The sequence below is a fragment of the Variovorax defluvii genome, assembly GCF_039541515.1.
GTDB lineage: Bacteria > Pseudomonadota > Gammaproteobacteria > Burkholderiales > Burkholderiaceae_C > Variovorax > Variovorax defluvii.
The window spans coordinates 222,247-263,764 of record NZ_BAABGJ010000008.1 but is presented as its reverse complement, the minus strand read 5'-3'; the positions used below and the strand labels follow the sequence as shown (position 1 = coordinate 263,764).

The window sequence follows — 41,518 nt, the reverse complement described above, 5'->3', positions numbered from 1 at the left end:
CGGGCGCGGGCGCAGGCGCGGGCGCAGGCGCGGGCGCGGGCGCGGGCGCAGGCGCGGGCGCGGGCGCGGGCGCAGGCGCAGGTGCAGGTGCAGGTGCAGGTGCAGATGTCGTCGAGCCTGCAAAGCATGACTTCGCCGTCATTGGTGCGGGGTCCACGCCGAAGAAAGTGCTGGAACAGCTCGCGCTGCCGCTGACCGTCTTGCTGATCCAGCGCGTATCGGCGCCGAAGCTCACCAGGGCGGGGCTGCTCATGTTGAAGCTTCCACCCTCGTTGGCGACCAGCCTGTCGCCGGCGGGGGGCGCATTGCCCGGCGCCACGTTGGCGGCTTGCGGCGCCAGGACCTGGCAGGTCTTCGCCGCTCCAGGCGCTGGATTGGCACCGAAGAACTCGTTGGTGCAGGGGACGGTCCCGGATGCGGTTTTCTGCACCCAGCGGGTGTCGGCACCGTAGCGCACGGTGGTGGAGGTGGGCAGCGTGAAGGTCTGGCCCTGGTCGACCGCCTTGGACCAGTTGGCATCGACCTTCAGGATCTTGGCGACCGAGGGCACGCCCGCGCTGTCGATGACGAACAGCATGTAGTAGCCGATCGGCACCGTGTTCGGTCCTTCGTTGAGCGTGATGTTCACGGTCGAGCTGCCCGACGCCTGCGTGAACGGCAGCTCCAGGAAGCGCTGTTCGAAATTCGTCGAATGTGTGACGGACCCGGTGCGCACCAGCGTCACGCGCTGGATCGCCCGGCCCGAGGCCACGCTCACCCCGAAGCTGGCGCCCAGGTCGACCTTGGCGGGCGCGCTGTTGATCATGGGACGTGCCTGGCGCTGCCCGGTGCTGTCGAAAAGGTAGGGCGGCGAGTAAATCTCGGCATTGAGGTTGACCACCGGGCCCGGCGAACCACCGCCGACGGAGAGCACCGTGGCATCGGGCAGCAGGATCGCCGAGGAGTGATAGAGCCGCGGCTTGGCCGCCGATGCGCCGGTGCTCCAGGCCATGGTCTTCGGGTCCCAGATCAGCGTGGCATAGGCCGTGTCGACCATCACGTTGTCTTCGGAGGATCCGCCGGTCATGGCCACCTTGCCGTCAGCCAGCACGGTCGCCGTGCCCCAGACGCGGTTGGTGCCCGGCCCGGCGATGGGCGTGATGACCGGGGCAGGGCCGTTGACGTCGACCACCATCGCGCCGCCTTCGTCGTCGACCATCATCATCCGGCCGCGGTCGAACAGGGCCCAGGGCAGCATCCAGTCGGTGTTCTTGGGCAGCGTGCCGATGGTGCTCAGCGTCTCGGCCTCGACGTCGAGCTTGTACATGGTGCTGCCGCTGGCGATCACGACCTTGCCGTCGGGCGCCAGGAAGCCGCGCGGGTAGTACCAGTCGGCCGGCCAGTCGGCGATCTTGGAGAGCGTTCGCCAGCCGCTGCCAGGGGTATAGAGCTCCGGGGGCCCGGAGCCGGCACCGGTCCCGTCGATGCCGGCTGCGGTCAGCACCCGGCCATCCGCCAGCGGGAACAGCGAGCCGTACCAGCGCGCGTACTGCATCGGCGTGCCGGACGCCTTGAGCTCCAGCAGCACAGGGTCGAACAGATTGGTGTCGCGCACGCCCAGGTTCGCCTGCGTGCCATTGTTCAGGCCCCGGGTGTCGCCGCCCGCCAGCAACACCTGGCCGGTGGTGGGCAGCACCACCTGCGCATTGCAGAACAGGTCGGTGCGCGTGGCGTGCTGCAGCAGGCTATGGGCGCCGGTCGCCGGGTTCCAGACGTCGTAGTAAAGCTGTGCGCCCTGGTTGCCGTCCGGGTCCGTGCCGTAGCTCATGATCTTGCCGTCGGGCGTGAGGATGGCGTGGATCGCGTTGAGGGGCCAGCTGGTGGCGGCGGACCATTCGCCTTCGACGGCGGGATTGGCCTTGCTGCCCGTCTGCAAGCGCGGTTTCCTGCCCTTGGGCCCATCGCCCCGGTCGATCGGCGCGGGCACGTCCCGCTCGCGGGCGCGCTCGCGTTCGATGTCGGCCAGCGTGCGCACGGCGCGGCGGATCTTGGGCTTGCCGGAAGCGCTGGTATCGGCATTGGCTTCACGCGTACCGGTGGCGCCAGTGCCGCCCGTGTTGCCGGTACTGCCGGTGTTAGATCCGCCAGATGCCCTCGGCGCAGTCGTGGCGCCGGTGGCCGCCGCGGAGCCCGTGGCGGAGAGGCCCGTGCCGCTCGCCCCGCTCCCTTCCCCCCCGCCGCCACAAGCGGATATCAATGCCGCGACGGCGATGGCGACGAGGGTGGGGCGAAGGGTGCAAGAGCGGGGCGAGAGCATGGGCTTTGGGTGGTGAATTCCTGAATACTTTGGTCTTATAGATTCACAGGCGGTAACGTCCTTGTCGGACACGGCCTTCATCGGCCGTCCCGCTGTTGCAGCGGCGCCACGTGCCATGCGCCTTGGAGGCGCCTGGGAACCGGCACCAGGGGCCAGTTACTGACCGGTGCCATCCGTCGGGTGGCTTCATCACTGATCAGGACGCGCCATGCAAACGACACCACAGACCGAAGACCCCGTGAGCCCGCTCTCACTCTATGCATCAGCCATGCACGAACTCGCGGGCTTGATCGGCCTTGAACCCGCCGAAATCCTGAAGACCGGAAGCGTCGAAGCGGATGGCGTGCGCTTCTACTTTCAGGACCATACGGACGGCGAGGCCCCGGCACTCGGCGTCCTGGCGGAAATCGGCGAGATTCCCGCGGATGGCGAGGCGGACATCCATCGCCAGCTTCTCGAGGCCAATTCGCACCTCTCCCCGCAGGCGGGTGCCTATGCGCTGGTCCCCGGCACGAACCGCGCGGCGCTGCGCATGCATGTGCAGGTCGAGGAGGGGGCTTCCAACGGAGAGCGCCTGCTGAATGTCTTGAAGGAGCACCTGGCCACTTGCACGGCGGTTCGTCAACTGGGCACTCAGCCGGACTTCGAGTCCGGGACGAGCACGATCAATCTGGCCTTGGCTTGAGAGGAGACGCCATGAACGCTATTTCGCAGCAGCAGGCTCGGTTCAGTTCATTCCAGTCCGTGACCGTCGCATCCGCAGTGAGGTCCGAGAAGCTGACGATAACGCAGAGCGTGCATGCCGGTTTCACGTTGGGCGCGCCACTTCCCGCGCGCACAGCCTACGGGAAGGGCTTCATCCTGGGGTTTGTCGAATACAGGTCGACGACAGTCGTCCGGCAGACGGTAGAGCATTCTTTCTCCGTCTCTGCGCCTCTGCCTCGGACCAAGAACCCGGTTCAAGAGCTTCGGGAGAAAGGCCAACAGGATCCCTCCATGGCCATGCTCTACAGCCGAAAGACGACAACGACCTATCAGGTCACTGAAATCGCGGTGTTCTACTGCGTCGTCCTCCTGGGCCAAGCAGTCAAGCGCTCCGTGCCGCCCCCTCCAAAGCCGCTGCCTGCGCAACCGCCGAAGCAACTGCCAGCGGGCCATGTGCCTGCCGTTCGTGCAACACCTTCCTTCAAGCCGACGCCGGAACCCGTCAGCGGGCCCGCTGCGGCAACGGGGTCGTTGAATCCAGTGGGACCGGCGAAGGCCTCGGGGCAGTCGAACTGGGAGTACCTCCCAGGCGTCACGCCAAAAAAGGCTCGCTACGAGCTTTGGGGCATGGAAAACAGCAACAGGATGCGGCCTGTCGAGTTCTCCCTAACGGGCTCCCCGAATACGGTACGCAAGGTCACTCCTCGGGAACTTGCCCGGGACGGCTTGTCCTTTTCCGCCGTGAACGAAAACAACGCGGTGGAATCGATCCCGCTCGACAAAGTGAGCAGCTTCAGGGTTCTCAACGCGTAGGCGGCAGGATCACCGGCGGCGGAGGCGGCGAGGGCATCGTCGGCGCTGTCGGTGTGAAAGGCGGCGTCTGCACCGGCGGGACCGGCGGTATGGCAACGGGCGCGCGCGGCGGCCGCCCGGCAGCAGCAGGGTCCGGGGCCATCGATTGCGGCGGCGTGGCGGTCATGTCCACAGCCGGCCGGCCGTCGGTGGCGAGGGTGCCGTTGATCGCGCGCAGGTCGTCAGGCGTCAGCGTGCCGTTGGCCTGGCGCAGTTTCAGGTTGCCCAGCAGGACGTTGTAGCGCGCCACCGCCAGATCGCGCTTGGTCTGGTACAGCTGGCTCTGCGAGTTCAGCACATCGATATTGATGCGCACGCCCACCTGGTAGCCCAGGCGGTTGGCATCCAGCGCGCTCTGGCTGGAGGCCTCGGCGGCTTCCAGTGCCTTCACCTGGCCCGCGCCCGACACCAGCCCAAGATAGGCCGCGCGGGTCGCCTGCGTCACGCTGCGGCGGGTGGATTCGAGCACCGAGCGCGACTGCTCCTCCAGCGCCAGCGTTTCCTTCACGCGGTTCTCGATCGCGAAGCCGGCGAACAGCGGCATGCTGAAGTTCACGCCGATGGTGGCTGCATTGATGCGCGAGCGGCCGGTGGTAGTGCTGGTGCCCTGCGGGTTGTTCGTGATGTTGTAGCCCAGGTTGGCGTCGACGGTGGGCTTGTGGCCGGCCTGGGCTTTCTGCACTTCCAGCGAGGCCACGTCCAGGCCGAGGCGCGCCTGGCGGATCGAGGGGCTCACATCCTCGGCCTGCCTGACCCAGGCATTCATGTCCGCCGGCATCACCTCGGGCAGCCGCACCGGCGCGGCCAGCGCCACCGGTACGCTGCCGGGGCGGCCGACGAGCTGGTCGAGCGCGATCCTCTTGACCTGCAGATCGTTCTCGGCCGCGATCTCCTGCGAGATCACCAGGTCGTAGCGCGCCTGCGCCTCGCGGCTGTCGGTGATGGTCGAGGTGCCGACCTCGAAGTTGCGCTTGGCAGCCGCCAGTTGCTCGGCCGTCGCGGCCTTCTGGGCCCGCACCAGCGACAGCGTGTCCTGCGCCGCCAGCACGTCGAAGTAAGCCTGGCTGACCCGCACCACCAGGTCCTGGTCGGCGATGGTCAGCACCGCCTGGGCGATGTCCGCCTGGTACTTGCTCTGCTCGTAGGTGGCCCAGTTGGCGGGGCGGTACAGCGGCTGCGTGGCGTTGATGCCGACGCTCTGCGTGTTGAAGCCGCGCGAGGCGTCGCCCGCGGGCGTGTGCACGTCGAGCTCGGTGCGCGAGGCGCCGGCCGACAGTCCCACCGAGGGCAGGATACCGGCGCGGGCCTGCGCGGCGCGGGCCAGCGTGGCGTCGTACTGTGCGCGGGCCGCCTGGTAGGTTGCGTCGTAGCCGCGTGCCGCTTCATAGAGCTCGATCAGGCTCTGGCCATGGGCCGGCAGTGCGATCGCGGCGGCGAGGGCCGCCGTGAGGGGAAGAAGCCGGTGCACGGGCATGAAGCGTCCTTGGTCTTTCTGTCTGTCTGGTGGCGCTAGTCCACTAAAACACTGAAATCGACTGGTGCAGTCCACCCGATACGGGCGCGCTGCGGCGTTGCAAATGCTCGCGATACCGGCGGGTATCGCTGCGCTTTGCGCCTTGCATCGCATCCCGTCTCGGGCGGCCCTCACCAGTCATTTCAATATTTCAGTGGACTAATAGCGTGGAACGGAAGGATCGTGCTGGACCGACCACGCGTCGATGCCGCCGGCGACGTTCGCCACCTCGGCAAAGCCGTTCTGTTCGAGGAAGAGGGCGACGCGCTGGCTGCGCGCGCCGTGGTGGCACATGCAGGCGATGCGCCGGGCGGGGTCGAGTTCGGCCAGGCGTGCCGGGATCTCGTTCATCGGGATCGCGACCAGGGCGAAGCCCTGGGGCGCCACGCTCGCGGTCTGCAGTTCCCAGGGCTCGCGCACGTCCAGCAGGACCGGCTGCGCGGCGGTGTCGAGGGCGAACCAGTCGGCCAGCCGGGCCGGAGGGACTTGGTCGATCATGGGATGGCAGGCCCTAGAAGTTGAAGCGCGAAGGCGCCGGGAAGTTGAGCAGGCGCGGCGCGACGGTGTCCCAGGGCTGCAGGATGTCCCACTTGCCTTCGCCCACGCGGGTGACGAAGTGGGCGCGCATCATGGGCTCGTCGCCGACGATCGCGGCGAGCCGGCCGCCCATCTTGAGCGAACCCATCAGGCCTTGCGGCAGGCGCGCGACCGAGCCGCTGAGCACGATCACGTCGAAGGTCGGGCCGCTGGGCAGCGGCACGGCGCCGTCTCCGTGGCGCACTTCCACGTTGTTCACGCCGTTGCGGCGCAGGTTCTCGGCAGCCAGGGTGGCGAGGCCGGCGTCGATCTCCAGGGTCAGCACCTGGGCCGCGCGGTGCGCCAGCAGCGCGGCCATGAAGCCCGAGCCGGTGCCGATCTCGAGCACGGTCTCGTGCTTCCGGACGTGCAGGTCCTGCAGCATGCGGGCCTCGACCTTGGGGGAGAGCATCACCTGGCCGGGCTCCTTGTGCTTGGCGCCTTCGAGCGGGATCTCCATGTCGAAGAAGGCCAGCCCGCGGTGGGCACGGGGCACGTAATCCTCGCGGCGGATCTGCGAGAGCAGGTCGAGGATCTCGAGGTCCAGCACATCCCAGGGACGGATCTGCTGCTCGATCATGTTGAAGCGCAGGCGCTCCAGGTCGGGGTTGGCGGTCATGGTGGTTCCTCGTGTTCGTGTGTACGTGTGCGGGAGGCGGGATCAGGACAAACCTTCAATTTTAGGCGGCGTGTGTGACGCGCCGCCCTCGGGCCGTGGCTGGCGCTCGCCGCGCCAACGGCGCCTGGCCCACTCGGCCAGGTCGTCCATGTAGCAATAGACCACCGGGACCACCACCAGGGTCAGCAGCGACGAGGTGATCACGCCGCCGATCACTGCCTGGCCCATGGGCGCGCGCTGCTCCGAGCCTTCGCTGAGCGCGAAGGCCAGCGGCACCATGCCGAAGATCATGGCCAGCGTGGTCATGAGGATGGGGCGCAACCGCACGCGCGCCGCCAGCAGCAGGGCCTCGGCACGCGGCAGGCCAGGCGCGGTGCTGCCGTCCGGCTGCAGCACGGGCTCCCGCGCGCGGATGGCGAAGTCCACCAGCAGGATCGCGTTCTTGGTCACCAGGCCCATCAGCATCACGATCCCGATGATCGAGAACATGGACAACGTGGAGCCGAAGCCCATCAGCGCCAGCACCACGCCGATCAGCGTGAGCGGCAGTGCCGTCATCAGCGCCAGCGGCTGCAGGAAGCTCTTGAACTGGCTGGCCAGGATCATGTAGATGAAGATGATCGCCAGCGCCAGGGCCGAGACGGCGTAGCCGAAGGACTCCTGCATGTTCTTGGTCGAGCCGCTGAACTGCCAGGCGTAGCCGGGCGGGAAGGCGATGCCGGCGAGGGCGGTGCGGATGTCGGCCGACACCTCGCCGGCCGAGCGATTGGCGACGTTGGCGTTGATGCTCACCTCGCGCGCCAGCGCGCGGCGATTGATCTGGTTGGGCCCCGTGCTCTCGCGCACCTCGGCCACCTGCTGCAGGCGCACGATGCGGCTGGAGCCGTCGGCGTTGGCGCCCATGGTGGTGCTGACGAAGGGCAGGCGGGCCAGGTCGGCGGGCGAGTTGCGCACTTCGGGCGCCAGGCGCACGTTGACGTCGTAGGTCTGGTCGTCGGGCGCGCGCCAGTTGCCGACGGTGGTGCCGGCCACGAGCGTGCGCAGCGCCGTCGCGATGGGCGCCACGCCCAGGCCCAGGTCGGAGGCGGCGTCGCGCCGCACCACGACGTTCACCGTGGGCTTGTTGGGCTTCTGGCTGGAGTCCAGGTCCACCAGGCCGGGGATGGGGCGGATCGCCTCCATCACCCGCTGCGAGAGCCGCTCCAGCTCCTGCAGGTCGGGGCCCTGCAGCGAGAACTCGATGGCCTTGTTGCCGCCCACCGAATCGCGCAGGCCCACGTGGGTGACGGTGATGCCGGGGACCGTGCGCAGTCGCTCGCGCAGCACGGTGGACATCTGGTCCACGCTGCGGCTGCGCTGGTGGCGATCGACCAGGCGCACGTAGATGCTCGCGTAGATCTTGCCCTGGGCGTCGCCGGTGTTGATGGTGCTGAGCGTGTAGCGCACCTCGGGCATCTCGCGCAGGATGCCTTCGACCTGCCGCGCCCTGGCCTCGGTCACCTCCAGCGAGGAGCCGACCGGCGTGTAGAAGCTGATGTTGGTTTCGGAGTAGTCGGCCTTGGGCACGAACTCGCTGCCCAGCAGCGGGACCATGACGACGCTCGCGACGAAGATGCCGATGGCGGTGAGCACCGTCGCAAGCTTGTGGGCGAGCGACCAGCGCAGGATGGCCTGGTAGCCCTCGCCGAGGCGGTCCGTGGCGCGGTCGAACCAGCCCGTGACGCGGCCGATGGTGCGGTCGTAGAGGCCGGTGGGCGCCTTGCGTTCGCCGTGCGCATGGATGGACGGGTCGTGCCACACGCTGGAGAGCATCGGGTCCAGCGTGAAGCTCACGAACATCGAGATCAGCACCGCTGCCACGATGGTGATGCCGAACTCGTGGAAGAACTTGCCGATGATGCCTTCCATGAATCCGATGGGCAGGAACACCGCGACGATGGACAGCGTGGTGGCCAGCACCGCCAGGCCGATCTCCTGCGTGCCGTCCAGCGCCGCGGCGTAGGGCGCCTTGCCCATCTGCACGTGGCGCACGATGTTCTCGCGCACCACGATCGCGTCGTCGATCAGGAGGCCCACGCACAGCGACAGCGCCATCAGCGTCACCATGTTGATGGTGAAGCCGAACATGGCCATGAACCAGAAGGTGCCGATCAGCGCGATCGGCAGCGTGAGCCCTGTGATGACGGTCGAGCGCCAGGAGTTGAGAAACAGGAAGACGATCAGCACCGTGAGCAGGGCTCCCTCGATGAGGGTCTGCCGCACGTTGTCCACCGCGACGCGGATCGGCCGCGAGGCGTCGCCGATGGGCTCCAGCTTCACGCCGGGCGGCAGCTGCGGCGCGATGTCCACCAGCGCCTTGCGCAGGCCGTCCACCACCTGGATGGTGTTCTCGTCCTGCGCCTTCTGCACCGACAGCAGCAGGGTGCGCTGGCCGTTGTAGAGGGCCAGACTCTCGAGTTCCTGTGCGCCGTCCCGCACGCTCGCCACCTGGTCGATGCGGATCGGCGCGCCGCCCTTGCGCGCGAGGATGATGCGGCCGAAGTCCTCCGGCCGCGCCATGCGGGCGTCGATCTGCACCACCCGCTCCTGCTCCATCGAGCGCACCGCGCCCACGGGCAGGGCCTGGTTCTCGGCGCGCACCGCCTCCACCACCTGCTGGGCGCTGACGCCGAAGGCCTCCATCGCCTGCGGGTCGAGGTAGATGTTGATCTCGCGCTTGGTGCCGCCCACCAGGGTGACGGAGCCGACGCCGCGCACGTTCTCCAGGCGCTTCTTCAGCACCTGGTCGGCCCAGTTGGTGAGCTCCACGGCCGTGGGCTGCGTGCCCTTCGCACCGTCGGGCAGCACCGCCACCGACCACACCGGTCGCGAAGCCGGATCGAAGCGCAGCACGCGCGGCTCCTTGACCTCGTCGCGGAAAAGGGGCCGCACCGCCGCCACCTTCTCGCGCACATCGTCGGCGGCCTTGCGCCCGTCCACGTAGAGCTGGAATTCGATGATCACCACCGACTGCCCCTCGTAGCTGCGCGAGGTGAGGGCGTTGATGCCGGCGATGGCGTTGACGCCTTCCTCCACCTTCTTGGTCACCTCGCTCTCGACGATCTCGGGCGAGGCGCCGGGGTATTCGGTGATCACCACCACCACCGGGAAGTCGATGTTTGGAAACTGGTCCACCGCCAGCCGCTGGTAGGAGAACAGGCCCAGCACCACCAGCGCGAGCATCAGCATGGTCGCGAAGACCGGGTTCTTCAGGCTGACGCGGGTGAACCACATGGCGGGCCGCGGGCTTCAGGGGGCGACAGGCGCCGTGAGCTTGACCGCGGTGCCTTCGCGCAGCTGGCCCACCGTGCCGGCCACGACCGGCGCGCCTTCGTCGACGCCCTGCACCGCGATCAGCGTCTGGCCGCCGACCTGGCCGCGCGGCCCGGTCTGGACGGGGCGGTGCACGATGCGGCCTTCGATCACCACCTGCACGTAGGGCGCCGGCTTGTCGATGCGAACCGCCGACAGTGGCAGCGCCACCGCCTCGGCCTCGCCGACCGCCAGGGTGCCCTGCGCGAAAAGGCCCTGGCGGAAGCCGGTGCTGCGGTCCAGCCGCAGGTACACCAGCACGCTGCGGCTGCCGGCCTGCGCGCTGGGATTCACGCGCACCACGGTCGCATCGACCTGGTGCGCAGCGGCGGAGGGATCGAGCAGGCCGCTGCCTTCCACCCGCAGCGTTGCGCGCTGGCCCACGCGCACCGCGACCGAGTCGGCGGCCGAGAGCGTCGCCTCGACTTCGAGGCGGCCGAGGTCCACCACCTCGATCACCCGGGCATCGACCGAGACGCGCTCGCCGCTCTGCGCCAGGCGCTGCGCCACCTGCCCGTCGATCGGGCTGGTGAGCACGGTGTCGTGCAGCGACTTGCGCGCCATCTCCACCGCCGCCAGGGCGGCGCGGTGGGTGGCGCGGGCTGCATTGAGGTTGGACAGGGAGGTCTCCAGTGCGGTGCGCGAGATGAAGCCCTGGTCGACCAGGGCCTTGTTGTTGTCGTAAGTGCGCTGCGCCACCTCGGCCTGCGCGCTGGCGCTGTCTGCCTGCTCCTGCGCCTGGCGCACGCGGGACTGGTATTCGAGGGGCTCGATGCGCGCGATCACCTGGCCGGCCTTGACCGCGTCGCCCTCGCGCACCGTGAGGCCGGTCAGCTCGCCGGCCACGCGGGCCTTGACCAGGGCCCAGTCCACCGCCCTCAGCGTGCCCGACACCGGGAGGGTCTGCGCCAGCGTGCGCCGGGCCGGGCGGACCACGTCGGCCGGGGCCAGCTGGATCACGGTTTCGGCCGGTGCCGCCGCGGCGGCGGCCTGCTTCGCACGGCGCGCCTCGACGGCACGCAGTCCGCCGGCGACCAGCAGCACCAGCAGCACGGCCGCGACGCTCCAGGCAGAGATGCGCTTCATGCGGCCGCCTCCTGTGGCTTGCTCAGGCCGTGCAGCACCGTCTCGGCCTGGATCGCGAGGTAGGTCTCGGGATCGATGTGGGCGTCCGCGTCCACGCAGACCATGGCCGAGTGCTTCCACAGCATCAGGAAATTCATCGGTGCGATCACCGCGTAGATGGCATGGTCGACGTCCACCGGTCCGAATTCGCCGCTGTCGATGCCGCGCTGGATGATGCGCCGCAGGAGCGCGTGCCCCGGCCGCACCACCTCCTCGCGATAAAACTGGGCCAGTTCGGGGAAGTTGCTGCCCTCGCTGAGCATCAGCTTGGTCAGGCCCGAGGCCTTGGTGGAGCCCACGCGCTCCCACCAGATGCGCATGCAATAGCGAAGCATGTCCGAGGTGCTCCCCTCGAAGGCCTCGAACTCGGCATTCCATTCGGTGAAGCGGCCGGCGAGGTTCTCGATCACAACCGCCTTGAAAAGCTCTTCCTTGCTCGGAAAGTAGAGGAAGAGCGTGCCCTTGGAGACGCCGGCGCGGGCCGCCACCTCCTCGGCCCGCGTGGCGGCGAAGCCTTTGGCCACGAACAGGTCCAGCGCCGCCTCCAGCAACTCCCCGGGCCGCGCTTCCTTGCGGCGCGCGCGCTTGGCGCGTTCGGGGAAGAGCTTGTCGCTGAGGAAGCGGGGAGCGGGCATCGACTACTTAATGACTGGCGGGTTAGTAATGTAGTGAGCCCACTCCTTCGCGTCAAGCCGCCACAATGCGGGGTTTGTTCATTCGTGCCGCTGGAGCCCGTCCATGACATCACCGCAAACCGAAACCATCGTCCTGGGCGGTGGCTGCTTCTGGTGCACCGAGGCCGTCTTCGACAGGGTGCAGGGCGTGCTCGACGTGGAGTCGGGCTACAGCAACGGCGAGACGGTCAACCCCAGCTACGAGCAGGTCTGCACCGGCCGCACCGGCCATGCCGAGGTCGTGAAGCTGGTCTTCGACCCCGCGCAGATCTCGCTGCGCGAGATCCTCGAGATCTTCTTCGTGGTGCATGACCCCACCACCCTCAACCGCCAGGGCAACGACGTGGGCACCCAGTACCGCAGCGGCATCTACTACCTGGACGACGCGCAGAAGCAGGTGGCCGAACAGGTCATCGCCGATATCGGCGCCAGCAAGACCTACCGCGCGCCGGTGGTGACGGAGGTGAAGCCGCTGTCGAACTACTCTGCGGCCGAGGCTTACCACCAGGACTACTTCGCCAACAACCCGAACCAGGGCTACTGCGCCTTCGTGGTCGGGCCCAAGGTCGAGAAGTTCCAGAAGACCTTCGCCTCGAAGCTCAAGAAGAGCTGAGCGATGCGTTTCGCCCGCCGTCCGAGCCACGCCCGCGCACTGCTGTGCGTGCTGGCGCTCGCGCTGTGGCTGGCGACCACGCTGGGGCTGATGCACCGCACGCTGCATGGGCATGCGCTTTCGCATGCGCCAGCCGCCGCGGCGGGGCAAAGTGAAACGGGCCATCCTGTTCATGGCCTGTCAGCGCTTTTCGGCGGCCATGGCAGCGACGCCGACTGCCGGCTCTACGACCAGCTCTCCCACGGCCCGGCCGCGCTCTGCGTGCCGGCGTTGATGCTGCCGGTGCAGTTGCCGGCCGCCACCTTCTTGTTCCTCCTGGGCGAGGCACTCGCCCGCTGGGTCGCGCTGTTCGACGCGCGTGGCCCGCCTCCCGCTCGCTGAATCCCCTCCCGGACCGCGCTGCGGTGCCCCGCTCTTGCGGGACGCGGCCGGCTTCTTGTCGATTCAACGAGTGCCTCCTCATGTCTTCTTCATTCGCGCGCAACGCCGTGGGCGTCGCCGTTCTTTCCTTCTTGTCCTGCGCCGCCTGGGCGCAATCCGACGCGGCGGCGCCTGCCGGCTCGCTGCAGGAAGTCACGGTCACCGGCAACCCGCTGGGGGCCACCGGACTGATCGCGCCCACCACGGCCGTGTCCGGCGACGCCTTGCTGCTGCGCAGCCAGCCCACGTTGGGCGAAACCCTGAACACGCTGCCGGGCGTGGGCAGCACCTACTTCGGCCCCAACGCCAGCCGGCCCACCATCCGCGGCCTGGACGGCGACCGCATCCGCATCCTGCAGAACGGCGGCGCGGCCCCCGATGCCTCGGCCCTCAGCGACGACCACGCGGTGCCGGTCGATGCGCTGGTGACCGAGCGCATCGAGGTGCTGCGCGGACCCTCCGCCCTGCAATACGGCGGCAGCGCCGTCGGCGGGGTGGTCAACGTGATCGACAACCGCATTCCCAGCGAAGCGCTCGACGGCTTCGGCGGCCGCATCGATGCCGGCTGGGCCAGCGGCAGCCGCGAGAAAAGCGGCGGGGCGGTGCTCGAAGGCGGCAACGACCGCTACGCGCTGCACGTCGATGCCTTCAGCCGCGACGCGGACGACGCGCGCGTGCCGATCGAGCTGGGCTGCGAGAACCCGAAGCGTCCGGGCCCGGCGCGCAGGATCTGCAACTCGGCCAACCGGGCCGACGGCGGCGCCATCGGCGGCAGCCTGTTCTTCGACCAGGGCTGGATCGGCGCCTCGGTCAGCAGCTACCGCAGCAAGTACGGCACGGTGGCGGAGGACGACGTCAGCATCGACATGAAGTCCGACCGCTATGCGCTGGAAGGCGAGTGGCGACCTGGCGGTTTCGTCAGCAGCATCCGTGGCAAGTTCGGCTACACCAACTACCGCCACACCGAGTTCGAGGGCCAGGCGCCCGGAACCACCTTCGCCAACAGAAGCCACGACTTCCGCCTCGAAGCGCGTCACCGCAAGATCGGCAAGCTGGAAGGCCTGATCGGCTTCACCCGCGAGACCGGGGCTTTCTCTGCCGATGGCGAGGAGGCCTTCGCGCCGCACAGCCGCACGCGCTCGACCGCACTGTTCGTGCACGAAGAGTGGGGCATGCCCTGGGGCCGGCTGAGCTTCGGCGCGCGCACCGAGCGCGTGACGGTGCGCTCGCTGGGTTCGCCCGATCCGGCCGTGACGCGCTTCGCAGTCGGCGAGCGCAGCTTCAACCCGCGCAGCGCCGCGCTGGGCGCGCTGGTGGACCTGAACCCGCAATGGCAGCTGAGCTCCAACCTGGCCTACACCGAGCGCGCGCCCAAGGACTACGAACTGTTCGCCAACGGCCCGCACGTGGCGACCGCAGCGTGGGAGCTTGGCGATCCGAACCTGCAGAAGGAGCGGTCGGTGGGCTTCGACCTCGGCGCTCAGTGGAAGTCGGGCGCCAACACGGCCCGGGTCAACGCCTACGTCACACGCTTTCGCAATTACATCGGGCTGACGGCCTCGGGCAACGTGCGGGACGAGGAGGGCAATCTGAACCCTGCCCCGGTCGAGACCGAGGAAGGCCTGGTCTTCCCCGACGTGATGGACGAGTACGTCTACCGCGGCGTGCGCGCCCGCTTCACCGGCATCGAGGCCAGCGGCAACCTGCGCCTGCTGGGCATCGACGGCTTCGGCAAGGCGGCCGACGGTTCCACGCTGGATCTGCAGTGGCGCGGCGACCTCGTGCGTGCGAAGAACACCGACACCGGCGAGCCGCTGCCGCGCATTTCGCCGGCGCGCGTGGGCGCCACGCTGGTGTACGGAAACGGTCCCTGGACGGCGCGCCTGGGCTTCGACCACTACGCGGCCCAGCGGCGCGTGCCCGCCACCGGTGCGCGTGCCACCGATGGCTACACCTTGTGGAACGCGGCGCTCACCTACCGCATGAAGGTGCAGCGCGCCAGCCTCACCTGGTACGCGCGCATCGACAACGCGACCAACAAGCTGGCCTACAGCGCGACCTCGATCCTCACCACCACCGCTTTCCCGAACGGGCCGCTGCCGGGGCGCAGCGTGAAGGTGGGGCTGAGAGTCAACTTCTGAGGCTCAGCGCGGCGCGTCGCCCTTGCGGTACTCGGCCGTGAGTTCGTCGAGCCGCTGCTTGAGCGCGGGATCGAGCGCATAGCCGGCCGCCGCGATCGTGGCATCCAGCTGATCCGGCCGGCTGGCACCCAGCAGCGGCGCGGTGATCAGCGGATTGGCCATCACCCAGGCCACCGCGAGCGTCGTGAGCGGCACGCCGGCCTCGTCGGCCAGCGCGTGCAGCTTCGCGACCGTGGCGAAGCTGCGTTCGTTCCAGTAGCGGTCCTGGTACATCGAGCCCGCGGTGCCGAGCGTGAAGCGGGTGTTGTCCGCCAGCTTCGTGTCGGGCTTGTACTTGCCGGTGAGCAGCCCGCCCGCGAGCGGGTTGTAGGGGATCACGCCCAGTCCCTCCTCGCCGGCCAGCGGCAGCAGCTCGCGCTCGATCTCGCGGAACAGCAGGCTGTAGCGCGGCTGCACGCACACGATGCCGGTGAGGCGGTGCAGTTCGGCACGGCCGATGGCGCGCGCCAGACGGTAGGCCAGGAAATTCGAGACGCCGATGTAGCGCGCGCGGCCCGAGCGGACGATCACGTCCAGCGCCTCCAGGCTTTCGTCCAGCGGCGTCGTGCGGTCGTCGCTGTGCAACTGGTACAGGTCGACGTAATCGGTCTGCAGGCGCGCGAGCGAGGCGTCGATGGCATCGAGCAGATGCTTGCGCGAGGCCCCCTGGTCCCATGGGTTCGGGCCGACCTTGCCGACCGCCTTGGTGGCGATGATGAAGCGGCGCCGGGCGCCCGGGCCCTTGGACGTCAGCCAGCGGCCGATGATCTCCTCGGTGCGCCCGGTGATCTCGACCGTGCCGCCGAGCGGGTACACGTCGGCGGTATCGAGGAAGTTGATGCCGGCCTCGGTGGCCTTGTCGAGAATCTGCCCCGACACCGTCTCGTCGGTCTGCAGCCCGAAGGTCATGGTGCCGAGGGCGAGGCGCGAGACGACGAGGCCGGTGCGGCCGAGGCGGGTGGTGGGGATGCTCATGGGGAAGGGTCCTGCTGGCGATGAGAGGGAGGGGAGGGGCCGGGCCATCATAGACATCAGCGATCCAGCGTGCAGCACGGCGGCTTGTATGCTCGGCGCGGTGAACTCATCGGTCCTGTCGTCCCTGCTTCCCGTGGTCCTGTTGATCGGCGCGGGGTTCTTCGCGGGGCGGCGGGGCTGGGTCACCGGCGGCGCCATCCGCGACCTGTCGAACCTGATCTTCCTGCTGCTCGCGCCGGCCCTGCTGTTCCGAACCATGAGCACCGTGCGCGTGGAGCAACTGCGGCTGGGCCCGGTGGCGGCCTACTTCCTCGCGGCGGGCTTGATCTTCACGGCCACGCTGCTGGTGCGCGGCTTCAACCGCACCTCTGCCGTGATCGCGCTGGCCAACACCTTCAGCAACACGGTGATGATCGGCATCGCGCTGATCGGCCTGGCCTACGGGCCCGAGGGCACGGTGGTGCTGCTGACCTTGATCTCGCTGCATTCGCTGGTGCTGCTGACCAGCGCCACCCTGGTGCTGGAGCTGGCCGTGGCGCATGAGCAGGCGCGCCAGCCGGGCGGTGAGCGCACGCCGATCCTGCGCACCCTGGGCAAGGCCTTCTACAACGCCATCGTGCACCCGGTGCCGCTGCCGATCGTCTGCGGCCTGTTGTTCGCGCAGACCGGCCTCACCCTGCCCGAGGCGATCGACAAGCCCATCGCCTGGCTGGGCCAGGCCTTCGGCCCGATCGCGCTGGTGATGGTGGGCATCACCCTGGCCGCCACGCCCATCGGCCACCAGTGGCGCGCGGCGCTGGTGCAGGCGCTGATCAAGAACCTCGTCCACCCGCTGCTGGTGGCGGTGCTCGGCTGGCTGCTGGGCCTGCGCGGCCTGCCGCTGCAGGTGATGGTGGTGGCGGCTGCGCTGCCGATCGGCGCCAACGTGTTCCTCTTCTCGCAGCGCTACCGGACGGCCGAGGAACTGGTCACGGCCAGCGTTGCGGTGTCGACGGTGCTGGCGGTCTTCACTGTGTCGGTCGTGATGGCGCTGGCGAGTGGCCTCTAGCGTGCGTACTCGCTGAACGGGTCGAGCAGGGGCATCCGTGCCGCCCGAGTGTTCATTTCATTTCCCCATCGCCTACTGGCCAAATTCAGGTTCTTCAAGGCGCCAGCCGCTCGCGCACCCAGTCCCCGTCTTCCAGCCGATAGCGCAGCCGGTCATGCAGCCGGCTCTTGCGCCCCTGCCAGAACTCCCAGCGGTCGGGCACCAGTCTGAAGCCGCCCCAGTGCGGCGGCCGCGGCGGGGAGAGCAGGTGCCTGGCGGCCTGCACGGCGGCGTTCTTCACCAGCACGTCGCGTCCGCTGATGACCTCGCTCTGCGGGCTGGCCCAGGCACCGATGCGGGAATCCAGCGGGCGGCTGGCGAAGTAGGCGTCGCTCTCGGCGTCTTCGACCTTGGCGACGCGGCCCTCGATGCGGACCACGCGCTCCAGCTCGACCCAGTGGAACTGCAGCGCGGCCCACGGATTGCCGGCCAGCTCCCGGCCCTTGCGGCTGTTGTAGTTGGTGTACCAGACGATGCCGCGTGCGTCGTAGCCCTTGATCAGCACGATGCGGGTCGAGGGCCGCAGGTCGCCGCCGACCGTGGCCAGGGTCATGGCGTTGGGTTCGGGCAGCTGGGCATCGATGGCTTCGGAGAGCCAGCGTTCGAACTGCATCAGGGGGTCGGGTGCGCTGCTGGCCTCGTCCAGCTCGGCGCGCTCGTAGCTCTTGCGCAGCGCGGCCAGGTCGTCGGGGGAGATCGTCATGGCCGCATTGTTGCCCAAGCGCCTCGTGGTCGATGCAGGGTCGATGCACAGGTGATGCATGGATACTGCACGCATGCCGAAGCAACTCCCCACCGTGATCGTGCTGGCCTCCGGACGTGGAGAGCGCTTCCGCGCCGCGGGCGGCAGCGGCTTCAAGCTGCATGCCTTGCTGGCGGGCCGCCCAGTGCTGGAGCACACGCTGGCCGCGGTGCGCGCGAGCGGCCTGCCGTGGCACCTGGAGGATGCCGGCCATCCCGGCATGGGCGATTCGATCGCCGCCGCGGTGCGCGCCACCGCCGACGCCGCAGGGTGGCTGGTGCTGCCGGCCGACCTGCCCCTGGTGCTGCCCTCGACCCTGCAAGCGGTGGCCGAGGCGCTGGGCGGTCCTGTCCAGGCCGCTCAGCCGCATCACCGGGGACAACCGGGGCATCCGGTCGGCTTCGCGGCAGGCTGCGGGCCACGCCTCGCGGCCCTGGCCGGCCCTCAGGGCGCAGCACCCGTGCTGCGCGCACTGCGCGAAGCCGGCGCCGTGGCCGAGGTGGAGGTGGACGACATCGGCATCCTCACCGACATCGACACGCCCGCGCAGCTCGCCCAGGCCGACGCGCTGCTGGCCGCGCGCCGGGGGACCGGCGCCGGGTGATCAGCGGCGCGTGATCAGCCCGCAGGCGATGCGCGGCCCCGAATTGCCGGCCGGCTGCGAGGTGAAGTCGTCGCGGTCGCGGTGCACGACCAGCGCACGCCCGATCACGTTGTTGGCGGCGCCCTCGGTCAGCGAGATGGAATGCACGTCCACGCTGAAGCGCGCGGTGCCGGTGCCGTCGGCCACCAGGCTGGGCAATTCGCCCGCGTGGCTGCCGGGCGCCCCGAACTTGCCGTGCGTGCCGCCGGCCGGATTGAAGTGGCCGCCGGAGGCGTTGCCGTTGTCGCCGCAGTCCCCCTTTTCATGGATGTGGAATCCGTGCTCCGTGCCCGGCGGGAAGCCGCGCACTTCGCCTGCCACTCGCACCCCGTGGTCGAGCGCGGTGAAGGTCACGTTGCCGGTGGTGGGGTTGGGCGACATCGCGCCCGTCGGCGCGAGGGTGGCGACGGCGCTCGCCCGGCCCCCCATGCTACCGCAGCCCGCGAGCAGACTGGCCGCCGCTGCGACGGCGAGGGCGGAACCGATGAGACGAGGGGACATGGCTACTCCTAGGATGTTGAAGTTGGTTCGGAATCAATGGGCCGGTATACCGGAGCGGCTGCCTGCCCGCAATCGGGCGACTCCGACAGTTGGGTTTGCGCCAGCCGGACCAGGCGCGCCAGCGCCGCATCGTGGATGGAATGGCGCCGCAACTCCAACAGAGTCTGTTGTGCGTAGTCGAGCGAGCTGCCGTAGCGCCCGACCGCATGAGCGAAGATGTGGCGGTAGCGTTCGTCGTCCAGGATGCCGGTGTAGTTGGGGCTGCGCCGCGAGAGGGTGAAGGCCAGCGCCCGCACCGAGCCGTGGGCCATGTCGCACTGCAGCCATCGCGGGTCGTAGACGCCGGTGGGCATCTCGCGCAGCCACAGCCGGCCCAGCGTTTCCAGGCCGTCGGCGGCCGGGATGCGGAACACCATGCCCCGGCAACTGCCGCCGGAGAGCAGGCCGAACACCAGGCCGGGGTTCTCCACGGTGCCGCGATTGACGCGGCTCCACATCTTCAGCGCCCGGTGCCAGCCATGCACCCGGGCCGGATGCCGCTCGACGAAGCCGAACTCGGGGCGCCAGATCAGCGAGCCGTAGCCGAAGATCCACAGGTCCTGGTGGCCACCCCACTCGTCGATCACGCGGTCCAGCATGGGCTTGGGGTCGCGCAGGGGCGCGGGCAGCGGGTCCAGGCCCGGCGGTCCCGGATGGCCTTGGGACTGCGAGGGGCGCGCGCCTAGAATTTCGCGGTCATGGTTCACCGCAACATTATTTACCTGCCTCTGGCCAAAGGAGCTCGACCGATGTCCGGACTCGCCGACGACGACAGCCAGCAGAACTTCATCCTGGCCTTGGTGCTGGGCCTCATCGCCCTGGTGATCCTGCTCGTGCTCGGCATCGTGTTCTACACGCACGGACAGAAGATGCGCCCCGTGGCGGCGGCGGGCGCCGCGGCGCCGGTCACCGTGGTGGAGGTCACCGAAACGGTGGCGGTGCTCATCCCCGAGGGCGCCAGCATCCGCGTGCAGGACGGCACCGTGAACTTCTATTTCGCCACCGGCAGCGACGACCTGGCGCCCGGTGCGGCCGAGGCGCTGGCGGTGGTGATCAAGGGCGTGGAGGAGGGTCGCAAGGCGGTGGTCTCGGGTTTCCACGACACCACCGGCGACCCGGCGCAGAACGAGCAGCTCGCGAAGAAGCGCGCCGAGAGGGTCCGCGACGTGCTCACCGGCCTGGGCGTGCCGGCCGACAGGATCGACCTGCAGAAGCCCGCCGTGACCACGGGCTCCGGCTCCGACGCGCAGGCGCGCCGAGTGGAAGTCAAGCTGCTCGACTGAGGCTTCGGCTCACCACGGCAGCGCCATCGGCTGGCGCTCGAGGTCGAACACGCGCACGGGCGCAGACGGGAACACGCCGGTGATCTCCATCGGCTCTTCCCCCACGTTGAAGATCTGGTGCGGCACGTCGCGCGGCAGCAGCACGCTCGTCTCGGCGCCGAAGGCATGCACGCGTCCCGCCAGGTGCACTTCGCCGCGGCCGGCATGGCACAGCACCACTTCCTCGGTGTCGTGGGAATGCGGCGGGGTGGCGGCGCCGGGTGCCAGCGTCTGGCGCCAGATCGAGAGCTGGGTCGATCCGTGCTCGCGGCCTGCCAGGGTGCGGTGCGCGATGCCCGGCAGTTCGGCCATCGGCAGGGCGGCGTGGGAGAGGATGGTGGCGTCGGATGCGGTGGTCATGGCATGGCTCCTTGGGTTTCGAGTGAGGGTGCGGAAAGTTTCGTGAAGTGCTCGGCGATCGAGAAGAGGTCTCAATGACCTAAGATTGAGGACATTTCTTCCTCAATCGGAGGGGCGCCGTGCAGGGCCTGCAGCAGTTCCTCGCCTTCACCGAAACCGCCAAGCACGGCAGCTTCGCCGCCGCCGCGCGCGAGGTGGGCACCGCGTCCTCCACGCTCGCCAAGGCGGTGCTCCGCCTGGAGGGCTCGCTGGGCGTCAAGCTCTTCCATCGCACCACGCGGCAGGTGACGCTCACGCCCGACGGCGAGCGGCTGTACCACCGTTGCCAGCGCGTGCTGGCCGAGATCGAGGACCTGCATGCCGACGCCGCCGGCAGCCGCGCGAGCACCGCCGGCCTGCTGCGCATCGACATGCCGATCGTGTTCGGCCGGCGCGTGATCCTGCCGCTGCTGGCCCGCGTGCAGCAGGCGCATCCCGGCCTGGAGCTCGACCTTCGCCTGCAGGACGGCTACGTGGACCTGGTGAAGGACGGCATCGACCTGGCCATCCGTGTCGGCGCGTTGCAGGATTCATCCCTGGTGGCGCGCCGCTTCGCCAGCCAGACCCTGCTGCTCGTCGCCGGTCCCGCCTACCTGCAGCAGCACGGCCAGCCGACCACGCTGCGGGCGCTGTCGCGGCATCGCGCGATCCTCTTTCGCATGCCCACCACCGGACGCGACCGGCCGTGGCAGTTCATCCAGCGCGGAAGGGCCGTGACGCTGCACCCGACGAGCCACTTGCGCCTGAACGACGGCGAGGGCATGGTGCAGGCCGCCCTGCTCGGCCAGGGCATCGCGCAGTTGCCCGACTACATGGTCGCCGATGAACTGGCCGACGGCCGCCTGGTCGAGCTGCTGCCCTCGCTGCGTCCGGCCGCCATGCCCATCAGTGCCGTCTATCCCTCGCAGCGCCTGCTGCCGCCGCGCATGCGCGCGGTCCTCGATGCCTTGACCTCGTCCTAAAGTCATGATGGCTTGGTACGATGTATGGCCGCGCTGGCGGCCGCCCGCGCGGGTCCACCGCACAGCGAAGCACCATGAGCACACACCCCACAGTCCACGAGGTCACCGAGCGCATTCGCGCGCGCAGCCGTGACCTGAGAAGCGCCTACCTCCAACGCCTGGCCGAGATCCGCGGCCGCGACCGCGGCTCCGACCGCATGGGCTGCGCCAACGTGGCGCACGCGGTGGCCGGCATCCCGTCCAACGACAAGCTCAAGGTGGTGGCCGAGCGTGCGCCCAACATCGGCGTCGTCAACGCCTACAACGACATGCTCTCGGCCCATGCACCGTTCCAGGGCTACCCCGACATCATCAAGCACGAGGCGCGCCGACTGGGCGCCACGGCGCAGGTCGCGGGCGGCGTGCCCGCCATGTGCGACGGCGTGACCCAGGGCACGCCGGGCATGGAGCTGAGCCTGTTCAGCCGCGACGTGATCGCCATGGGCACCGCGGTCGCGCTCACGCACGACATGTTCGATGCCGCGCTGCTGCTCGGCGTGTGCGACAAGATCGTGCCGGGGCTGCTGATCGGCGCGCTGCACTTCGGGCACCTGCCCACCGTCTTCGTGCCCGCCGGGCCCATGCCCTCGGGCCTGTCGAACAGCGCCAAGGCCAAGGTGCGCGAGCAGGCGGCGCAGGGCCTGGTCGGGCGCCAGGGGCTGCTCGATGCCGAGATGGCTGCCTACCATTCCCAGGGCACCTGCACCTTCTACGGCACGGCCAACAGCAACCAGATGTTGCTGGAGGCGATGGGCCTGCACGTGCCGGGCACGGCCTTCATCCAGCCCGGCGAGGGCTTGCGCGAGGCGCTCACGCGCGAGGCGGTGCGCACGGTGCTCGGGCGCGCGGCTGCCAACGCCTACGCGGTCCCACCCATCGGCGAGATGGTGGACGAGCGCTGCATCGTCAACGCCATGGCCGCGCTGTTGGCCACCGGCGGCTCGACCAACCACCTGATCCACTGGGTGGCCGTGGCGCGCTCCGCCGGCATCCTGATCGACTGGAACGATTTCTCCGAGCTGTCCGAAGTCGTGCCGCTGCTGACCCGCGTCTATCCCAACGGCACGGCCGACGTTAACGAATTCCAGGCCGCGGGGGGGCCCGGCTTCGTGATCGGCGAGCTGCTCGACGCCGGCCTCATGCATGCCGACGTGCTGACGGTGCGCGCCGGCGGCCTGCGCGAGTACGCGAACATCCCCAGCCTGGCCGGCGAGCCCTCGCGGGAGCACGTGCTGAGGTGGCACCCCGCCGCGCCCTCGAAGAACGAGGCCGTCGCCCGGCCGGTGTCGGCGCCCTTCAGTGCGACCGGCGGCCTGAAGCTGCTGTCCGGCAACCTGGGCCGCAGCGTGATCAAGGTGTCCTCGGTGCCGGACGACCGCCACGTGATCGAGGCGCCGGCGCGTGTCTTCGATTCGCAGGGTGCGCTGCAGCAGGCCTTCAACGCCGGCGAGCTGGAGCGCGACGTGGTCTGCGTGGTGCGCTGGCAGGGTCCGCAGGCCAACGGCATGCCCGAGCTGCACAAGCTCACGCCGCCGTTGTCGGTGCTGCAGGGCAAGGGTTTCCGCGTGGCGCTGGTGACCGATGGCCGCATGAGCGGTGCTTCTGGCAAGGTGCCGGCCGCCATCCATGTTTCGCCCGAGGCCGCCGCCGGCGGCCCGCTGGCCAAGGTGCGCGACGGCGACCTGATCCGCCTGGATTCCGTGGCCGGCACCCTGGAGGTGCTGGTGCCGGCCGACGAATGGGCCGCGCGAAAGAACGCGACCATGCCCGACGCGCAGCGCACCGCCAATGGCCACGGCCTGGGACGCGAGCTGTTCGCCGGCATGCGGCGCAATGCATTGACCGCCGAAGAAGGAGCCTGCACATGGCTGTAGAAAACAAGAGCATCACCGCCATCGAGGTGATGCGCGACGCCCCGGTGATCCCGGTGATCGTGCTGCACGACGTCAAGGACGCGGTGCCGCTGGCCCGCGCGCTGGTCGCCGGCGGTATCCGCATGCTGGAAGTGACCCTGCGCACGCGCGAGGCGCTCGAATGCATCGAGATCATTTCCAAGGAGGTGCCCGAGGCCGTGGCCGGCGCCGGCACCATCCGCAGCGCGGCCGATGCGCAGGCCTCGGCCCTGGCCGGTGCCCGGTTCGGCGTGAGCCCGGGCTACACCCGCGCGGTGGGCAAGGCCTGCCACGATCTCGGCCTGCCGCTGCTGCCCGGCGTGGCCACCGGCAGCGAGATCATGCTGGCCCAGGAGGACGGCTTCACCGAGCTGAAATTCTTTCCTGCCGTGCAGGCTGGCGGCCTTGCCATGCTGAAGGCCTGGCAAGGGCCTTTCGGCGAGGTGAAGTTCTGCCCCACCGGCGGCATCACGGCGGCCAACGCGCCCGAGTTCCTCGCGCTGTCCAACGTGGCCTGCGTGGGCGGCTCCTGGATCGTGCCCACCGATGCCATTGCGGCCGGCGACTGGAGCCGCATCGAGTCGCTGGCGCGCGAGGCCAGCAAGCTGGCGCGATGAGCGCCGCCCGGTACGGCGTGATGCACCTGGAGGAGCTTGTTCGATGAACGGCGATTTCGATCCGGCCGAACTCAAGGTCATTGCCTTTGACGTCTTCGGGACGGTGGTCGATTGGTACAGCGGCATCGCCGCCGAGGCCGAGCGCCTGCTGCCCGGCGTGGATGGCGGGGCCTTTGCGCTGGCCTGGCGTGCCGGCTACCAGCCCGCCATGAAGAGCGTGATGGAGCGCATCACGGCGGGCGAGGGCGGCTTCACGCTGCTGGATGAGCTGCACATGGGCATCCTCGAAAGCGTGCTGCGCGACTTCGGCATCGAGGCGCTGGAGAGCGGGCGCAAGCGCGAGCTCAACATGGCCTGGCACCGGCTGCCGGCCTGGCCGGATTCGGTGGCGGGCCTGGCGCGACTGAAGCGCAAGTACATCGTCTGCTCGCTGTCCAACGGCAACATCGGCCTGCTGACCGAGATGGCCAAGAACGCGGGGTTGCCCTGGGACTGCGTGCTGTCGGCCGAGGTCTTCAAGGCCTACAAGCCCGACCCGCGCACCTACCTGGGCGTGGCGGCGGTGTTCGACGTGACGCCCAACCAGGTGATGCTGGCCGCCGCGCACCACGACGACCTGGCTGCGGCGCGGACCTGCGGCTTGCGCACGGGCTACATCGAGCGGCCTGACGAGTTCGGGCCGGGGCGGCCCAAGGATGTCTCGCCGCGACCCGACAACACGCTGCATGCGCGCGACATCGGGGCGCTGGCGGATCTGCTGGGGTGCTGAAGCGGTCCTACACCTTGTTCTGGATGTCCATCAGCCCCGTGCTTTGGGGACGGATCTCCACCTGGATCGTTTCCGGATCGCAGACAAACACCTTGATATTTGCTTTGAGCGGGGCGTCAAGTTCAATCCGCGCGCCAGAAGGCAGTTGGGAACCGAGGTCGAGGTATTCCCCTGCGAACTTTGGTACCACGAGGTGCTTGATGGGCAGGGCATTCAGCCACGGCGGCATCGTCGTGAGGCCAGGGGGCAAGATGACGGTGCTGATCGGTGTGTTCTCCCCGTTGGCGGCACTGTTCAAAGCCTCGAGCAACTCGGTGGGCAAGCTCGTGCATCCCGGGCCATAGTCGCCGAACTCCAAGACACCCTTTTGGGGTCCCGTCACCGCTGCTTCTATGCAACGGGCGACATGATCACGATCAACCGTGGTGTTTTCATGCGCATCTGAAGCCGCGATACGGTAGCTTCTCAGCTGAGCTTGCAGGTGCGCTATTGGCGCCTTGCGCGCTTGCTCTCTCTGCGCAGCTATCGCTCTAAGCGACGCGTCGGTTGTCGTGTCTGGCTTGCTTAGCGAGCGAACATTCATGTTTAGGTCTCCCCTTGGTGCACGTCAATATTGACGCGGCGGCGAGGATACCCGAATCCGTGCGCAAGGCGCCATCGGCCCGCTGGATCAATCGATCTTTGGCGCCCTACCTGGATCACTTGTGCAAGTCCCGGATGGACCGAGGCAATCCATATAGACCGCGGCCACGTCGGCTGCGAAGTCGTGCATGCTGAGTTCGCTCATCGGCCCTTGACTCCGTCCGATTCCGCGAGGCTCCGGGCGAATCACGCGGAACCCGTCTTGCTGCAGGAGGAATGCGACGACGTCATAGTCGCGGCCGGAGCGGGCCAGCGAGGGCAGGATGCAGATGACGGGGCCCGCACCCTGGTCCGCGTACTCGATCTGTACCTCGGGACTTTCGTGTCGCGGACGGTAACGCACGAGTCGGCGCGAAGGGGGGCTTTTCTCTGGCGTTGCGTTGGTCATGCCCCGAGTCTGTTGTGTGATGCGCGTAGCGATAAGCGGATGGCACCTATATCAGCTATGTCTTTTGGCTGTCTTTTGGCTATTGCGCTGCGGCGAGCAATGCATGGGATGGACATCGCTCTATCTGGCGGTGTGGGCGTCCAGTCCTTTTTGAACCTCGAGGCGCAGTGCCAGCAGGGGGCGGCAAAGCTCCTCGACGACCTTGGTCAGCGGCTCTTCCGTCGAGATGCTGACATTGAGTACATAGATCGCGTCAGGGGTGACCAGAGGGGTTGCGACCGCCACGACTTCCGGCTGCCAGGCGGCCGCACAGAACCCCCGCTCCTTCACGCAGGCCCGAGCATCTTCAATGGCTTGCCCAATGGGGGCCCATGGGGTGGCTCTGCGCTGCTTGAACTTGGCGAGCAGGGCTTTGCGCTTGGGCTCTGGAGCGACCGCCAGGTACGCCCGTCCCAATGACGTCAGCTCCATGGGGACCCGCTGGCCCGAAACGACGTGTCGAAGCACGATGCGCCGGTTGTATCGGATGGACTCGAGATAGACCATCTCGTCTCTGTCAGGGGCAGCCAGGCCAACGTTGATGCGTTGGCTCTCCGCCAACTTGCGCATCAGGGGGGCCGCGACGGCCAGCACATGCGATCCGGTGCGCATGGCATGGGCCAGGCTGAGAACGGCCGGGGCGAGCCGGTAGGTGCGTGTCTGCGCATCGACCTGGAGCATGCCCGTCCCCACCAGCGTCTGGGTCAGCCTGCTCACGGTGGATCTGGACAGGCCTGTTCTTTCGGCGATGTCTCCATTCCCGAGCAATTCGGAGCCTGGCCGGAACGCACGGAGTATCTCTATTCCCCGTTCGAGCGAGCGATTGGATGGGGATTGCCCGGGCTTGTCATGAAGGACGGCGGAACGGTGGGTGCCCATGGAGGTACGTGTCAGGCCAAGGAAAGAACCATCCTTGGCTGGGCAATTATGGCTTCGGCTTCGGCCTTGGCTGTTCCACTCCTTGGAAATGAGGGGATCACAGGAATGCTGCCCGCTCCTAAGCTTCACGGCACTGGCGGCATCGAGCGCTGATGCCGTGGTCTGTCAAGCAACGCGGTACCCGCCGCATATCCAGGAGACAACTCAATGCCTGCTTCCATCGTGAGCCGGAGCGCGAGATCGATCGCACTCTTCGTGGCCGTCATGGCCTCTGCCGCATCGGCTCTGGCCGCTTTTCCGGAGAAACCCATTCGGCTGGTGGTGCCGTTTGCCCCCGGGGGCGGAACCGATCTGATCGCGCGCACGCTGGGCGCTGAAATGTCCAAGGACCTCGGCCAGCCCATCATCGTGGACAACAAGCCCGGTGCGGGCACGATGATCGGCACGGACAACGTCGCCAAGAGTGCGGCGGATGGGTACACCATGGTCATCGCGTCGTTCGCGCATGCCGTCAATCCTGCCCTTCAGCCGAAGTTGCCGTACAAGGACAACAAGGCCTTCGCGCCCGTCGTCCTGATCGGTCGGGGGCCCAACGTTCTCGTGGTCCGTCCCGAAAGCCCGTACAAGACCGTGGCCGACGTGCTTGCCGCAGCCAGGGCCAACCCCGAGAAGCTGACCTACGCATCGCAAGGCGCAGGCACCTCGGCACACCTGGCCGGCGAAATGTTCGCCAACCTTGCCAAGGTGAAGATCAACCACATCCCTTACCGCGGGGCGGGTCCGGCGCTGACGGATCTTCTGGGAGGGCAGGTGGACATGATGTTCGCCACCGCGGCCGCCGTCTCTTCGTTCGTCGACAGCGGCAAGCTGAGGGCTCTCGGGGTGACGACCGCGGAACCCTCCGCGGCCTTCAAGGGCGTACCTCCCATTGCCGCGAGCGTTCCCGGCTATCTCGTCGAGAGCTGGTATGGCCTGTATGTCCCGGCCGGCACGCCCGCCCCTGTGATCGGGCGCCTGAATGCCGCTGCGCGCAAGGCTGCGCGTTCCCCCGACTTCGTGCGCAAGGTCGAGCACGAGGGCCTGGTCGTCAACGCGGGCGCGCCTGCGGAACTGGACACGTATGTGCAAGCCGAGGAGCAGCGCTGGGCCAAGGTCATCAAGCAGAACAACATCAAGCCCGAGTGATCGGGATGAACCGGTCAACCTGGAGAATTTGATGGCATACACCCTGATCGAGTTGCAGGTCACCGACGCTGTGGCAACCCTCACTCTCAACCGCCCCGACAAGCGCAACGCCATGAGCGACGACATGCGCTCGGAGTTCATCGATGCGCTGGAGCGCGTGGCAGCCGACAAGCGAATCAAGGCACTGGTGCTCACCGGGGCAGGCAAGGGCTTCTGTGCCGGTGGCGACATCAGCGGCATGCAGAAGCGGATGAATGCGCCGGCAGGCGAAGTGGGCTTCAATGGCTGGCACCGCCAGCAGCGCGTTCACCACACGCAGGCGCTCCTGCATACGATGCCCAAGCCCGTGGTTGCCGCGGTCAATGGCGCGGCTTCCGGCCTTGGCGCCGACACCGCGCTGGCCTGCGACTTCATCATCGCCAGCGAATGGGCCAGCTTTACCTGGTCCTACATCCACCGCGGCATCATTCCGGACGGCGGCGGCATGTACTTCCTGCCGCGCCGCGTCGGTCTTGCCAAGGCGAAGGAGCTGATTTTCACCGGCCGTCAGGTCAAGGTCGACGAAGCCCTGGATCTGGGCATCGTGGATCGCAAGGCGAGCGCCGACACCCTGCTGGCCGAGGCGCAGGCCTGGGCTGCCGAGCTGTCCAAGGGCTCGTCCACCGCGCTGGCATTGACCAAGACCATCCTGAACCAGAGCTTCGAGCTGTCTTCTCACGACGTATTCGCGCAGGGCAGCCAGGCGCAAGGCATTTGCTACACCAGCAGCGAACACCGCGCCTCGGTGGAAGCGTTCCTGGCCAAGACGGCCGCCAAGGAGTGAGGCCATGAACAACGCCATCGCAAAGCTGCTGTCGCCGCGCAGCGTCGCCGTCATCGGCGCCTCGGCAGACCCGAAGAAAACCACCGGCCGTCCCGTGGCATACCTGCAGAAGCACGGTTTCGCGGGACGCATCATGCCGGTGAACCCCAAGGTCGAGCGCATCGGTGATCTGCCGTGTTATCCCGACGTCGCCTCGCTGCCCGAGGTGCCCGACGTTGCCGTTGTGCTGCTGGGTGCCGAGCGCGCGCACCTGGCAGTGAAAGAGCTGTCGGAACGTGGCTGCGCCGCGGCCATCGTCCTGGCCAGCGGCTACACCGAAACCGGCGAGGACGGTGCACGGCGCCAACAGCAGCTGGTCGAAGCGGCCGGTCCGATGCGCATCCTGGGCCCCAACACCATCGGACTCGTCAATCTCACCGACAACATCGTCCTGTCACCGTCCGGCGCTCTGGAGATGGACGAGTTCCAGGCCGGCGGCATCGGTGTGGTCTCGCAAAGCGGCGGCATCCTGGGCTCGCTGCTGTCACGCGCCGCTGCGCGCGGCATCGGCCTGTCCAAGCTGATTTCCACCAGCAACGAGGTCGATCTGGAACTGGCCGATTTCATCGACCACCTGGCCGAGGATCCTGCCACCAGGGTGATCGCGCTGTACGTCGAGACCGTCCGCGACCCCGCCAAGTTCCGCGCCGCCTGCCTCAAGGCTGCGCGTCTGGGCAAGCCGGTGGTGGCCTTCAAGATCGGCCGGTCGGAAGCGGGTGCGAAAGCGGCGGTGTCGCACACCGGCGCCATGGCGGGTGCCGACAGCATGTACGACGCGCTGTTCAAGCAGGTCGGCGTGATCCGGGCGCAGAGCTTTTCCGACCTGCTGGACATCCCCGCCGCCCTGGCCACGGGCCGCAAGCTGCATGGCCATCGCGTTGCCATCCTGACCTCCACGGGCGGCGCCGGCACGCTGGTGTCGGACGACCTGGGCGTGGCCGGTTTCGACACGCCCGCGCCCGATGCGGCCACTGCAGATGCGCTGCGCGCGCTGCAGACCGGCAGCGAAGCCGTGCTGGACCGCAATCCCATCGACGTGACGTTGGCCGGTCTGCGCCCCGATCTGCTGCGCGGCGCCATCGATGCGTTGCTGGCCAGCCCGAGCTATGACGCGCTGGTGATCATCGTCGGCTCCTCCAGCCTGGCCATGCCCGAATTGCTGGCAGGTGCCATCCAGGACTGCCTGCCCCATTCCCACAAGCCCGTGATGGCCTACGTGAGTCCGCATGCACCTGAGGTGGGCGCGTTGCTCACGCAGCGCGGCGTGCCGGCCTTCACGGCCGCCGAGAGCTGCACGGCGGCGTTGGCGGGCATGCTGCGCGTGCAGCGCTTCGTGCCGCCGGAGGAGGATTGCGCAGCGGCCTCGCCGGTCGAGCTTGGCGCGCTGCCCAGCGGACCGCTCGACGAGGCGCAGGCCAAGCAGCTGTTCTCGCGCTTTGGCGTACCTTGCGCTGCCGAGCGGGTGGTCGTGAATCCCGCCGAGGCCGAGGCCGCTGCACGCGACCTGGGCGAGCGCGTCGTGCTGAAGATTCTTTCATCGGAAATCACGCACAAGAGCGACGTGGGAGGCGTGGCCATCGGCCTGGGCAGCGACACCATCGGTGAGCGCATCAGCCGCATGGCCAGCGACGTGAAAGCCCGCTGCGGGGTGCAACCGGAGCGCTTCCTCGTACAGGAAATGGTGTCGGGCGGCACGGAACTCATCCTGGGCATGCACCGTGACGCGTTGGGGACGGCCATCCTGTTGGGCATGGGCGGTGTGACGGCGGAGCTGTTCAAGGACACCACCATGCGGCTGTTGCGACAGGATGCGCAAGGGTTGAAGCCGCTCACCCGCAGCGAGGCGCTGTCCATGGCCCGGGACCTGAAGACGTGGCCGCTGCTGGACGGCTTCCGTGGACGGCCCAAGGCCGACGTCGAGGCGCTGGCCGACGCCATCGTGGCCTTTTCGAAGATGGCGGCGCAGCTCGGCGAACGCCTGGTCGAAGCCGAAATCAACCCGGTCTTCGTGCTGCCGCGGGGCCGGGGGGTGCGTGCCGCTGACGGCGTGGTCGTACTGGCCTGAGCGTCGAGCATGAGCGAGCAGCGCGTGCGCGTGGACGGGCACTCATCCGCGACGCCGTTCGCACGACTTTCGGCCGCTATGAAGGTAGCAATCAATGCAAGCAACTGAAGTCTTCGGCCGCTTTGCCGAGCAGTACCGGCAACAAGCCCTGTCCGCAGAGGTCATTCACCACGCCAAGCGGGCTGTGATCGACTGGTATGCCTCTCTGTTGCCTGGGCTGGCTTGTGCACCGCTGGCGCAGCTGCAGCAGGTGCTGGCCGACGACCTGGACCGCGGCCGCGCCAGGCTGGGCAACGGTCGCGCGGCGACGGCGCGCGCCGCTGCGTTGTTCAACGGCACGGCCGCGCATGCAGCCGAGATCGACGACAGCTTCCGTGACGCGATGTACCACCCCGGCGCGGCCACCATTGCGGCGGCACTGGCGGTCAGCCAGGATGCGGGCGCGGATGGCCTGTCCTTCTTGCGCGCATTGGTGCTGGGCTACGAGGTCTCGACGCGCATCGGAGTGGTCTTGGGGCGGCCGCACTACCGCTACTGGCACAACACGGGCACGGTGGGCAGCTTCGGCGCGGCCGCGGCCGCAGCAGGCGTCTTGGGCCTGTCCGGCCGATCTTTCGCGAATGCACTGGCCACCGCCGCCACCTTCACGGCAGGCCTGCAGCAGGCCTTTCGCATGGACTCCATGTCCAAGCCGCTGCATGCCGGTCGTGCGGCCGAGGCCGGGCTGCTGGCGGCGCAGTTGGCGGCGGCTGGTGTCACGGGCTCACTGGACGTGTTGGACGGCGAGGCAGGCTTGGGCCAGGCGATGAGCAACGGGCCGGACTGGTCGCAGGTGGGCGAAACGCTGGGACGTGACTTTCACATCACTCGCCTGACGTTCAAGAACCACATCGGTTGCGGCCATACCTTTGCCGCGATCGACGCGGCGCTCGCGCTGCGCGAACAGCACGGCCTGAAGCCCCGGGATATCGAGCGGGTGCGGGTGCACACCTACAAACCTGCACTGGACATTGCGTGCCACGAGCGACCCGAAAGCGCCAACGAAGCGCGCTTCAGCATGCACTATGTCGTCGCCACCGCTTTGGTCCGAGGCAGTGTTCGGCTGGCTGCCTACGAGCCGCCGCAGCTGGCAGACCCCGATGTGCGTGCGCTGATGGAGCGTATCGAGGTGCACGTGGATCCCGCCATCGATGCCGCGTTTCCGGGGCGGCGCTCTGCCCAGGTGGAAGTGTTCACCCGTAGCGGCGAACGGCTGATCCACATGCAGCCCGATCGCAAGGGCGACCCGGAACTCCCCCTGTCCGATACGGAGCTGGAGGGAAAATTCCTGGAGCTGGCATCGCCGGTCGTCGGCGACGAAGCTGCCAAGGCGATGCTGGCACGGCTGTGGTCGCTGGAGTCGGCCCACTCGGTTTGACGCGCAGGCATCGCGCTGAAACAAGGCGCGGCTGCAGAAGGGCGATTACGCGCTGCGCAGCGGATCGGTGCCCTTGGCGCCCGACTGGCTTCGTTCGTCGTCAGTTGTGGATTTTGTTTGGATCAGTTCGATCTTGTAGCCGTCCGGATCCGTCACGAAGGCGATCACGGTGGTGCCGCCCTTCACCGGGCCGGCCTCGCGCGTGACGTTGCCGCCGGCCGCCTTGATCTTCTCGCAGGCCGCATAGGCGTCCGGCACGCCCAGCGCGATGTGGCCGTAGGCGGTGCCGAGTTCGTAGCTGTCGGTGCCCCAGTTGTAGGTCAGCTCGATCTCGGCCTGCGCGGGGTTGCCCTCGTAGCCGACGAAGGCCAGGCTGTATTTGTACTCGGGGTTCTCGGAGCGGCGCAGCAGTTGCATGCCCAGCACCTGGGTGTAGAAGTCGATGGAGCGCTGCAGATCGCCGACGCGCAGCATGGTGTGGAGGAGTCGCATCTCGTGGGATCGGGGAGTGTTGAAGACAGCCGATTGTCGGCTCAGAGCCCGAGAGTTGTCGGCCGTGGCCGAGCAAGGGTCAGCAAATGCGCATCGTGCTTTTCCAGAAAGGCGCGCAGATGCTGCCGGTACTCGGGCACCACGGCATCGCGCACGCTGGGGCGCTCGCGCAGCGCCTGCCGCCACGCGCGCACTTTGGGCGTGCGGTCGAAAGCGTGCGAGTCGTGGAGTTCGTCGAAGAGTTCGAAGTAGCGGAATACCGGCGCGAAGACCGCATCGACCAGGCTGAAGCGTGTGCCGGCGAAGAAGGGGCCACCGCCCAGTGCCGTTTCGACGCGCTCGAACTTGGCAGCGATTGCCTGGCGCTTCTGCTCGAAGACCTCGGCATCGCGCGTGGTCTCGTAGCCCCACAGGTCGGACAGGATGGCGGAGCCGAATTCCATCCAGGCGCGGTGCTCGGCGCGCTGCAGCGGATCTTCCGGATGCAGACGCGGGCCGGGCTGGGTGTCCTCGATGTACTCGCAGATCACGTTGCTTTCGAACAGGATCGTCTCGCCGCCGTCTTGCCGCGGCACCCGCAGCAGCGGCACCTTGCCCAGGGGCGAGATCTCGAGGAACCAGGCGGGCTTGTCCGCCAGGTCGATCACGACGCGCTCGAAGGCGACATCCTTTTCGCGCAGCGCGATGGCGGCGCGCTGGACGTAAGGGCACAGCAGGTGGCTGACGAGGGTGAGGGGACGTGTCATCGCTTCTTCCTTCTTCGGGGGAATGGTCAAGAAGCGCGATTCTTCCGGGGCTCGAAAACCTTATCTAAAAAAGCCCATCGCCAAAAGCGGCCGCTGTGCTAGGGCCTGTTAACGCGACCCCTTGCATCGCGTTAACAGGCCCTAGGCGGTCCATCGCGTCAGCCGCCCGTTGTGCATCAGGCCGACGTGGTCGGCCATGGTTCGCGCCTCGGCTTCGTTGTGCGTGACCAGCACCGCGGTCTGGCCGGCGGTCTTGAGGATGTCCCGCACCTCGACGGTGAGCCGCTCGCGCGTCGCGGCATCGAGGTTGGAAAAGGGTTCGTCGAGCAGCAGCAGGGCGGGCGAGGGCGCCAGCGCGCGGGCCAGCGCGATGCGCTGCTGCTGGCCGCCGGAGAGTTCGTGCGGATAGCGCCCTGCAGCATCGCCCAGACCGACCAGCGCGAGCATCGCGGCCACGCGTGCCTGCCGCTGCGCAGGCGGCAGCTTGCGCAGGCCGAAGCCCACGTTCTGCGCCGCCGTCAAGTGCGGGAACAGCGCGTATTCCTGGAACATCATGCCGACCCGGCGCTCTTCCGGCGGCAGGTGCACGGTGGCCGAGGACAGCAGCCGGTCGCCCAGGCGAATGCTGCCCGCGCGCACCGGCTCGAAGCCGGCGATGGCGCGCAGCACCGTGGTCTTGCCGCAGCCGGAGGGCCCGAGCAGGCAGCCGATGCGCCCTGCGTCCAGCGCGAGCGAGAAGCCGTCGACGACGGTGTGAAGGCCGCGCGCGCCTTCGTAGGCGAGGCGCACCTCCTCGAGCTGCAGTGCGGCGCTCATGATGTCGGACCCTCGATGTGCGCGCCCAGCCCGCTGCGCGCCAGCAGCACCACCGGCAGCAGGCCGGCGGCCACGATCGCCAGCGCGGCGATCGCGCCTTCCTCGTAGGTGCCGCGCGCCGCCTCGGCGTAGAGCCAGGTGGCGAGCGTGTCGAAGTTCGCCGGGCGCAGCAGCAGGGTGGCGGGCAGTTCCTTCATCGCGTCGACGAAGACCAGCAGCGCGCCGGCCGCGATCGCCGGGCGCAGCAGGGGCAGGTGCACGCGGCGCAGGGTGCCGGCCGCGCTTTCGCCCAGCAGGCGCGAGGCCTGCTCGAGCGCGGGCGGGATGCGCGACAACCCGGCCTCGATGCCGCCCACGGGCATGGCCAGGAAGCGGATCGCGCAGGCGATCACCAGCACGATGCCTGCGCTCATCAAGGGCAGGCCCTCGCGGCCGAGCAGCGTCGCCAGCAGGGCGTCGAGGCTCAGCGCCGGTGTCAGCAGTCCGATGGCGAGCACGGTCCCGGGCAATGCATACCCGAGCGTGGCGGCGCGTGCCTGCCAGCGTGCGCGGTTGATGCCGGAGCCCTGGTTCCGTACGGCCCAGGCCACCACCAGGCCGGCCGCGACCGTGGTCGCCGTCACACCAGCGGCGAGGGCCAGCGTGTTACCCAGGCTCGCGAGCAGCCCGTCGGAAATGCCTTCGCCCAGGCGCAGCCGCTTCACCGTCTCCCACACCAGGTAGAGCGCCGGCGCGGCGAAGCCGATCAGCACCGGCAGCGACGCGGCGATGCAGGCCAGCCAGGCGGCACTGCCATGCAGCCGGCGCGGCGTGATGCCGCGCATGCGCTGTGCCGAACCGTAGCGCTGGTGACGCCGCCCGTGGCGCTCCAGCAGCACCAGCGCGACCACCACCAGCAGCATGGCGCAGGCGATCTGGGCCGCGCCGGCCAGGTCGGAGCGCGTGATCCAGGTGGTGTAGACCGCCACCGTCAGCGTCTGGATGCCGAGGAACTCGGAGGCGCCGATGTCGTTGAGCGTTTCCAGCAGCGCCAGGCTCAGGCCCACCGCCAGCGCCGGCCGCGCCAGCGGCAGGGCCACGCGGAAGAAAGCGCCGCGGGCGTTCTCGCCCAGCGTGCGGGCCGCCTCCAGCAGGTGAGCGGGCTGGGTCATGAACATGGCGCGCGCCGTCATGTAGACATAGGGGTAGAGGACGAAGCCGAGCACGAGGATGGCGCCCGGCATCGAGCGCAGGTCCGGCAGGCGGAACTGCCGCGGGCTGTCGAAGCCCAGCAGCCAGCGGACCGCGCCTTGCACGGGGCCGATGGGATGCAGCAGGTCCAGGTAGGCGAAGGCCACGATGTAGGTGGGCATGGCCAGCGGCAGCAGCAGCGCCCAGTGCAGCACGCGCCGCCCGGGGAAGTCGCAGGTGGTGACCAGCCAGGCGCAGCCCGTGCCGATCACCAGCACCAGCACGCCCACGCCGAGCAACAGGATGGCGGTGTTGAGCGCCGCCTGCGGCAGCACGTGCCGGGCCAGGTGCGCCCAGTGCGAGAAGTCGGCACCGAAGGCCAGCCACCCGAGGCTGAGCACCGGCGCGAGCACGCCGAGGGCAATGGCGATCGAGGCGGTCCGCCAAAGCGGTCCGACCGGCCTCAATGCAATCACGGGGTCACTGATCGAAGCCGACCTTGTCCACCAGCGCGCTGGCCTGCTTGCGGTACTTGGCGATGTCGGCGATCGGCAGCGGATCGACCTTCAGTTCGCCGATGCTGGCGGCGGTGATGGAGTCCAGCGCCACGCCCTTGCGCACCGGGTACTCGAAGTTGGTCTCGGCATAAAAGGCCTGGGCCGGCTCGGAGACCAGGAACTCGAGCAGCTTGACCGCGTTGGCGCGCTGCGGCGCGTTCTTGGCCACCGCGGCGCCGCTCACGTTGACGTGGGTGCCGCCGCTCTTCGAGTTGGCGAAGGTCGGACGGATCACCTTGATGGCATCGCCCCACTTGCGCGCGTCGCTGCCTTCCTTGGCGCTCTTCATCTGGCCGACGTAGTAGGAGTTGGCCAGGCCGATGTCGCAGATGCCCCCCAGGATGTCGCGCGCCACATCGCGGTCGCCGCCGGTGGCCTTGCGTGCCAGGTTGGCCTTGACGCCGCGCAGCCACTGCTCGGCCCTGGCCTCGCCGTCATGCGCGATCAGCGAGGCGATCAGGGCGGTGTTGTAGGGATGCTGGCCGGAACGGATGCAGACTTTGCCCTTGTACTTGGGGTCTGCCAGGTCCTCGTAGCGGAAGCTGGTGATGGGCAGGCTCTTGTCGGCGTAGAGCACGCGGGCGCGCATCGACAGCGAGAACCATTGGCCGTCGGCGCCGCGCAGGTTGGCCGGCACGGCCGATTCCAGCGCCGCCGACTTCACCGGCTGGGTGACGCCGCCTTCGACCAGGTCGACCAGGTTGCCGATGTCCACCGTCATCAGCACGTCGGCGGGCGAGCGGGTGCCCTCGGCCTTGACGCGCTCCAGCAGTCCGTCCTTCACGAACACGGTGTTGACCTTGACGCCGCTCTGGTTGCTGAAGGCGGTCAGCAGCGGCTGGATCAGGCCGGGTTCACGCGTCGTGTAGACGGTGACTTCGTTGGCGAGGGCCGGGGCGGCCAGCCCGCCGGCCAGGGCGAGGCAGGCCAGGGCGCGGGTGGCGAAGGGGCGCGGGAAAGGGGTCATCGGGTCCTCCGGGGGATGTCGTGGGTGCATTTCGCGTTGTGTCGCTGATACGAATCATTATCAGTGCAGATGGGTCCCCTGACGCATTTCCTTGGCGTGTGGACGGTTGCCGGGCGCATCAGGCGCAGCGAGGCGGCGATGCTCGTTCCGCTGTGCAGTACTGACGGTCGAAACAGTAGGTCTGAGATGACTGAGAAACTGCGCTGCGGAATAACATTCTGCAAAAGCGGCCATTGCCGCCAGCCCAGGACCGGAGACATGACGCGCCTTTCCGACAACGCCCCCGATGCGCCTTCCCGCATCCACCACCTGCTGGACCGCTGGGTCCGGGACCGCCCCGACGCCCCCGCGGTGCGCGATGTTCACGTGGCCCTCAGCTACGCCGGCCTGGATGCCGCGGCCCGCGCGGCGGCGCGACAACTGGCCCGATTGCAGGTGCGCGCCGGCGACCGGGTGCTCGTGGTCGGCGAGAACTGCGCCGCAGCCTGCGCGCTGGTGTTGGCGTCGAGCATGCTGGATGCCTGGTCCATCGTCGTCAACGCGCGCCTGTCCGAGCGCGAGATCGACACTTTCATCGCCCACTCGGGCGCCCGCCGGGTGATCTTCACCTGCCATGTCTCGGCGGATGCTCAGAAGCATGCGCAGCGCCTGGGCGCCGAGGCGCTCGACTGGGAAGGCCTGGGCTCGTTGTGGGTCGGCCCGCTGGCACAGGCGGTGCAGCCGGAGCCCTGCGCACCCGCGGCGCAGGACCAGGTGGCCGCGATGATCTACACCTCGGGTACCTCCGGCGCACCCAAGGGCGTGATGCTGACCCATGCCAACCTGATGTTCGCGGCCCGCAGCGCCCACGAGATCCGCGGCCTGGGCCCGGGCGACCTGATCTACGGCGTGCTGCCCATGGCGCATGTCGTGGGCCTGTCCACCCAGTTCCTGGGCTGCATCGCCAGCGGCGCCGGCCTGATCCTGGAGCCGCGCTACACGCCGGCGGGCCTGGCGCAGGCGCTGTCGGAGCAGGGCGTGACCGCCTTCACCGGCGTGCCGGCCATGTTCGCCAAGCTGCTGGACTGGGCGCGCGAGAACGAACGCCCGATCGAGGCGCCGGCCCTGCGCTTCGTGTGCGTGGTCGGTTCCCCGCTGACGCCCGGGCTGAAGGCCGGCGTGGAGGCCGCGCTGGGGCTGCCGCTGCACAACGGCTACGGCCTGACCGAGACCGCGCCCACCGTGGCCCAGACGCGCATCGAGGCGCCGCGCGAGGACTGCACGGTCGGCTTCGCGCTGCCGGGCGTGCAGACGCGCATCGTCGACGCGCCCACCGGCCTGGACCGGGCGCCCGGCGAGATCGGCGAGCTGTGGGTGCGCGGACCGAACCTCATGAAGGGCTACTACCGCAACGAGGCGCTGACGCGCGAGGCGGTGAATGCCGACGGCTGGTTCAACACCGGCGACATGGCCCGCCGCGACGCGGACGGCGCGCTGCACATCGTCGGCCGCAGCAAGGAGCTGATCATCCGCTCGGGCTTCAACGTGTACCCGGTGGAGGTGGAGCAGGTGCTCAACAGCCATCCGGAAGTGGTGCAGTCGGCTGTGGTCGGCCGCACCGTCGGCCACAACGAGGAGGTGGTTGCCTTCGTCGAACGTGTGGCCGGCTCGACGCTGGACGACGAAGCGATGCGGCCCTTCCTGCGCGAGCGGCTGTCGCCCTACAAGGTGCCCAGCGAGATCCGCTTCGTCGCGCAGCTGCCGGCGGCCCCCACCGGCAAGATCCTCAAGAGCGTGCTCAAGACCATGGCCAGCACATGAGTGCCCCCCCTTGGGCGCACCATCCATCCACCGACTCACCACATCCAGGAGACAGCGACATGAGCGACAAGAAAGCCATCCTCGTCATCGGCGCGGGCGACGCCACCGGCGGCGCCATCGCACGCCGCTTCGCGCGCGAAGGCTACATCGCCTGCGTCACGCGCCGCCAGGCGGACAAGCTGCAGCCGCTGGTCGACCAGATCAAGGCCGAGGGCGGCCAGGCCCATGGCTTCGGCAGCGATGCGCGCAAGGAAGAGGAGATGGTCGCGCTGGTCCAGCAGATCGAGAAGGAGATCGCGCCGATCGAGGTGGCCGTGTTCAACATCGGCGCCAACGTGCGCTTCGGCATCACCGAGACCACGGCGCGCGTCTACTACAAGGTGTGGGAGATGGCCTGCTTCGGCGGTTTCCTCATGGGCCGCGAGGCCGCCAAGGCCATGCTGCCGCGCGGCCGCGGCACCATCATCTTCACCGGCGCCACCGCCAGCCTGCGCGGGCGCGACGGCTACGCCGCCTTCGCCGGTGCCAAGCATGCGCTGCGCGCGCTGGCACAGAGCATGGCGCGCGAGCTGTGGCCCAAGGGCATCCACGTGGCGCACCCGGTGATCGACGGCGCCATCGACACCGAGTTCATCCGCACCACCTTCCCCGAGCGCTACGCCCTGAAGGAGCAGGGCGGCATCCTGCAGCCCGAGAGCATTGCCGACGCCTACTGGCAGATCCACATGCAGCCGCGCAATGCGTGGACGCACGAGACGGAGCTGCGCCCCTGGCTGGAAAGCTTCTGAAGGAGGGCGCCATGTCCAAACCCGTTTCGGTTCAGTTCCTGTTCGACTTCGGCAGTCCCAATGCCTACATGTGCCATCGCGTGATCCCGCGCATCGAGGCGCGCACCGGCGTGCGCTTCGAGTACGTGCCGATTCTGCTGGGCGGTCTCTTCAAGCTCACCGGCAATCGCTCGCCGGCGGAGGCCTTCGCCGGCATTCCGAACAAGCGTGCCTACGACAAGCTGGAGATCGCGCGCTTCGTCGCGAAGCACGGGCTGGATCGCTATCGGCCCAATCCGCACTGGCCGGTCAACACGCTGCAGGTCATGCGCGGTGCGGTGGCAGCGCAGAAGCAGGGCTGCTTCGAGCGCTATGTCGAGGTGGTCAACGTGGCGATGTGGGAGGAGGGCCGCAACATGGAAGATCCGGCCGTCATCGTGCGCACGCTCGATGAGGCCGGGCTCGACGGCCGGCGCCTCTACGAAGGCACGCAGGACCCCGAGGTCAAGAGCATGCTGATGGCCAACACGCAGTCCGCGCACGAGCGCGGCGCCTTCGGCTCGCCCAGTTTTTTCGTGGGCCAGGAGCTTTTCTTCGGCAAGGACCGCCTGCGGGAGGTCGAGGAAGAGATCGTGCGCCAGAGCCAGAGCCAGAGCGCCAGCGCCTAGCGCCCCCTTACAACCACTTCGGAGATGTTCATGAACAGACGTGAGCTGATGCGCACGGCGAGCGCGCTCGCCCTCGCGCACCTGGCCGGCCTGCGCGCGGCCCAGGCGCAGGAGGACCCCGCCGCCTATCCCACCCGCCCGATCCGCGTGATGATCGGCTTCGCGCCCGGCGGCTCGACCGATGCGCCCATGCGCGTGCTGGCCGAGGCGGTCGCGAAGATTCTGGGCCAGCCGGTGGTGATCGAGAACAAGCCCGGCGCGGCCGGCGTGATTCCGACGCAGATGCTGCAGGCCGCGCCGCCCGACGGGTACACACTGGCCATCGCGCCGGCCGGCGTGTACCGGCTGCCCTACACCACCGACATTAAGTGGAACCCGGCCTCCGACCTCTGCTACGTGATCGGCCTGAGCGGCTACGCCTTCGGCACCGTGGTGCCGGCCTCCTCGCCGATCCGCAGCCTCGCCGACTACATCGCCTACGCCAAGGCGAACCCCGACATGCTCACCTACAGCAGTCCCGGCGTGGGCACCACCAACCACCTGACCATGGAGCAGTTCTCGCGCGCGACGGGAGTGAAGCTCAACCACGTGCCCTACAAGGGCTCGGCCGAATCGCTGCAGGCCCTGCTGGCCGGCCATGTGCAGTCGGCTGCCGAGACCTCGGCCTTCGTGCCGCACGTGGAAAGCGGCAAGCTGCGCCTGCTGGCGGTGTGGAGCGACAAGCGCATGGCGCGCTTTCCCGAGGTGCCGACGCTGAAGGAGCTGGGCATCGACATCGTCCAGACCTCGCCCTGGGGCCTGGTCGCGCCCAAGGGCACGCACCCGACGATCCAGGCCCGCCTGCACGACGCCTTCAAGCAGGCGATGGAGCAGCCGGCGTTCAAGGCCTCGCTGGCGCGCTTCGACATGGAGCCGGACTACCGCGATCCGGCGCAATACCAGCGCTTCGCGCTGGCGTCGATGAAGAAGGAAAAGGACATCCTCGACACCCTCGGCCTGAGCCGCAAATAGAGCCTTCCAACCCACAGGAGACAAGACATGAAGACGACAAGGCGACTCGTGATGACCGCGGCGCTGTGCGCGCTCGGCGCCGGCAGCTTTCCGACATGGGCGCAGGACGCAGCCGCCGGCTTTCCGGCCCGGCCGA

The 41,518-nt window shown here is 68.6% G+C and carries 41 protein-coding genes (1 of these 41 cut by a window edge); 21 read left to right on the top strand and 20 right to left on the bottom strand.

Features of this window, described 5'->3' with window-relative positions:
* On the bottom strand, positions 1–2,296 hold a 2,296-nt coding region (locus ABEA07_RS05040; RefSeq protein WP_345536290.1), incomplete at its 3' end, for a galactose oxidase early set domain-containing protein.
* Positions 2,297–2,564: 268 nt separating this feature from the next.
* Here ABEA07_RS05040 and ABEA07_RS05035 point away from each other — a divergent pair.
* Entirely contained in the window at positions 2,565–2,981 is a 417-nt protein-coding gene (locus ABEA07_RS05035; RefSeq protein WP_345536288.1) for a type III secretion system chaperone family protein, read from the top strand.
* An 11-nt stretch (positions 2,982–2,992) separates the two neighbouring features.
* Positions 2,993–3,814, top strand: coding sequence for a hypothetical protein (locus ABEA07_RS05030; protein ID WP_345536287.1), 822 nt, complete (start codon positions 2,993–2,995; stop codon positions 3,812–3,814).
* Here ABEA07_RS05030 and ABEA07_RS05025 read toward each other — a convergent pair.
* The 6 genes from ABEA07_RS05025 to ABEA07_RS05000 all read right to left on the bottom strand — a co-directional run bounded on the left by ABEA07_RS05025 (position 3,804) and on the right by ABEA07_RS05000 (position 11,672).
* Positions 3,804–5,327, bottom strand: coding sequence for a TolC family outer membrane protein (locus ABEA07_RS05025; protein WP_345536285.1), 1,524 nt, complete (start codon positions 5,325–5,327; stop codon positions 3,804–3,806). The genes ABEA07_RS05030 and ABEA07_RS05025 overlap by 11 nt on opposite strands.
* Before the next feature lie 198 nt (positions 5,328–5,525).
* Positions 5,526–5,864 carry a rhodanese-like domain-containing protein gene (locus ABEA07_RS05020; RefSeq protein ID WP_345536284.1) on the bottom strand — a complete coding sequence of 113 codons (339 nt, stop codon included), beginning with the start codon at positions 5,862–5,864 and terminating at the stop codon, positions 5,526–5,528.
* Positions 5,865–5,877: 13 nt separating this feature from the next.
* Positions 5,878–6,561 carry a protein-L-isoaspartate O-methyltransferase family protein gene (locus tag ABEA07_RS05015; protein WP_345536283.1) on the bottom strand — a complete coding sequence of 228 codons (684 nt, stop codon included), beginning with the start codon at positions 6,559–6,561 and terminating at the stop codon, positions 5,878–5,880.
* Between the two features lie 42 nt (positions 6,562–6,603).
* The gene (locus tag ABEA07_RS05010) at positions 6,604–9,834 is read right to left on the bottom strand and encodes an efflux RND transporter permease subunit (protein WP_345536282.1); all 3,231 of its coding nucleotides are present in this window, start codon (positions 9,832–9,834) and stop codon (positions 6,604–6,606) included.
* Between the two features lie 15 nt (positions 9,835–9,849).
* A complete protein-coding gene (locus ABEA07_RS05005; protein WP_345536281.1) occupies positions 9,850–10,998 on the bottom strand; it encodes an efflux RND transporter periplasmic adaptor subunit in 1,149 nt (382 codons plus the stop codon).
* A complete protein-coding gene (locus ABEA07_RS05000; protein ID WP_345536279.1) occupies positions 10,995–11,672 on the bottom strand; it encodes a TetR/AcrR family transcriptional regulator in 678 nt (225 codons plus the stop codon). Before ABEA07_RS05000 ends, ABEA07_RS05005 begins: the two co-directional genes overlap by 4 nt.
* A gap of 103 nt (positions 11,673–11,775) precedes the next feature.
* Here ABEA07_RS05000 and msrA point away from each other — a divergent pair, with 103 nt between their 5' ends.
* The 3 genes from msrA to ABEA07_RS04985 all read left to right on the top strand — a co-directional run bounded on the left by msrA (position 11,776) and on the right by ABEA07_RS04985 (position 14,885).
* Positions 11,776–12,324 carry a peptide-methionine (S)-S-oxide reductase MsrA gene (gene msrA / locus ABEA07_RS04995; protein WP_345536277.1) on the top strand — a complete coding sequence of 183 codons (549 nt, stop codon included), beginning with the start codon at positions 11,776–11,778 and terminating at the stop codon, positions 12,322–12,324.
* 3 nt (positions 12,325–12,327) lie between these two features.
* Positions 12,328–12,705 carry a hypothetical protein gene (locus ABEA07_RS04990; protein WP_345536275.1) on the top strand — a complete coding sequence of 126 codons (378 nt, stop codon included), beginning with the start codon at positions 12,328–12,330 and terminating at the stop codon, positions 12,703–12,705.
* 80 nt (positions 12,706–12,785) lie between these two features.
* On the top strand, positions 12,786–14,885 hold the full coding sequence (locus tag ABEA07_RS04985; protein WP_345536274.1) for a TonB-dependent receptor: 2,100 nt from the start codon (positions 12,786–12,788) through the stop codon (positions 14,883–14,885).
* A 3-nt stretch (positions 14,886–14,888) separates the two neighbouring features.
* Here ABEA07_RS04985 and ABEA07_RS04980 read toward each other — a convergent pair whose 3' ends face one another.
* Complete coding sequence (locus ABEA07_RS04980) at positions 14,889–15,899, bottom strand: aldo/keto reductase (protein WP_345536273.1); 1,011 nt, start codon at positions 15,897–15,899, stop codon at positions 14,889–14,891.
* Between the two features lie 100 nt (positions 15,900–15,999).
* Here ABEA07_RS04980 and ABEA07_RS04975 point away from each other — a divergent pair, with 100 nt between their 5' ends.
* Positions 16,000–16,947 (top strand): AEC family transporter, encoded by a 948-nt coding sequence (locus ABEA07_RS04975; RefSeq protein ID WP_345536271.1) that lies wholly within the window; start codon positions 16,000–16,002, stop codon positions 16,945–16,947.
* Between the two features lie 94 nt (positions 16,948–17,041).
* On the opposite strand, the gene pdxH is transcribed toward ABEA07_RS04975, so the two are convergent.
* Positions 17,042–17,689, bottom strand: coding sequence for a pyridoxamine 5'-phosphate oxidase (gene pdxH / locus ABEA07_RS04970; protein WP_345536269.1), 648 nt, complete (start codon positions 17,687–17,689; stop codon positions 17,042–17,044).
* Positions 17,690–17,762: 73 nt separating this feature from the next.
* Between pdxH and ABEA07_RS04965 the strand changes: the two genes are divergently transcribed.
* Positions 17,763–18,332 carry a nucleotidyltransferase family protein gene (locus tag ABEA07_RS04965; protein ID WP_345536268.1) on the top strand — a complete coding sequence of 190 codons (570 nt, stop codon included), beginning with the start codon at positions 17,763–17,765 and terminating at the stop codon, positions 18,330–18,332.
* Here the strand turns inward: ABEA07_RS04965 and ABEA07_RS04960 are convergent, their stop codons facing one another.
* Together ABEA07_RS04960 and ABEA07_RS04955 are read right to left on the bottom strand one after the other, a co-directional pair.
* Positions 18,333–18,872, bottom strand: a complete 540-nt coding sequence (locus ABEA07_RS04960) for a superoxide dismutase family protein (RefSeq protein WP_345536267.1) — start codon at positions 18,870–18,872, stop codon at positions 18,333–18,335. It abuts the gene before it with no gap.
* Positions 18,873–18,880: 8 nt separating this feature from the next.
* Positions 18,881–19,618 carry a gamma-glutamylcyclotransferase gene (locus ABEA07_RS04955; RefSeq protein ID WP_345536265.1) on the bottom strand — a complete coding sequence of 246 codons (738 nt, stop codon included), beginning with the start codon at positions 19,616–19,618 and terminating at the stop codon, positions 18,881–18,883.
* A 42-nt stretch (positions 19,619–19,660) separates the two neighbouring features.
* Here ABEA07_RS04955 and ABEA07_RS04950 point away from each other — a divergent pair, with 42 nt between their 5' ends.
* Positions 19,661–20,194 carry an OmpA family protein gene (locus ABEA07_RS04950; protein WP_345536264.1) on the top strand — a complete coding sequence of 178 codons (534 nt, stop codon included), beginning with the start codon at positions 19,661–19,663 and terminating at the stop codon, positions 20,192–20,194.
* Positions 20,195–20,203: 9 nt separating this feature from the next.
* Here ABEA07_RS04950 and ABEA07_RS04945 read toward each other — a convergent pair whose 3' ends face one another.
* Entirely contained in the window at positions 20,204–20,593 is a 390-nt protein-coding gene (locus ABEA07_RS04945) for a cupin domain-containing protein (protein WP_345536263.1), read from the bottom strand.
* A gap of 119 nt (positions 20,594–20,712) precedes the next feature.
* Here ABEA07_RS04945 and ABEA07_RS04940 point away from each other — a divergent pair, with 119 nt between their 5' ends.
* The 4 genes from ABEA07_RS04940 (at position 20,713) to ABEA07_RS04925 (ending at position 24,911) form a co-directional block, all read left to right on the top strand.
* A complete protein-coding gene (locus tag ABEA07_RS04940; RefSeq protein WP_345536262.1) occupies positions 20,713–21,594 on the top strand; it encodes a LysR family transcriptional regulator in 882 nt (293 codons plus the stop codon).
* A gap of 74 nt (positions 21,595–21,668) precedes the next feature.
* Positions 21,669–23,507 (top strand): phosphogluconate dehydratase, encoded by a 1,839-nt coding sequence (gene edd / locus ABEA07_RS04935; protein ID WP_345536260.1) that lies wholly within the window; start codon positions 21,669–21,671, stop codon positions 23,505–23,507.
* Positions 23,498–24,142, top strand: coding sequence for a bifunctional 4-hydroxy-2-oxoglutarate aldolase/2-dehydro-3-deoxy-phosphogluconate aldolase (gene eda / locus ABEA07_RS04930; RefSeq protein ID WP_345536259.1), 645 nt, complete (start codon positions 23,498–23,500; stop codon positions 24,140–24,142). Before edd ends, eda begins: the two co-directional genes overlap by 10 nt.
* Positions 24,143–24,185: 43 nt before the next feature.
* Positions 24,186–24,911 (top strand): haloacid dehalogenase type II, encoded by a 726-nt coding sequence (locus ABEA07_RS04925; RefSeq protein WP_345536258.1) that lies wholly within the window; start codon positions 24,186–24,188, stop codon positions 24,909–24,911.
* Positions 24,912–24,918: 7 nt separating this feature from the next.
* Here the strand turns inward: ABEA07_RS04925 and ABEA07_RS04920 are convergent, their stop codons facing one another.
* From ABEA07_RS04920 to ABEA07_RS04910, 3 genes are all read right to left on the bottom strand, one after another.
* A complete protein-coding gene (locus tag ABEA07_RS04920) occupies positions 24,919–25,494 on the bottom strand; it encodes a hypothetical protein (RefSeq protein ID WP_345536256.1) in 576 nt (191 codons plus the stop codon).
* A gap of 87 nt (positions 25,495–25,581) precedes the next feature.
* Complete coding sequence (locus tag ABEA07_RS04915; protein ID WP_345536255.1) at positions 25,582–25,941, bottom strand: alpha/beta fold hydrolase; 360 nt, start codon at positions 25,939–25,941, stop codon at positions 25,582–25,584.
* Positions 25,942–26,061: 120 nt separating this feature from the next.
* Positions 26,062–26,859, bottom strand: a complete 798-nt coding sequence (locus ABEA07_RS04910; RefSeq protein WP_345536253.1) for an IclR family transcriptional regulator — start codon at positions 26,857–26,859, stop codon at positions 26,062–26,064.
* A 264-nt stretch (positions 26,860–27,123) separates the two neighbouring features.
* Between ABEA07_RS04910 and ABEA07_RS04905 the strand changes: the two genes are divergently transcribed.
* The 4 genes from ABEA07_RS04905 (at position 27,124) to ABEA07_RS04890 (ending at position 32,388) form a co-directional block, all read left to right on the top strand.
* The gene (locus tag ABEA07_RS04905; RefSeq protein WP_345536300.1) at positions 27,124–28,044 is read left to right on the top strand and encodes a tripartite tricarboxylate transporter substrate binding protein; all 921 of its coding nucleotides are present in this window, start codon (positions 27,124–27,126) and stop codon (positions 28,042–28,044) included.
* A 31-nt stretch (positions 28,045–28,075) separates the two neighbouring features.
* A complete protein-coding gene (locus ABEA07_RS04900; protein WP_345536252.1) occupies positions 28,076–28,867 on the top strand; it encodes an enoyl-CoA hydratase/isomerase family protein in 792 nt (263 codons plus the stop codon).
* Positions 28,868–28,871: 4 nt separating this feature from the next.
* Positions 28,872–30,971, top strand: coding sequence for an acetate--CoA ligase family protein (locus ABEA07_RS04895; RefSeq protein WP_345536251.1), 2,100 nt, complete (start codon positions 28,872–28,874; stop codon positions 30,969–30,971).
* A gap of 94 nt (positions 30,972–31,065) precedes the next feature.
* Entirely contained in the window at positions 31,066–32,388 is a 1,323-nt protein-coding gene (locus ABEA07_RS04890; RefSeq protein ID WP_345536250.1) for an MmgE/PrpD family protein, read from the top strand.
* Between the two features lie 45 nt (positions 32,389–32,433).
* Here ABEA07_RS04890 and gloA read toward each other — a convergent pair whose 3' ends face one another.
* From gloA to ABEA07_RS04865, 5 genes are all read right to left on the bottom strand, one after another.
* Complete coding sequence (gene gloA / locus ABEA07_RS04885) at positions 32,434–32,880, bottom strand: lactoylglutathione lyase (RefSeq protein WP_345536249.1); 447 nt, start codon at positions 32,878–32,880, stop codon at positions 32,434–32,436.
* Positions 32,881–32,921: 41 nt separating this feature from the next.
* Entirely contained in the window at positions 32,922–33,626 is a 705-nt protein-coding gene (locus tag ABEA07_RS04880; RefSeq protein WP_345536247.1) for a glutathione S-transferase family protein, read from the bottom strand.
* Between the two features lie 141 nt (positions 33,627–33,767).
* Positions 33,768–34,442: an ABC transporter ATP-binding protein gene (locus tag ABEA07_RS04875; protein WP_345536245.1), complete on the bottom strand. Its 675-nt coding sequence runs from the start codon at positions 34,440–34,442 to the stop codon at positions 33,768–33,770.
* Complete coding sequence (locus tag ABEA07_RS04870; RefSeq protein WP_345536243.1) at positions 34,439–36,088, bottom strand: ABC transporter permease; 1,650 nt, start codon at positions 36,086–36,088, stop codon at positions 34,439–34,441. Before ABEA07_RS04870 ends, ABEA07_RS04875 begins: the two co-directional genes overlap by 4 nt.
* 4 nt (positions 36,089–36,092) lie before the next feature.
* Positions 36,093–37,136 carry a Fe(3+) ABC transporter substrate-binding protein gene (locus ABEA07_RS04865; protein WP_345536242.1) on the bottom strand — a complete coding sequence of 348 codons (1,044 nt, stop codon included), beginning with the start codon at positions 37,134–37,136 and terminating at the stop codon, positions 36,093–36,095.
* 258 nt (positions 37,137–37,394) lie between these two features.
* Here ABEA07_RS04865 and ABEA07_RS04860 point away from each other — a divergent pair, with 258 nt between their 5' ends.
* The 5 genes in view from ABEA07_RS04860 to ABEA07_RS04840 are tightly spaced (at most 59 nt apart) and all read left to right on the top strand, a layout consistent with a single transcriptional unit that may run on beyond the window.
* Positions 37,395–38,936 carry a class I adenylate-forming enzyme family protein gene (locus ABEA07_RS04860; RefSeq protein ID WP_345536241.1) on the top strand — a complete coding sequence of 514 codons (1,542 nt, stop codon included), beginning with the start codon at positions 37,395–37,397 and terminating at the stop codon, positions 38,934–38,936.
* Positions 38,937–38,995: 59 nt separating this feature from the next.
* On the top strand, positions 38,996–39,724 hold the full coding sequence (locus tag ABEA07_RS04855; protein WP_345536239.1) for an SDR family oxidoreductase: 729 nt from the start codon (positions 38,996–38,998) through the stop codon (positions 39,722–39,724).
* A gap of 11 nt (positions 39,725–39,735) precedes the next feature.
* Complete coding sequence (locus tag ABEA07_RS04850) at positions 39,736–40,371, top strand: 2-hydroxychromene-2-carboxylate isomerase (RefSeq protein ID WP_345536237.1); 636 nt, start codon at positions 39,736–39,738, stop codon at positions 40,369–40,371.
* A gap of 30 nt (positions 40,372–40,401) precedes the next feature.
* A complete protein-coding gene (locus ABEA07_RS04845; RefSeq protein WP_345536236.1) occupies positions 40,402–41,382 on the top strand; it encodes a tripartite tricarboxylate transporter substrate binding protein in 981 nt (326 codons plus the stop codon).
* Between the two features lie 27 nt (positions 41,383–41,409).
* Positions 41,410–41,518, top strand: partial view of a Bug family tripartite tricarboxylate transporter substrate binding protein gene (locus ABEA07_RS04840; protein WP_345536235.1) — the start only. It continues 875 nt past the right edge of the window; only the first 109 of its 984 coding nucleotides appear in the window; it begins with the start codon at positions 41,410–41,412; the stop codon falls past the right edge of the window.

Bases quoted from the DNA above. Each gene is read 5' to 3' on its own strand.
- ABEA07_RS05035 (WP_345536288.1), top strand. From the start codon at position 2,565: ATGCACGAACTCGCGGGCTTGATCGGCCTTGAACCCGCCGAAATCCTG.
- ABEA07_RS05030 (WP_345536287.1), top strand. From the start codon at position 2,993: ATGAACGCTATTTCGCAGCAGCAGGCTCGGTTCAGTTCATTCCAGTCC.
- ABEA07_RS05025 (WP_345536285.1), bottom strand. From the start codon at position 5,327: ATGCCCGTGCACCGGCTTCTTCCCCTCACGGCGGCCCTCGCCGCCGCG.
- ABEA07_RS05020 (WP_345536284.1), bottom strand. From the start codon at position 5,864: ATGATCGACCAAGTCCCTCCGGCCCGGCTGGCCGACTGGTTCGCCCTC.
- ABEA07_RS05015 (WP_345536283.1), bottom strand. From the start codon at position 6,561: ATGACCGCCAACCCCGACCTGGAGCGCCTGCGCTTCAACATGATCGAG.
- ABEA07_RS05010 (WP_345536282.1), bottom strand. From the start codon at position 9,834: ATGTGGTTCACCCGCGTCAGCCTGAAGAACCCGGTCTTCGCGACCATG.
- ABEA07_RS05005 (WP_345536281.1), bottom strand. From the start codon at position 10,998: ATGAAGCGCATCTCTGCCTGGAGCGTCGCGGCCGTGCTGCTGGTGCTG.
- ABEA07_RS05000 (WP_345536279.1), bottom strand. From the start codon at position 11,672: ATGCCCGCTCCCCGCTTCCTCAGCGACAAGCTCTTCCCCGAACGCGCC.
- msrA (WP_345536277.1), top strand. From the start codon at position 11,776: ATGACATCACCGCAAACCGAAACCATCGTCCTGGGCGGTGGCTGCTTC.
- ABEA07_RS04990 (WP_345536275.1), top strand. From the start codon at position 12,328: ATGCGTTTCGCCCGCCGTCCGAGCCACGCCCGCGCACTGCTGTGCGTG.
- ABEA07_RS04985 (WP_345536274.1), top strand. From the start codon at position 12,786: ATGTCTTCTTCATTCGCGCGCAACGCCGTGGGCGTCGCCGTTCTTTCC.
- ABEA07_RS04980 (WP_345536273.1), bottom strand. From the start codon at position 15,899: ATGAGCATCCCCACCACCCGCCTCGGCCGCACCGGCCTCGTCGTCTCG.
- pdxH (WP_345536269.1), bottom strand. From the start codon at position 17,689: ATGACGATCTCCCCCGACGACCTGGCCGCGCTGCGCAAGAGCTACGAG.
- ABEA07_RS04965 (WP_345536268.1), top strand. From the start codon at position 17,763: ATGCCGAAGCAACTCCCCACCGTGATCGTGCTGGCCTCCGGACGTGGA.
- ABEA07_RS04960 (WP_345536267.1), bottom strand. From the start codon at position 18,872: ATGTCCCCTCGTCTCATCGGTTCCGCCCTCGCCGTCGCAGCGGCGGCC.
- ABEA07_RS04950 (WP_345536264.1), top strand. From the start codon at position 19,661: ATGTCCGGACTCGCCGACGACGACAGCCAGCAGAACTTCATCCTGGCC.
- ABEA07_RS04945 (WP_345536263.1), bottom strand. From the start codon at position 20,593: ATGACCACCGCATCCGACGCCACCATCCTCTCCCACGCCGCCCTGCCG.
- edd (WP_345536260.1), top strand. From the start codon at position 21,669: ATGAGCACACACCCCACAGTCCACGAGGTCACCGAGCGCATTCGCGCG.
- eda (WP_345536259.1), top strand. From the start codon at position 23,498: ATGGCTGTAGAAAACAAGAGCATCACCGCCATCGAGGTGATGCGCGAC.
- ABEA07_RS04925 (WP_345536258.1), top strand. From the start codon at position 24,186: ATGAACGGCGATTTCGATCCGGCCGAACTCAAGGTCATTGCCTTTGAC.
- ABEA07_RS04920 (WP_345536256.1), bottom strand. From the start codon at position 25,494: ATGAATGTTCGCTCGCTAAGCAAGCCAGACACGACAACCGACGCGTCG.
- ABEA07_RS04915 (WP_345536255.1), bottom strand. From the start codon at position 25,941: ATGACCAACGCAACGCCAGAGAAAAGCCCCCCTTCGCGCCGACTCGTG.
- ABEA07_RS04910 (WP_345536253.1), bottom strand. From the start codon at position 26,859: ATGGGCACCCACCGTTCCGCCGTCCTTCATGACAAGCCCGGGCAATCC.
- ABEA07_RS04905 (WP_345536300.1), top strand. From the start codon at position 27,124: ATGGCCTCTGCCGCATCGGCTCTGGCCGCTTTTCCGGAGAAACCCATT.
- ABEA07_RS04900 (WP_345536252.1), top strand. From the start codon at position 28,076: ATGGCATACACCCTGATCGAGTTGCAGGTCACCGACGCTGTGGCAACC.
- ABEA07_RS04895 (WP_345536251.1), top strand. From the start codon at position 28,872: ATGAACAACGCCATCGCAAAGCTGCTGTCGCCGCGCAGCGTCGCCGTC.
- ABEA07_RS04890 (WP_345536250.1), top strand. From the start codon at position 31,066: ATGCAAGCAACTGAAGTCTTCGGCCGCTTTGCCGAGCAGTACCGGCAA.
- gloA (WP_345536249.1), bottom strand. From the start codon at position 32,880: ATGCGACTCCTCCACACCATGCTGCGCGTCGGCGATCTGCAGCGCTCC.
- ABEA07_RS04880 (WP_345536247.1), bottom strand. From the start codon at position 33,626: ATGACACGTCCCCTCACCCTCGTCAGCCACCTGCTGTGCCCTTACGTC.
- ABEA07_RS04875 (WP_345536245.1), bottom strand. From the start codon at position 34,442: ATGAGCGCCGCACTGCAGCTCGAGGAGGTGCGCCTCGCCTACGAAGGC.
- ABEA07_RS04865 (WP_345536242.1), bottom strand. From the start codon at position 37,136: ATGACCCCTTTCCCGCGCCCCTTCGCCACCCGCGCCCTGGCCTGCCTC.
- ABEA07_RS04860 (WP_345536241.1), top strand. From the start codon at position 37,395: ATGACGCGCCTTTCCGACAACGCCCCCGATGCGCCTTCCCGCATCCAC.
- ABEA07_RS04855 (WP_345536239.1), top strand. From the start codon at position 38,996: ATGAGCGACAAGAAAGCCATCCTCGTCATCGGCGCGGGCGACGCCACC.
- ABEA07_RS04850 (WP_345536237.1), top strand. From the start codon at position 39,736: ATGTCCAAACCCGTTTCGGTTCAGTTCCTGTTCGACTTCGGCAGTCCC.
- ABEA07_RS04845 (WP_345536236.1), top strand. From the start codon at position 40,402: ATGAACAGACGTGAGCTGATGCGCACGGCGAGCGCGCTCGCCCTCGCG.